Below are 57477 nucleotides of genomic sequence, written 5' to 3' on the forward strand. Positions count from 1 at the left end.
CAGGTGCTGCTGGACCGCGAGCGGTGCGTGCTGTGCGCGCGCTGCACCCGCTTCAGTAACCAGATCGCCGGCGACCCGATGATCGAACTCCTTGAGCGCGGTGCCCTCCAGCAGGTCGGCACCGGCGAGGGCGACCCCTTCGTGTCGTACTTCTCCGGCAACACCATCCAGATCTGCCCGGTCGGCGCGCTCACCTCCGCCGCCTACCGCTTCCGCTCCCGCCCCTTCGACCTGGTCTCCTCGCCGTCGGTGTGCGAGCACTGCGCGGGCGGCTGCGCGACCCGCACCGACCACCGGCGCGGCAAGGTCATGCGGCGGATGGCGCAGAACGACCCCGAGGTCAACGAGGAATGGGTCTGCGACAAGGGGCGGTTCGGCTTCCGCTACGCGCAGCAGCGCGACCGGCTGGAGCACCCGCTCGTACGCAACGCGGAGTCCGGTGAACTGGAGCCGGCGAACTGGCCGGAGGCCCTTGAGGCCGCGGCCCGTGGCCTGGCGGCGGCCAAGGGGCGCACCGGCGTCCTGACCGGCGGCCGGCTGACCGTCGAGGACGCCTACGCCTACGCCAAGTTCGCCCGGATCGCGCTCGACACCAACGACGTCGACTTCCGCGCGCGGCCGCACAGCGCGGAGGAGGCCGACTTCCTGGCGGCCAGGGTCGCCGGCCGCGGCCGTGACCTGGACGGCGGGGGTGTCACGTACACCTCGCTGGAGAAGGCACCGGCCGTGCTGCTGGCCGGTATCGAGGCCGAGGAGGAGGCCCCGGGCGTCTTCCTGCGGCTGCGCAAGGCCCACCGCAAGAGCGGGCAGCGCACCTACGGCCTGGCGACCTACGCCACCCGCGGCCTGATCAAGGCCGGCGGCACGCTGCTGCCGGCCGCGCCCGGCACCGAGACCGAGTGGCTGGACGCGCTCGCGGGCGGGGCCGGCCTGGAGGGTGAGGGGCGCGCCGCCGCCGAGGCGCTGCGGGCGGACGGCGCGGTCATCGTCGTCGGCGAGCGGCTGGCCTCGGTACCCGGGGCGCTCACCGCCGCGGTCCGTGTCGCCTCCGCCACCGGCGCCGAGCTGGTGTGGATTCCCCGGCGAGCCGGTGAACGGGGCGCCATCGAGGCCGGTGCGCTGCCCGGTCTGCTGCCCGGTGGCCGGCCGGCCACCGACCCGCGAGCCCGTGACGAGGTCGCCGCGGTCTGGGGTGTCGCGGCGCTCCCGCAGCGGCACGGCCGGGACACCGGCCAGATCATCGAGGCCGCGGCGACCGGCGAGCTCGGCGCGCTGCTGGTCTCCGGCGTCGAGATCGCGGATCTGCCGGACCCGGCCCGCGCGACGACCGCGCTGGACGAGGTCGGCTTCCTGGTCAGCCTGGAGCTGCGGCCCTCGGCGGTCACCGAGCGGGCCGATGTGGTCCTGCCGGTCGCGGCCGTGGTCGAGAAGGCCGGCACCTTCCTCAACTGGGAGGGCCGGGCGCGGCTGTTCGAGGCCGCCCTCAAGCCCGACCAGATGACCCGCAGGCACCTCCTGCCGGACGCCCGGGTCCTGCACATGCTCGCCGACGCCCTCGACGTGCACCTCGCGCTGCCCGACATCCGCTCGGTACGCCGCGAGCTGGACCGGCTCGGCGGCTGGAGCGGACCGTACGCCGGTGAACCGCTGGAGAGCGGACGCCCGCTGCCCCGCCCGGAACCGGGCGAGGCGGTCCTCGCCGGACACCGGCTGCTGCTGGACCGGGGGCGGCTCCAGGAGGGCGACGAGGCGCTGGCCGGCACCCGGCACCCCGCCGTCGCCCGGCTGTCGCAGGCCACCGCGCAGGAGACCGGCGTCAAGGACGGCGACCTGCTGGCGGTCAGCGGACCGGCCGGCTCGGTGCGGCTGCCCCTCCAGGTCACACCGATGCCCGACCGGGTGGTGTGGCTGCCGCTGAATTCCGTGGGCGGTGGCGTGGCCGCCGACACCGGGGCGCGCCCCGGTGACCTGGTGAAGGTCTCCGCCGTCGCCGGTACGCCGGAGCCGGTTGAGGAAGGGGACGCATGATGGAGCGGCTCGATCAACTGGCCGTCGCGGGCACGGCGCTGGCGCAGGAAGACCTGTCGATGTTCGGCCGCGACCCGTGGTGGCTCGTCGTCATCAAGGCGGTCTTCTGCTTCGCGTTCCTGATGCTGACGGTGCTGTTCTCCATCGTCTGGGAGCGCAAGGTCGTGGCCTGGATGCAGCTGCGCATCGGGCCCAACCGGCACGGCCCCTGGGGCATGCTCCAGTCCCTCGCCGACGGCATCAAGCTGATGCTGAAGGAGGACCTGGTCGTCAAGCGGGCCGACAAGGTGGTCTACATCCTCGCGCCGATCGTGGCGGCCGTACCGGCCTTCATGGCCGTCGCGGTGATCCCGTTCGGCCCGGCGGACAACGAGATCTCGATCTTCGGCCAGCGCACTCCGATGCAGCTGACCGACCTGCCGATCGGCGTCCTCTACATCCTGGCGACGGCCTCCATCGGCATCTACGGCATCGTGCTGGCCGGCTGGTCGTCGGGCTCGACGTACCCGCTGCTGGGCGGTCTGCGCTCGTGCGCGCAGATGATCAGCTACGAGATCGCGATGGGCATCTCCTTCGCGGCGGTCTTCCTCTACTCCGGGTCGATGTCGACCTCGACGATCGTGGAGTCGCAGCAGGGCAAGTGGTACGTCCTCCTGCTGCCGGTGTCCTTCATCATCTACATCGTCGCGATGGTGGGCGAGACCAACCGCGCGCCGTTCGACATGCCGGAGTCCGAGGGCGACCTCGTCGGCGGCTTCAACACCGAGTACTCGTCCATCAAGTTCGCGATGTTCATGCTCGCCGAGTACATCAACATGGTCACCGTCTCCGCGGTGGCGGTGACCCTCTTCCTGGGCGGCTGGCGGGCCCCGTACCCGATCAGCACGTTCTGGGAAGGCGCCAACCACGGCTGGTGGCCGCTGCTCTGGTTCGTCATCAAGGTGCAGCTGCTGCTGTTCTTCTTCATCTGGCTGCGCGGCACCCTCCCGCGGGTGCGCTACGACCAGTTCATGAAGCTGGGCTGGAAGGTCCTCATCCCGGTCTCGATGGTCTGGCTGATGCTGGTCGCGACCGTCCGGGCGCTGAAGAACGAGGGCTACCAATTCCAGGAGATCGTGCTGTACGTCGCAGGGGGCGCGGTCGCCCTGCTGCTGATCTCGCTCGTCGTGGACTTCTTCCGGCGCGGCGAGACGGAGGAGGAAACGGACGGCGACGGGGCCTTCGACCCGATGGCCGGCGGCTTCCCCGTACCCCCGCTCCCCGGACAGAGCCTGCCTCCCGTGCCGCGCCGACGGCCCCGCTGGGGGTCCTCCCGTGCGACGGGCGAGGAGCGCGAGTTGATTGTCAGTGGCGGAGTGGACACTGTCAGTGACGGAAACGGAATCGATGGAAAGGGGGGCGACGGTGCCTGAGTTCCAGAACCCCGTGGCCGGCTTCGGCGTGACCTTCAAGGCCATGTTCAAGAAGCGGCTGACCGAGCAGTACCCGGAGGAGAAGAAGCCGACGGCGCCCCGCTTCCACGGCAGGCACCAGCTCAACCGCCATCCGGACGGGCTGGAGAAGTGCATCGGCTGCGAGCTGTGCGCCTGGGCCTGTCCGGCGGACGCGATCTACGTCGAGGGCGCGGACAACACCGAGGAGGAACGCTACTCCCCGGGGGAGCGCTACGGCCGCGTCTACCAGATCAACTACCTCCGCTGCATTCTGTGCGGCCTGTGCGTGGAGGCCTGCCCGACCCGCGCGCTGACCATGACCAATGAGTACGAACTCGCCGACCGGTCCCGCACCTCGCTCATCTACACCAAGGAAGAGCTGCTCGCGGGCCTGGAGGAGACGATGGTCGACTCACCGCACGCGATCTTCCCCGGCATGACGGAGAAGGACTACTACCAGGGCCTGGTGAGCGAGGCCGCGCCCGGCACCGTCCGGCAGGTCGCCGCCTCCAAGGGGGAGGCGCCGCAGGAGGCCGCCGCCACGACCGGTCCCGACGAGCCCGCCGCGCGGGAGGTGACCGAGCGATGAACTCCCTCGCCGCCGCTGCGGCTTCCACGACCTCGACGGGGGAGGCCGTGCAGTTCTGGATCCTGGGCATCGTCGCCGTCCTCGGCGCGCTGTGCACGATCCTGATGAAGCGGGCCGTGCACAGCGCCCTGTCGCTCGCCGGGACCATGATCGTCCTGGCGGTCTTCTACCTCGCCAACGGCGCGTACTTCCTCGGCGTCGTGCAGATCGTGGTCTACACCGGCGCGATCATGATGCTGTTCCTCTTCGTCGTCATGCTGGTCGGAGTCACCGCGGCCGACTCCCTCAAGGAGACGCTCAAGGGCCAGCGCTGGCTCGCCGCCGGTGTGGGCATCGGCTTCGGCATCCTGCTCATCGCCGGCATCGGCAACGCCTCGCTCAAGGAGTTCAACGGCCTCGGCGAGGCCAACGCCGGCGGCAATGTGCAGGGCCTGGCCGCACTCATCTTCACCAAGTACGTCTTCGCCTTCGAGCTCACCGGCGCGCTGCTGATCACCGCGGCCGTCGGCGCCATGGTGCTCACCCACCGGGAGCGCACGGAGCGCGCCAAGACCCAGCGCGAGCAGGCCGAGGCCCGGGTCAGGGAAGGCAAGCAGGTGCCGCCGCTGCCCGCCCCGGGTGTCTACGCCCGGCACAACGCGGTGGACATCCCCGGACTGCTGCCGGACGGCACCACATCCGACCTGACCGTCAGTCCGACGCTGCGCGAGCGCGGCCAGATCCGCGATGTCTCGGGTGAGTCGCTCGCCGAACTGAAGGCGCTGGAGCGGCGCTCCGAGGAGTGGCTGGAGCGGGACTCCGAGCCCGAGGCTCCCAGGACCTCCGGACCGGGCGCCACCTCGCCGAAGGAGGAGGCCAAGAAATGAACCCGGTCTACTACCTCTACCTCGCCGCCCTGCTGTTCACCATCGGCGCGGCCGGGGTGCTGATCAGGCGGAACGCCATCGTGGTGTTCATGTGCATCGAACTGATGCTGAACGCCTGCAATCTCGCCTTCGTGGCCTTCTCGCGGATGCACGGAAATCTGGACGGCCAGATCATCGCGTTCTTCACGATGGTCGTCGCCGCGGCCGAGGTCGTGGTCGGCCTGGCGATCATCGTGTCGATCTTCCGCACCCGCCATACGGCCTCGGTCGACGACGCCAGCCTGATGAAGCTGTAAGGGGTCGCACAAAGTGGAGAACTTGATCGCGCTGCTTGTCGCGGCACCGCTGGTCGGTGCGGCCCTGCTGTTGTGCGGCGGCAAACGACTGGACCGCGCCGGCCACTGGATCGGCACGCTCCTGGCGGCTGCGTCCTTCGCCGTCGCGGTGGTGCTCTTCGCCGACATGCTCGGCAGGGGCGCCGAGGACCGTGCGCTGCACCAGCACCTGTTCAGCTGGATCCCGGTCGGCGGCTTCCAGGCCGACCTCGCCTTCCAGCTCGACCAGTTGTCGATGACCTTCGTCCTGCTGATCACCGGGGTCGGATCCCTGATCCACCTCTACTCGGTCGGCTACATGGAGCACGACGAGCGGCGCCGCCGCTTCTTCGGCTACCTCAATCTCTTCCTCGCGGCGATGCTGCTGCTCGTCCTCGCCGACAACTACCTCCTGCTGTACGTCGGCTGGGAGGGCGTCGGCCTTGCCTCGTATCTGCTGATCGGCTTCTGGCAGCACAAGCCCAGCGCGGCCACCGCCGCCAAGAAGGCGTTCCTGGTCAACCGCGTCGGTGACGTCGGCCTGTCCATCGCGATCATGCTGATGTTCACGACGTTCGGGACGTTCGCCTTCGGGCCGGTGTTCGCCGCGACCGGCGAAACCGGCGAGGGCAAGCTGACGGCCATCGGGCTGATGCTGCTGCTGGCCGCCTGCGGCAAGTCGGCGCAGGTGCCGCTGCAGTCCTGGCTGGGGGACGCGATGGAGGGCCCGACCCCGGTCTCGGCCCTGATCCACGCCGCCACCATGGTCACCGCCGGCGTGTATCTGATCACCCGCTCCGGAGCGATCTTCAACGAGGCCCCGGACGCCCAGACGGCCGTCGTCGTGGTCGGCGCGGTCACGCTCCTCTTCGGTGCGATCGTCGGTTGCGCCAAGGACGACATCAAGAAGGCACTGGCCGGCTCGACGATGTCGCAGATCGGCTACATGGTCCTGGCCGCCGGCCTCGGCCCGATCGGCTACGCCTTCGCGATCATGCACCTGGTCACCCACGGCTTCTTCAAGGCGGGCCTCTTCCTCGGCGCCGGTTCCGTGATGCACGGGATGAACGACGAGGTGGACATGCGCCGTTACGGCGGTCTGCGCAAGTACATGCCGATCACCTTCATCACCTTCGGCCTCGGCTATCTGGCGATCATCGGGTTCCCGGGCCTCTCCGGGTTCTTCTCCAAGGACAAGATCATCGAGGCGGCCTTCGCCAAGGGCGGCACCGAGGGCTGGATCCTCGGCGGCGCGGCCCTGCTGGGCGCCGCGATCACCGCGTTCTACATGACGCGGGTGATGCTGATGACGTTCTTCGGCGAGGAGCGCTGGCGCAAGGCGCCGGCCCCTTCGCCGTCGGCCGTCGAGCTCGCCGCGGAGCCGCGCGGCGAGTACACCGCCCCGCATCCGCACGAGTCCCCGAAGTCCATGACGATCCCGATGATCGTGCTGGCCTTCGGATCGGTCTTCGCCGGCGGGCTGTTCAGCATCAACGAAGTCTTTGTGAAGTGGCTGGAGCCGGTCACCTCCTTCGAGCACGGCCACTCGCCGCTCAGTGCCACCGCGGTCACCTCCGCCACGGTCGTGGTGATGCTCATCGGCGTCGGCATCGCCTGGCTGATGTACGGCCGCAAGCCCGTCCCGGCGCTCGCCCCGCGCGGCTCGCTGCTGACCCGGGCCGCCCGCCGCGATCTGCTCCAGGACGACTTCAACCACGTCGTCCTGGTGCGTGGCGGCGAGCACCTCACCCGCACGCTCGTCTACCTCGACCACTCCCTGGTGGACGGCGCGGTCAACGGCACGGCGGCCACGATGGGCGGACTCTCCGGCAGGCTGCGCCAGTTGCAGACCGGCTTCGTCCGCTCCTACGCAGTACAGATGTTGGGCGGGGCCGCCGTGCTCGTCGCCGCGACCCTGCTGATGAGGGGTGTCTGAGCCATGTCCTTTCCTCTGCTGACGGCGACCGCCGTGGTGCCGGCGATCGGAGCGATCGCCACCGCCGCGGTGCCCGCCGCCAAGCGCACCGCGGCCAAATGGCTGGCGCTGCTGTTCTCGCTGGCCACCTTCGTGCTGGCCATCGTGATCGCGGTCCGCTTTCGGCCCGGGGCCGAGGGGCCCTTCCAACTGACCGAATCACACGCCTGGATCAGCGACTTCGGGGTCCGCTACGAACTCGGCGTGGACGGCATCGCGGTCGCCCTGATCGCGCTGACCGCCCTGCTGATCCCCTTCGTGATCCTGGCGGGCTGGCATGACGCCGACCCGCTGGAGACCCCGGCCGGCGACGACCCGGCCGCAACGGACGCCGGTCGGCGCTGGCGGCCCACCCAGGGCTTCTTCGCACTGATCCTGGCCGTCGAGGCGATGGTGATCATCTCCTTCGAGGCCACCGACGTCTTCCTCTTCTACATCTTCTTCGAAGCCATGCTGATCCCGATGTACTTCCTCATCGGCGGCTTCGGGGACCGTGCCGGGCAGCACGGCGAGGAGCAGGCCGCCACCCAGCGCTCGTACGCCGCGGTGAAGTTCCTGCTCTACAACCTCGTCGGCGGTCTGATCATGCTGGCCGCGGTGATCGGGCTGTACGCCGCCACCGCCGACCAGCTCGGCACCGGCACCTTCTCGCTGCAGCAGATCGTCGAGGCGCGGGCGTCCGGCCAACTGGACCTCGGCACCGGCACCGAACGGCTGCTCTTCCTCGGCTTCTTCTTCGCCTTCGCGGTGAAGGCGCCGCTGTGGCCGCTGCACACCTGGCTGCCCAACGCCATGGGCGAGTCGACCGCGCCGATCGCGGTGCTGATCACCGCGGTCGTCGACAAGGTCGGCACGTTCGCGATGCTCCGCTTCTGCCTCCAGCTCTTTCCCGAGGCCAGCAGCTGGGCCACCCCGGTGATCCTGGTGCTCGCGGTGATCAGCGTGATCTACGGCGCGCTGCTCGCCGTCGGCCAGCGGGACATCAAGCGTCTGATCGCCTACGCCTCCATCTCCCACTTCGGGTTCATCGTCCTGGGCATCTTCGCGATGACCTCCCAGGGCCAGGGCGGCGCGACGCTCTACATGGTCAACCACGGCATCTCGACCGCCGCGCTGATGCTGGTGGCCGGCTTCCTGATCAGCCGCCGCGGCTCGCGCCTGATCGCGGACTACGGCGGCGTCCAGAAGGTCGCCCCGGTCCTCGCGGGCACGTTCCTCATCGGTGGGCTCGCGACCCTCTCGCTGCCCGGCCTGGCACCGTTCATCAGCGAATTCCTGGTCCTGGTCGGCACGTTCAGCCGCTACCCGGTCATCGGCATCATCGCCACCGCGGGCATCGTCCTCGCCGCGCTCTACGTCCTCGTCCTCTACCAGCGGACGATGACCGGGCCGGTGAAGGAGGAGGTGCGCGGCATGCCGGACCTCAAGGTCCGCGAGCTGGTCGTGGTCGCGCCGCTGATCGCGCTGCTGCTCTTCCTCGGGGTGTACCCCAAGCCGCTCACCGACATCGTCAACCCGGCGGTGGACCACACCCTTTCCGTGGTGGACAAGAAGGACCCCAAGCCCGCTGTGCGGGTGGACGCCGTGCCCGGCGGAGGCCACGGCCCCGCCGCGCGTGATCAAGACGTGGAGGCCGCGAAGTGAGTTCCGTGGCAAGTGTCCACAGCCTGTGGGCAGTGGCGGCCGAGGTGCCGGGCAAGATCCCGGCGCCGCACATCGAATACGCCCAGCTCTCGCCCACGCTGATCGTCCTCGGTGCCGCGATCGTCGGTGTCCTGTTCGAGGCGTTCCTGCCGCGCCGCAGCCGCTATTACGCCCAGCTGCTGCTGTCCGTGGTGGCGCTGGCCGCCGCGTTCGCCGCGGTGATCGGTCTGGCCGCCGGCGGCTTCGGCTCGTCCAAGGCGCATATCGCCGCGATGGGCGCCATCGCCGTCGACGGCCCCGCGCTGTTCCTGCAGGGCACGATCCTGCTGGTCTCCCTGATCGCCGTCTTCACCTTCGCCGAGCGCCGGCTCGACCCGGCGGCGCACGGCAATCGGGTGGACTCCTTCGCCGCCCAGGCCGCCGCGGTGCCGGGCGGCGAGGCGGAACGGGCCGCGGTCAAGGCCGGTTTCACCACCACCGAGGTCTTCCCGATCGTCCTCTTCGCGGTCGGCGGCATGCTGGTCTTCCCGGCGGCCAACGACCTGCTGACGCTGTTCATCGCGCTGGAGGTCTTCTCCCTCCCGCTGTACATCCTGTGTGCGCTGGCCCGCCGTCAGCGGCTGCTGTCGCAGGAAGCGGCCGTGAAGTACTTCCTGCTCGGTGCGTTCTCCTCCGCCTTCCTCCTGTTCGGCGTCGCCCTGCTGTACGGCTACGCCGGCACGGTCACCTACGCCGGGATCGCCGAGGTCGTCGCGGACGGCGCCAAGCAGATCGATCCGGCGCTGGCCGGGACGATGGGCAATGACGCGCTGCTGCTGATCGGCGCGGCGCTGGTGCTGATGGGCCTGCTGTTCAAGGTCGGTGCGGTGCCCTTCCACATGTGGACGCCGGACGTCTACCAAGGCGCCCCGACGCCGGTCACCGGCTTCATGGCGGCGGCAACCAAGGTCGCGGCCTTCGGTGCGCTGCTGCGCCTGCTGTACGTCGTCCTGCCGGGCATGCGCTGGGACTGGCGGCCGGTGATGTGGGGCGTCGCGATCCTCACGATGCTGGGCGGTGCGATCGTCGCGATCACCCAGACCGACATCAAGCGGCTGCTGGCCTACTCCTCCATCGCGCACGCCGGATTCATCCTCGCCGGTGTCATCGCCACCAGCGAGGACGGCGTCTCGTCGGTGCTCTTCTACCTCGCGGCCTACTCCTTCGTGACCCTCGGCGCCTTCGCCGTGGTCACCCTGGTGCGGGACGCGGGCGGCGAGGCCACGCATCTGTCCAAGTGGGCGGGGCTCGGACGGCGTTCGCCGCTGGTGGCCGCGGTCTTCGCGATCTTCCTGCTGGCCTTCGCCGGTATCCCGCTGACGTCCGGCTTCGCCGGAAAGTTCGCGGTGTTCAAGGCGGCGGCGCAGAGCGGCGCGGGCTGGCTGGTCGTCGTGGGTGTGATCTCGTCGGCGATCGCGGCGTTCTTCTACATCCGGGTGATCGTGCTGATGTTCTTCAGCGAGCCGAAGGCGGACGGCCCGACGGTCGCCGTGCCCAGCCCGCTGACGACGACGGCCATCGCGATCGGTGTCGCGGTCACGCTGGTGCTCGGTCTGGCGCCGCAGTACTTCCTGGACCTGGCAGGCCAGGCGGGGGTCTTCGTACGCTGAGGTCCGCCTGTCACCGCAGGCGAGGCGCATGCAGTCGGCCGCCGCCCGGGACCCTGAGGGGTGCCGGGCGGCGGCCGTCGTCCGTGGCGTGGGTCAGCTGCCGTCGGGCACGCCGCTGGGCAGCTGCGGCATGTCCGGGATCTTCACCTTGCCGTCGGTGGACTTGGTGTACTTCTCGGTGGGGCCGTTCTTCCAGTTGATCGTCAGGCTCTTGCCGTCGGCGCCGGACTTGAGAGTGCCCATGGTGCGGGTGGTGTCCCCGTCGGTGCACTTGAGCGCGGCCATGGTCATCCCGGCCATCTCCTGGATCTTGCCGATGCAGGCCGCCTTGTGCCCGTTGCTGAGCGCGACGGTGCCCTTGCTGATGGCGAGGATGAGCTGGCCGTCCGCCGACTTCGTCGTCCAGGCGCCCTCGATCGTCTTGCTGTCCGCGGGCTTGTCGCTGCCCGGAGTCGACGGTCCGGCCTCCGGCTGCTTGCTCGGAGCGCTCTCCTTGCCACTGTCGCCGCTGCTGCCGCAACCGCTGAGCAGCATCGCGGCGATGGCGGCCGCCCCGGCGAACTGTGCTGCCTTGCGCACGTACGTCTCCTCCGTTGTGGGACAGGGAGACGTGAGGCTAGCAGCCGGACCGCGGGCCGGGGGGGGCGGTGCGCAGGCGTGCGGCGGGTTGCGGCAGCGCCGGTGCGGAGTTGGTGTCCGGCTGTGACGTGGCAGGCCGGCGCGGGGGCCGAACCGGACGGGCCCTGGTCGTGGGCCGCACCGGTTCCTGCCCGGCGCCGCGCCCGGCCCCGGTGCCCTCGGGCACCCGTCCCAGGGGCCGTGTCCCTCTGGCGCCTCCTGCCCTGCTCGGCCGTACCGGCCGCCTCTGCGGCTGCTCCCGCTACCCGCCGGAGTTCGCCGAGTTCTTGTCCTCTTGGACGGCACGGTGCACCGCCCGCACCGTCCAGACCTCCTTGACCAGACGCCTGAGGTCGCGGCGCAGGGGCCGGAAGCCGCTGCCGGGCAGCAGCTTCGCGTCCAGCCCCGTCGCCGAGACCAGGGCCGCGAGGAGACGGGTGCGGTGGTCGGGGAGACCGGCCTCGACCGCGGCACGGAAGCGGGCGTGCGCCGGGCCGAGGAAGTCCACCGGGCCGGCCGGGTAGCGGGTGTGCGGGAAGAGGCCCAGGGCGCGCCGGGCCTCCCTGCGAAGCGCGCCGCGCTCCTCCAGCCGCCGCAGGCACGGCCCCTGCGCGGACCGGCCCGCGCGGCGGACCCACCGGTGGGCCCGCACTCCGTTGCGTTTCGCCGGGCCGGGGAGCGCCGCCAGAGCCGCGTCCAGCACCGGATCGTTCAGCGGCAGCGGTGTCGTGACCGCGATGCGGTCGCCGCGCTCGACGGTGACCCGGCCGGCCGCCTCCAGGTCGACGAGCGCGGCGCCGGCCAGGCCGTACCCCAGGTACGCCTGCCGGATCACGGGCCTGCCGCGGACCGGGTCCCAGGCCAGCAGCAGCAGTTCCTCGGCGAGCGTGAGGGCATACGGCGCGGTGCCCGTCACGTCGCGTCGCGAGCCGGGGTGCGCTGCCCCGCCGATCCGGCGTGCACCGCGCCGTTCGCCCCGGCGGCCGGCGCGGGCAGGATCCGGCCCGTGACCTCGCCGAGGCCAATGCGGGCGCCGTCGGGGCCGGGTGCCCAGGCGGTGAGCGTGACCTCGTCGCCGTCCTGGAGGTAGGGGCCCTTGCCCTGGGTGAGTTCGAGGAGGCAGCCCAGCTGGTCGGGCTCGGGCCCGGAGACCGTGCCGGAGGCGAACAGGTCGCCGGTGCGCAGCGAGGCGCCGTTGACCGTCATATGGGCGAGCTGCTGGGCGGCCGTCCAGTACATGGCCGAGAACGGCGGGCGGGAGATGGTCTCGCCGTTGACGGTCACCTCGATACGCAGATCGAGTCCGCCCGGTTCGACGTCCGCGTCGTCGAGGTAGGGCAGCAGCGGGAAGTCCCGGGCGGGCGGCGGCGTGCGGGCCTCGTCGAGGGCGTCGAGGGGCGTGATCCAGGCGGAGACGGAGGTCGCGAAGGACTTGCCGAGGAAGGGGCCGAGCGGCACGTACTCCCACGCCTGGATGTCGCGCGCGGACCAGTCGTTGACGAGGCAGACGCCGAAGACGTGGTCGCGGAAGCCGTCGAGGCCGACCGGCTCGTGGAGGGTGGACGGGGCGCCGACGACGAACCCGACCTCGGCCTCGATGTCCAGGCGGGTGGAGGGGCCGAAGGACGGGGCGGGATCCGCCGGGGCCTTGCGCTGGCCGCTGGGGCGTACCACCGGGGTGCCGGTGACGACCACGGTGCCGGACCGGCCGTGGTAACCGATCGGCAGATGCTTCCAGTTGGGGGTGAGCGCCTCGCCGTCCGGGCGGAAGATCCGGCCGACGTTCGTGGCGTGGTGCTCGCTGGCGTAGAAGTCGACGTAGTCGGCGACCTCGAAGGGGAGGTGCAGGGTGACGTCGTCCAGCGGGTGCAGGAGCGGGGCCACGGCGGGTCGGTGCGCGGGGTCGGTCAGGGCGCCGCGGACGGTCGCGCGGACCTCTTGCCAGGCGGTGCGGCCGGCGGCCAGCAGCGGGTTGAGTGTCGGCGCGGCGAGCAGCTCGGCGTGCGGGGTGAGGACGGCGCCGGACAGTGCGCTCAGGTCGAGGACGTGGCTGCCGTAGCGGACGCCGATGCGGCGCCGTTCGGGTGCGTCGGTGGTGCTGAACACGCCGTAGGGGAGGGTGTGCGGGCCGAAGGGATCGCCTTCCGCCAGGTCGAACGGGCTCTGCTCGGGCATGGACAGCTCCTCGCGTGCGTCGTCGCCGGTGGGCGGCCGGGCCGGCCGGGGTCGGGTGTCCTGGCCGGTCGGTCGACGGACCGGCCACGACCGGTCCGTCCGACGCTCAGCGTACGGGCGGCCGGGGCGTCGCGGGGCGGCCTGTGGAGGGACGAACCGGGCAGTTGGCGGGGTGGCCCGTAGACCTTGCCCCATGTCGGTGCAATGTCCGGAAAACCCGGCGGGGCAGGGGCCGTACGCGTCCGGCTCCGTACAGCGCGAACGCCCTGTACGCCCCGGGGGAAGCGCAGCCACCCCCACCCCTGTGCCATGGGTGAGCCATCAGCGAGGATGGCTGAAGAAGGCAGGGTCCTCGCGGCTGTGCGGTCCTCCGGCATCGGCGTGGCCGCAGGGACTCCTGGGGGCCGTGGTGGCTGTGCCGCCTAGTCCCGCGCACGGCAAATCCGCATCAATAGGTGATCAAGAACATTCCGGCCCTGCGGTCGGTTGCTTCCGAGGTGGTTCGAGGGGCGGGCGCTCACGGTGATCGAAGTGGGACCGGATACGCTGACCAATGGTGGAGACAGCGACAGATCGACATTCCGTTTGATCGTCAGCAGACAGGAGTACCCCTCGTGACCGTCGTCGGGCCCTTCGGGCTGAGCGTGCGGGACCAGGCTCTTGAGGCCGATGTCCAGGCCGGGTTGGCGGCTGTCGAGGAGGGCCTGCTGGAGGCCACCAAGAGTGACGTGCCGTTCATCACCGAAGCCGCGCAGCATCTCGTGCGCGCGGGAGGCAAGCGGTTCCGTCCGCTGCTGGTGATGCTGGCCGCGCAATTCGGTGACCCCTACACGCCCGGCGTGGTGCCCTCGGCGGTCGTCGTGGAGCTGACGCACCTGGCGACGCTCTATCACGACGACGTGATGGACGAGGCCGATGTGCGCCGCGGTGTGGCCAGCGCCAACGCCCGCTGGGGCAACTCGCTCGCGGTCCTGACCGGCGACTTCCTCTTCGCCCGCGCCTCCCACATCCTCGCCGACCTCGGTCCCGAGGCGGTCCGGATCCAGGCCGAGGCGTTCGAGCGCCTGGTGACCGGACAGATCCTGGAGACCGCGGGCCCGCGCGACGGCCGTGACCCCGTCGACCACTACCTGGACGTCCTCGCCGGCAAGACCGGCTCGCTGGTCGCCGTCGCGTGCCGCTTCGGCGCGATGATGTCGGGCGCCGAGGAGGCCACGGTCAACATCCTCACCCAGTACGGCGAGCGGCTCGGTACGGCGTTCCAGCTGGCCGACGACGTCCTGGACATCGCCAGCGACTCCCACGAGTCCGGCAAGACGCCCGGCACGGACCTGCGCGAGGGCGTTCCGACGCTGCCGGTGCTGCATCTGCGCGCGCGGGCCGAGAGCGACCTGGGCACGCCCGAGGACCGTGCGCTGTGCGAGCTGCTGGCCGGCGACCTCACCGACGACGCTCGGCACGCCGAGGCGCTGGCCGGGCTGCGCGCCCACCCGGCGCTGGAGCAGGCCCGCCGGGACACCGTGCGCTACGCCGAGGAGGCCCGCGCGACGCTGGCCCCGCTGCCGGCGTGCACGGCAAAGGCGGCCCTCGAAGGGCTGTGCGATGCGGTGGTGCACCGCGCGGGGTGACCTGTGTCGGTGCCGATTTCCCCGCGTTGCCGGATTCTCCGTGATGTCCTGGGCATCCCCTAGGGAATGAGCAGCCTCCAGTCGTACGGGCTACGCCGTGCGGTGACCCGGCGTCATCCCTCAGCAGTAGGACGAGTTGCACCCGCGGGCTGACGCCATGCGCCGCTGTATTTGGTGGGATGGAGAACACCACAACGCGGCGGACGGGCCACCACGAGCCCGAGGGTGGACGAGTGCACAGCGCAGCAGCCGCCGCATACGACGGAGGTAGGGCAGATGCCACGGAACGAACCGACCGAGGTCACCGACGAGTGGGGCGGGGGGCGCTCCCCGAGGCGCCGTAAGGCGGTCCGGTACGCCGTGCCGGCCGCGGTGGCGGGGGTGGCGGCGGCGACGATCGGGCTGGTCCCGGCGTTCGCCGGATCCGGTTCTCCCGACCTGCCGCAGATCTCGGCGCAGGAACTGATAGCGAAGATGGCGAAGTCCGATGTCCGCCAGCTGTCCGGCACGGTCCGGGTCAGCGCGGATCTGGGCCTGCCGTCGCTGCCGGGCGGTGGCATCCCCGGCGGCTTCGGCGGCGGAGGCGACCGCGGCAAGAACAGCGCGTCCGCCGACCCGCAGCAGAAGCTGCTGGAACTGGCGTCCGGTGCGCACACCCTGCGCGTCGCCGCCGACGGCCCCGACAGGCAGCGGCTGTCGATCGTCGGTCAGGCTGCCGAGTACAGCCTCATCCACAACGGCGACGACGCCTGGGCGTACGACAGCGGCAGCAACACCGTCGTGCACCGCAAGGCGCCCGGCGGCACCGAGCGCGGCAAGCGGCAGGGTCTGCCCGGAGGCATGCCCAAGGAGCTGCCCCGGGGGCTGCAGAACGCCACCCCGCAGGACCTCGCCAAGGAGGCCCTGAAGGCGGCGGACGCCACCACTTCGGTGGAGGTCGACGGCACGGCGAAGGTCGCAGGCCGGGACGCCTACCAGCTGTCCATCAAGCCCAAGCAGGCCGGCTCGACGGTCGGTGCGATTCGGATCGCCGTGGACGCCGACAACGGCGTGCCGCTGAAGTTCACCCTCACCCCCAAGAGCGGTGGTGCGGCCGTGATCGACGTCGGCTACACCAACGTCGACTTCACCCGGCCGGACGCGAGCACCTTCGCCTTCACGCCGCCGAAGGGCGCGAAGGTCGTCAATGCCAAGGAGGCCGCCACGGAGCAGGCGGGCGCCGCAGGTCACCCCGGCAGCAAGGACCGCGCACCGGGCAAGGGCCGCGCACCGGGCCAGGACTCCGGGCCGGGCAAGGACTTCACGCCCGGCGGCCACGGCGCGCCGGGCAAGGGCCTGAAGGACGCCGACGGCCCCGGCGGAGTGAACGTCATCGGCAAGGGCTGGACCTCGATCGCCACGATCAAGGGTGCCGGCGCCGGGCTGCCCTCCGGCAAGGACAAGGGCGCCACCGGGGACGCGGGCAAGTTCCTGGACAGCATCGGCGAGAAGGTCACCGGCGGTTTCGGCTCCGGCCGGGTCTTCAGCACCCGTCTGGTGAACGCTCTGGTCACGGACGACGGCACGATCTACGTCGGTGCCGTCGACAAGGACTCCCTGATCGCAGCGGCCGACGGCGCCAAGTAGCGGCCAACCGCGGCCCCGGTGCGCCGGGGCCGCGGCGGTGGCTCCGCGGGAGGCGAACCGCGGAGCAGCGCACCGGCCCCCCGGGGGATGGCCCGGCGCGCCGGTGCGCCGTTACGCCGGGCACCGGACGAACCTGCGGCAGGATGAGCCGGGCGGGCCGTCACACCGGGCCCGCTCCGTACGGCGCCCGCGGGCGGCGCACCTCGCAGGCACGCCGTACGCCATGCCATGACGATGGGGAGCCGATGACACAGCCGCCCTACGCGGGCGCCCGCGCCCGTCCGCAGGCCAGTGGATCCGTGCCCGCGCAACAGCCGCCGGCCGGGGAACGGGTGATCGAGACGCGCGGGCTGACCAAGTCCTACCGCGGCGGCACGCTCGCCGTCGACGGCCTGGACCTCGCCGTACCGCGCGGCAGCGTCTTCGGCTTCCTCGGCCCCAACGGCTCGGGCAAGACCACCACCATCCGCATGCTGATGGGGCTGATCGAACCGACCGCCGGCCGGGTGCGGGTGCTCGGCCACCCGATGCCCGACGCCGGTCGCCTGGTTCTGCCCAAGGTCGGCGCACTCATCGAGGGGCCGGCCCTCTACGGCTTCCTCAGCGGCCGCGGCAATCTGCTGCGCTTCGACGCCGCCGACCCGACCGCCGACCCCCGCACCCGCGCCCAGCGGGTCGGGCTGGCCCTGGAGCGGGTGGGTCTGGCCGCCGCGGCCGGCAAGAAGGCGCGCGCGTACTCTCTCGGCATGAAGCAGCGGCTCGGCCTGGCCGCGGCCCTGCTCCAGCCCCGGGAGCTGCTGGTTCTCGATGAGCCGACCAACGGCCTCGACCCCCAGGGCATGCGGGAGATCCGCACCCTGATCCGGGGGCTGGCGGCGGACGGCACCACCGTCTTCCTCTCCTCACACCTCCTCGACGAGATCGAGCAGGTCTGCACACATGCCGCCGTGATGTCCCGCGGGCGGCTGGTCACCCAGGGCACGGTCGCCGACCTCTCCGCCACGGTGCCGGAGCCGCGCGGCCCCGGCAGCCTGACGGTGACGACACCCGATACCGCCGACGCGGTCCGCGTCCTGAAGGAGTTCGGCGTGCGGAGCCTCCAGGTCGCCGACGACCGGGTGACCGGAGAGCTGCCGACGGCCGCCGGGCTGCCCGCCCTGCCGGGACAGGCCGGCGGCCCGGACGGCCCCGACACCCGCCGGAGATCCGAAGCTCCCCTCGAACTCGCCGACCTCAACGCCGCGCTCGTCCACGCCGGGGTACGTGTCCGTGCTTTCGGCGCAGACGGCGCCTCGCTGGAGGACGTCTTCGTGCACCTGACCGGAGAGGGCTTCGATGTCGCAGGCTGAGGCGGTTCCGTACGGTCCCCGACCGCTGTGGTCGCTGGGGCTGCTGCGGAGCGAGATCGGTATGACCTTCCGGCGGGTGCGCACTCTCGCGCTGCTCGCCGTACTGGCGGGCGTGCCGGTCCTGATCGGCATCGCCGTCAAGATCGAGACCGGCGACGGCGGTACCGCGGGTGGCGGCGGAGGCCCGGCCTTCCTCTCGCAGATCACCAACAACGGGCTCTTCCTCGTCTTCACCTCGCTCGCCGCCACGCTGCCGCTCTTCCTGCCGATGGCCATCGGGGTGATCGCGGGCGACTCGATCGCGGGGGAGGCCGGTGGCGGAACGCTGCGCTATCTCCTCGTCGCCCCCGCGGGACGCACCCGACTGTTGCTGGTCAAGTACGCCGCGACGATGGCCTTCTGCCTGGTGGGCGCGCTGGTCGTGGCCTTGTCGGCGCTGCTGACCGGCGCGCTGCTCTTCCCCCTGGGGGAGGTGACCCTGCTCTCCGGTACGACCGTGTCCTTCGGCGAGGGGCTGCTGCGCGCGCTGGCCATGGCGGGAGTGGTGGCGCTCTCGCTCATCGGGGTGGCCGCCATCGGTCTGTTCATCTCGACGCTCACCCACAGCGGTATCGCGGCGATGGCGACCACCGTCGGGCTGCTGATCACCGTGCAGATCCTGGACACCGTCCCGCAGTTGGAATCCATCCAGCCGTATCTCTTCCCGCACTACTGGCTGTCCTTCGCGGATCTGCTGCGCGACCCCGTCTACTGGGACCAGCTGCAGAAGAACCTCGGGCTCCAGGCCCTGTACGCCGCTCTCTTCGGCTCGGCGGCCTGGGCGCGGTTCACCACCCGGGACGTCACGGCGTAGCAGGGGGCGGGGGAACTCCGGCCCGCCGTCAGGGCTTGGCAGGCCCCGTGGGGGCCTCCGGGGCCTGCGTCGGGGTCTCCAGCACGGTCGCTTCCACCGCGCCCTGAGCCGCCGCGGCCTGTGCTGCCGCTCGTGCCGCTTCGGCCGCCGCCTCGCCGGCCCGCGCGCCGGCCTCGCGCAGGGCGGTGCGTCCGCGCCGGGAGGTTCGCAGCGCGTCCCAGGTGAGCACCGACAGCGCCAGCCACACCAGGGCGAATCCGGCCCAGCGCTCGGGCGGCATCTCCTCGTGGAAGACCGTCAGGCCGAGGACGAACTGGAACGTCGGCGCCAGATACTGCATCATCCCGATCGTCGTCAGCGGCAGCCGCACCGCCGCGGCACCGAAGCAGATCAGGGGTACCGCGGTCGCGATGCCGCAGGCCGCGAGGAGCAGCGCCTGGCCCACGCCACCGCTGGTGAAGCTGGACTCGCCACGGCTGCCGAGGAAGACCAGAAAGCCCAGGGCGGGCAGCACCTGGAGGGCCGTCTCGGCGCTGAAGCCTTCGATGCCGTCGAGCTTGATGCCCTTCTTGACCAGCCCGTACGTCGCGAACGAGAAGGCCAGCCCGAGCGCGATCCAGGGCACCTTGCCGTAGGCGACGGTCATCACGACGACGGCGGCGGTACCGACGGCGACGGCCGTCCACTGCAGCGGCCGCAGGCGCTCCCGCAACACCAGCACGCCGAACGCGATGCTGACCAGCGGGTTGATGAAGTAGCCCAGGGAGGCTTCCAGGACGTGCCCGGCGTTGACCGCCCAGATGTAGAGGAACCAGTTCACCGAGATGACGCACGCGCAGACCAGGATCAGCCCGAGCCGCCCGGGGCGGCGCAGGAGCGGGCGTATCCAGGCCCAGCGGCGCAGCACGGCCAGGATGATGACGGCGACGGGCAGGGACCACGCCATGCGGTGGGCCAGGATCTCCGACGGGGAGGCCGCGTCCAGCAGGTGCCAGTAGAGCGGCAGCAGCCCCCACATGCCGTACGCGGCGAGGCCGTAGGCGAGTCCTGTGCGCTGATCGCTTCGAAGCTGCAAGGGGCCCTCCCGGTGGTGCTGCGTCGACCTGTGAAAGGTAGCGTCGGACGGCGCTCTTGTCATGCCCGTAAACAAAGACGGTCATGACGTCCGGGCGTGGGGGAGCGTCAGCTCTGCGCCGGCAGGTCCTTCAGCGCCTCGGCGATCGCCTCGGCGATGGGTGTGGTCGGGCGGCCGAGCAGACGGGAAAGGTCACCGGGGGTGCAGCCCAGCTCGCCCCGGGCGATCCCGGCGTCCGCGTCGGCGACCAGCTGCGCGCCCATCGCCGGCACACCCGCGTCGATCAGCACCGCCGCGTACCGTTCCTGCGGCAGATCCTGGTAGCGGATCTGCCGCCCCGTCTGCCGGGACACCTCGGCCGCGTACTCGGCCATCGTCCACGCGGTGTCCCCGCTCAGCTCGTGCACGGAGTTCTCGTGGCCGCTGCCGGTGAGGACGACCGCAGCCGCCTCGGCGTAGTCCTGGCGCGCGGCGGTGGCCACCCGGCCGCCGTCCGCGCTGCCGACCACCACCCCGGTCCTCAGCGTGGTGGCGAGCGCGCCGGTGTAGTTCTCGTGGTACCAGCCGTTGCGCAGCAGGCTGTACGGCATTCCCGACGCGAGCAGCGCCTGCTCGGTGGCGATGTGTTCCTCGGCGATGCGGAAGGTGGCCGTCGGCCCGCCCAGCACGCTGGTGTAGGCGAGCAGCCCGACGCCCGCCTCCCGGGCGGCGTCGATGACCGCCCGGTGCTGGCCGACGCGCTGCCCGGCCTCGTTCCCGGAGATGAGCAGTGCCCGGTCGCCGGCCGCGAAGACGTCCTGGAGAGTGTCGGGCCTGCGGTAGTCGGCGATCCGCACGTCGACGCCGCGCGCCGCGAGATCCGCCGCCCTGGCCCGGTCGCGGGCGACCGCGACGATCTCGTCCGCCGCCGCCCGCTCCAGCAGCGCTTCGATGACGAGCCGGCCGAGCGCCCCGGTGGCGCCGGTGACGACGATGGGCATGTGCAACCCCCAGGCGGAGTGGAAGCCGCCAGCATCGCACTCGCTGTCCGTCCGCAGAAGAGACGCGCCGCACCTGCCGGGCCCCCTCTCCGGACGGATCGACGCAGCCGTACCCGGCCCGCCCGCAGCGCTCCGCGCACGACAAACGGGTGCCCGGTACGGAGAGCGCGGCGCGGGCGCTCGTCCTACCGGACACCCGTGGGGGCGTCGCGAAGGGGGCTGGCTCCTTCGGTCAGCCGACGACCGTCCAGGTGTCGTTGCCGGCCAGCAGGGAGGCGAGGTCGCCCTTGCCCTTCTGCTCGATGGCGGAGTCGAGCTGGTCGGACATCAGCGTGTCGTAGACCGGCCGGTCTACACTGCGCAGCACACCGATGGGGGTGTGGTGCAGGGTGTCGGGGTCGGCCAGCCGGGAGAGGGCGAACGCGGTGGTGGGCGAGGGGTTGTGGGCGTCGTGCACCAGCACACCGCCCGTGCCCTCCTCCCGTACGTCGATGACCTTGAGGTCGCCGGTGGCGGGGTCGCGGACGACGCCCTTGGAACCGAAGCCGTCGGGAGCGAGCGCACCGAAGCGGATCGGCTGGCCGTGCTCCAGGCGGATGACGGCTTCCTCGGCCCGATCCTTGTCCTTGAGGGCTTCGAACGCGCCGTCGTTGAAGATGTTGCAGTTCTGGTAGATCTCCACCAGGGCCGTCCCGGGGTGGGCGGCGGCCTCGCGCAGCACCGACGTGAGGTGCTTGCGGTCGGAGTCGACCGTGCGGGCGACGAAGGACGCCTCGGCGCCGATCGCCAGCGAGACCGGGTTGAACGGCGCGTCCAGCGAGCCCATCGGCGTCGACTTGGTGATCTTGCCGACCTCGGAGGTGGGGCTGTACTGGCCCTTGGTCAGCCCGTAGATCCGGTTGTTGAACAGCAGGATCTTGAGGTTGACGTTGCGCCGAAGGGCGTGGATGAGGTGGTTGCCGCCGATGGACAGCGCGTCGCCGTCGCCGGTGACGACCCATACGGACAGGTCACGCCGGGAGGAGGCCAGCCCGGTCGCGATGGCCGGGGCGCGGCCGTGGATGGAGTGCATCCCGTAGGTGTTCATGTAGTACGGGAAGCGGGAGGAGCAGCCGATGCCGGAGACGAAGACGATGTTCTCCTTCGCCAGGCCGAGCTCGGGCATGAAGCCCTGCACGGCGGCGAGGACGGCGTAGTCACCGCAGCCGGGGCACCAGCGCACTTCCTGATCGGACTTGAAGTCCTTCATGGACTGCTTGGCGTCGGCCTTCGGCACCAGGGAGAGCGCCTCGATCTTCGAGGAGCTCTCCGCGATCGTCTCAGTCATTGATGGCCTCCTTAAAGACCTCCGCGAGCTGCTCGGCCTTGAACGGCATTCCGCTGACCTGGGTGTGCGAGCGCGCGTCCACCAGGTACTTGGCTCGCAGCAGCGTGGCGAGCTGTCCGAGGTTCATCTCCGGCACGATCACCTTGTCGTAACGCGCCAGGACCTCGCCGAGATTCCGCGGGAAGGGGTTGAGATGGCGCAGATGGGCCTGCGCGATGCGCTCCCCCGCGCCCCGTACGCGCCGTACCCCCGCGGTGATCGGGCCGTAGGTCGAACCCCAGCCCAGGACAAGGGTGTCGGCACCCTCGCCGGCCGCGTTCACCGGGTCGTCGACCTCGATGTCGGGCACCTCGATGCCGTCCACCTTCGCCTGGCGGGTGCGCACCATGAAGTCGTGGTTGGCGGGGTCGTAGGAGATGTTGCCGGTGCCGTCCTGCTTCTCGATACCGCCGATGCGGTGCTCCAGGCCCGGCGTGCCCGGCACCGCCCAGGGGCGGGCCAGGGTCTGCTCGTCACGCTTGTAGGGCCAGAAGACCTCGGTGCCGTCCGCCAGCTGGTGGTTGGGGCCGGAGGCGAACTGGACGCGCAGGTCGGGCAGTTCGTCGATGTCGGGGATCCGCCACGGCTCGGAGCCGTTGGCCAGGTAGCCGTCGGAGAGCAGGAACACCGGGGTGCGGTACGTGAGCGCGATACGGGCCGCGTCCAGTGTCGCGTCGAAGCAGTCGGCGGGCGTCCGCGGGGCCACGATCGGCACCGGTGCCTCGCCGTTGCGCCCGTACATCGCCTGGAGGAGGTCGGCCTGCTCGGTCTTGGTGGGCAGGCCCGTCGAGGGCCCGCCGCGCTGGATGGCGACCACGAGCAGCGGCAGCTCCAGCGAGACCGCGAGCCCGATGGTCTCCGACTTCAGCGCGACACCCGGGCCGGACGTCGTGGTGACCGCGAGCTGTCCCCCGAACGCGGCGCCCAGCGCCGCCCCGATGGCCGCGATCTCGTCCTCCGCCTGGAACGTCCGCACACCGAAATTCTTGTGCTTGGACAGCTCGTGCAGGATGTCGGAGGCCGGGGTGATCGGGTACGAGCCCAGGTAGACCGGCAGGTCCGCCTGCTTGCCCGCGGCGACGAGCCCGTAGGACAGCGCGAGGTTGCCGGAGATGTTGCGGTACGTGCCGGTCGGGAACGCCTTCGTGGCCGGCGCGACCTCGTAGGAGACCGCGAAGTCCTCCGTGGTCTCACCGAAATTCCACCCCGCGCGGAACGCGGCGACGTTCGCCTCCGCGATGTCCGGCTTCTTGGCGAACTTCGCCCGCAGGAACTTCTCGGTGCCCTCGGTCGGCCGGTGGTACATCCATGACAGCAGACCCAGCGCGAACATGTTCTTGCTGCGCTCGGCCTCCTTGCGGGAGAGCCCGAAGTCCTTCAGCGCCTCGATCGTCAGCGTCGTCAGCGGCACCGGGTGGACGTGGTACGCCTCCAGCGAGCCGTCCTCCAGCGGGCTGGTGGCGTAGCCGACCTTCGCCATGGGGCGCTTGGTGAACTCATCGGTGTTGACGATGATGTCCGCGCCGCGGGGCACGTCCGCGAGATTCGCCTTGAGGGCGGCGGGGTTCATCGCCACCAGCACGTTGGGCGCGTCGCCCGGGGTGAGGATGTCGTGGTCGGCGAAGTGCAGCTGGAAGCTGGAGACGCCCGGCAGGGTCCCGGCAGGGGCCCGGATCTCGGCGGGGAAGTTCGGCAGCGTCGACAGGTCGTTGCCGAAGGTCGCCGTCTCGGAGGTGAACCGGTCACCGGTGAGCTGCATACCGTCACCGGAGTCGCCCGCGAACCGGATGATGACACGGTCCAATCGGCGGACTTCCTTGCCTCCGCCGCCGTCCCCGGATGAGCGCTGCTCCCCGACAAGCGCTCCGTCGGCCTGCTCGGCTGGGCTACTGACCTGGCTCGTCACTGCTTCGGACCTCCCTCGAGGCGTGGGGCGTCCCCGCCGGAGGCAGGGCTTGGGACGTGTCGTACCGACTGGTTGTCCCCGCTGCATCGTACGTGGGTAAGGGTGTCCTTCCCTGGGTCGATCACATATTGGACGTCAATATGAGACGCCACGCTGTCCCTATTTGTCATGAAATCATCGCCCTCGCCCCCTCTTCTTCAAGACGCTCCGGACTCCTCCATTGGTTCTAGGTCCCGCGTCCTGGTCCTCGTTCGACAGTGCCCCGGCCTGCACTGCTGACAGCCTGTCAGCGGGTCAGGACTTGAGGTAGGTGAGCACGGCAAGGACCCGACGGTGATCCCCGTCACTCTGGGACAGGCCCAGTTTCAGGAAGATATTGCTGACGTGCTTCTCGATCGCACCGTCGCTGACCACCAGCTGCCGGGCGACCGCCGAGTTCGTCCGCCCCTCGGCCATCAGCCCCAGCACCTCCCGCTCCCTGGGTGTCAGCTTGGCCAGCACGTCCTGCTTGCGGCTGCGGCCCAGCAGCTGCGCCACCACCTCGGGGTCCAGCGCGGTGCCCCCTCCCGCCACCCGGGCCACCGCGTCCACGAACTCACGGACCTCGGCCACCCGGTCCTTGAGCAGATAGCCGATGCCCCGGCTCGAACCGGCCAGCAGCTCGGTCGCGTACTGCTCCTCGACGTACTGCGAGAGCACCAGGACGCCCAGATCCGGGTGGTCCCGGCGCAGCCGGATCGCGGCGCGCACCCCCTCGTCGGTGTGCGTCGGCGGCATCCGTACGTCCGCGACCACCACATCCGGCAGCGCCCCCGCGGCCGCCAGCTCCCCGATCGTCTTGATCAACGCCTCGCCGTCACCCACGCCCGCCACGACCTCGTACCCCCGGTCGGTGAGCAGCCGCGTCAGGCCCTCCCTCAGGAGCACCGAATCCTCGGCGATGACCACCCGCACTGTGCGTTCCACGTCTTCCACGAACGGATCCCCCGCGTCTGTTGAAGCTGCGTCGATCCTCAGCATTTCAGGATGGGGGCGCTGGTGGGGCGGCTGAGGCGGATTGGGGTGCGCGGGGCGGGATGGGCGCCTGGGGGAGTGGCGGGATGCGCTGCGCCGGGACGGACGAGGGCCCGCCCACGACCGGGTGTCGCGAGCGGGCCCTCGTCCGTCCGTCGTCCGGACCGCTTCGTGCGCCGGCCTTCGTAGGCCGGCGCCTTCGTCGGCCGGGCTACTTCTTGAAGCCGTAGTCCATCAGCTTCTTCGCGTCCGCCGTGCGGTTGGCCACCGAGGAGGACGTGAGGACCGTGCCGATGACCGTCTTGCCGTTCCGTGTGGCGGCGAAGACCAGGCAGTACTTGGCCTCCGGGCCGGAGCCGGTCTTGACGCCGATGGTGCCGGAGTAGCTGCCGAGCAGGTTGTTGGTGTTCTCCCACGACATGTAGCGGTAGCCGCCGCTCTTCGTCGTGACCTTCTGCTTGGTCGTCTTGGTCTTCACGACCGTGCGGAAGGTGGAGTACTTCATCGCGCTGCTCGCGAGCTTGGTCAGGTCGCGCGGCGTCGAGTAGTTCGAGCCCTGGCCGATGCCGTCGAAGGAATCGAAGTGGGTGTTGTTCAACCCGAGGCTCTTGGCGGTGCTGTTCATCTTGCCGATGAAGGACTTCACGCGCGCGGCCCGCGTGGAGCCGCTGCCGAACTTGTCGGCGAGCGCGTACGCCGCGTCGCAGCCGGACGGGAGCATCAGCCCGTACAGCAGCTGGCGGACGGTGACCTTGTCGCCGACGATCAGCCGGGCCGACGAGGCCCAGTTGTTGTTGACGATGTAGTCGCTGTACGCCTTCTGGACCGTGACCTTGGAATCCAGGTTGAGGTTGCTCTGCGCGAGCACCACCCGGGCCGTCATGATCTTGGTGGTGGAGCCGGTGGAGCGGCGGGTGTCCGCCGCCTTGGTGAAGAGGGTCTTGCCGGTGCCGTTGTTCATCACGAAGCCGCCCTTGGCGACGATCGTGGGCGGCGTGATCGTGGCAGCCTGCGCCGGGGTGGTGAACGCCCCGGCCGCCAGTACGGCTCCCGCGGTGACAACTACCGCAGATACGCGGCGAAAGCCCTTATTGCCGATTTTCAACGTAAATGCTCCAAACGCCCCTGCAGTGCGGACACATGAGAATCCGCTTCACCCATGAGACGCACAAAGGGAGCCGATGGATGCGCCCCGTGACCGCATCTTCATCCGGTCGGGGTCAAGATCCACGTGAACGCCCTACGCGGCGCGAGCGCGGACCGGGCGAGCGGCGGGGCCCAGGGCACGCCGCCCCGCGATGCGGGGCAGGGCATGCCGTCCCCTCCCGGGCAGGCCGTGCCGCGCATCAGTCCTCGCGCCGGGAGGTGCTGAGCAGGCCGCGGACCATCGCCCGGTCCACCTGTGCCAGGCCGTGGATCACCCACGGCGTCGCCAGTACGAGCACCAGGCCGACGCCGCTGGTGGCCCCCACCTCCAGCGGTGTGTCGACGTAGATGCCGTTGCCGTGGGCGTCCCCCCACAGCTGGAGACCCGGCCGGCCGAGGTACTCGACGAATGTCCACCGCCACAGCGGATAGGCCAGCAGGGCCCAGCTGGTGGTCCACAAGGTCACCGAGACGACGAAGGCGAACAGCGCCCAGGGGAAGTGCAGGAGCGAGTGGAGGAGATGCCGCCAGGACGCCCCGCTCCTCAGTACGGCCACCATCCAGCCCGTCAGCCCCGGCCTGGTCGCGCGGACGGGCTCCGGATCGGCGAGGTGTACGCCCAGCAACGCGCGGGCCCGGCCGCGCTCGATACCGCCGAGTGCCCGGCAGCCGGCCAGCCCGCCCGCCAGCAGCGGAAGGCCGAGGAAGGTGACCAGCAGGCCGGCGCCGAGCGAGATCAGCGTTACCGCGTAGGCGAACATCACGACCGACAGCGGCAGGCCGAGGAAGAGGTAGAGGAACTCCCGCCAGGTGCGCCCGGAGAGCGGGGCGCGCAGCCCCACGGGCACCCGGGAGCCGCGGGGCCGCGGCGCGTATGTGCTGTCCATCGTCTCGTCGTCCGTTCTGCTGCGTCGGAGAGGTCCGTCCGGACGGGACGTACCTGGGGACGGGGCCGGTGTGCCCGGTGTGCCGAGCGCCTGCCGGTGGCCTGTGCGGAGCGGCTCCGGCCTGCCTACGCCCAGGTTCCGCGATTGCCGGTGCCCGCACCATGAGGACCTTCGCCCTCTTCTCCGGGGGTTTTCCCTACCCCTGGGGGCGGGGTGCCGTTCGGGACGGATGTGGGCCGGGGAGCGTCTGGTCGGTAGTGACGTGTCCTCAAGCAAGCGGCCTGTTCGGCCGGTTGTCGCCGCGATGCGTCAGCTCGCCGGCGCCTCAGGCCCTCCGGCCCTCAGCCCTTCGTCGTCACCCGGGCCCGCCACGGCAGTTCCGCCGTCACCCGGGTAGGTCCGCCGAGCGGCGAATCCACCAGGACCTGACCGTCCACCGAGCCCAGCCGCTCCGCCAGGCCGGCCAGCCCGGTGCCGCCGTCCAGCCGCGCCCCGCCGCGACCGTCGTCCGCCACCCGTACCAACAGCCGGTCCTTGACCCGCCGGACCTCCACCGATGCCCCACGCGCCCCGCTGTGCTTCGAAACGTTCTGCAGAAGCTCCGAGACGGTGAAGTACGCGATCCCCTCGATGGCGGGGGCCGGCCGCTCGTCCAGGCTCACCGACGTCATGACCGGCACCGTGCAGCGTCCGGCCAGGGACGTCAGGGCGGGCCCCAGCCCGCGGTCCGTGAGGATCACCGGATGGATGCCCCGGGCCAGATCCCGCAGCTCCTGAAGCGCCAGCTTCACCTCGCCGTGCGCCTCGTCCACCATGGCTGCCGCCGCGTCCGGGTCCTCCAGCAGCTTCTCCTTGGCCAGGCCGAGGCCCATGGCGAGCGCCACCAGCCGGGCCTGCGCGCCGTCGTGCAGATCGCGTTCGATGCGCCGCAGGTCGGCCGCCGCGGTGTCGGTGACCGTCATCCGGTCCGACTCCAGTTCGGCGATCCGCCGCTCCAGTCCGTCGGAGGGCGAGAGCAGGCCGCGCGCCATCGCGCGGTCGACGTTCGCCAGTCCCCGCGTGACCCAGGGCAGGGTCGGCCAGCCCACAAAGAGCAGGACGAAGGTGACCACGAACGTGAAGATGGCCCATGGCAGCCGGACGAAGGCGAACAGTGCGTGCCGCCACGCCACGGAATCCTGCAGGGACGCCCACAGCCAGGGGAAGAATCCCCTGTCCCGTGGCCGCAGCGGGCTCGGTTCGTCCACCCGCACCCCGAGCAGCCGCCGCGCCCGGCCGCGCTCCAGCTTCCCGTACTGCCGGCACACCTTCAGGCCCGAGGCGAGCAGCGGCAGCCCGATGACGGTGACGGACAGGGCGAGCCCCAGCACGAGCCACACCACCAGCACCACGAACGCGAGTACGCCCAACGGGAAGTTGGACAGCAGATGCGCGATCTCCCGCCACGTCCAGGAGCCGAGAGGCGCTCGGGGCGGCGGGGGTGAGGTGCCGTCAACGGCGTCGTCAGCGACTGTGGTCCGGGAACTGTCGGTCATGGGCCTCAGATTGCCCGGCCGCGGCTGCCCGTGCCATGGGGTATCCGGGTTGGCGGCGGTGGGGTTTCCCCTACCCACACCCCGCGGCCGCTGCGCCAGGAGGTGGGGTCCGCGACGCCGGGAAAAGGGGCATTGGTGCAGGCCGGTGGCTATCTCGTTACCGCCGTGGTGGGTGCGGCGCGGCGACGGGACCGTATGGTGTTGCGGAGGAACGGGAGAGGCGAGGGCCGATGGCGCGGGGTGACGACAGCGAGTTGCTGCCGCCGGACTCCGTGCGGCGCCGCAGGCCGCGATACGCGCTGCGGGCCAAGGAACAGCGGACCCACCGGTGCTGGGGCGAAGCCTCCTCCGCCGGCCGGCGGACGTGCGCATTCCATCGGCCCGGAGCGGGTCCCGCGGACAAGAACACAGGGACCGCGTCGACATGGTGAGTGTGAGTACGGGCGTGAGCGCCGGGGCGGGACAGCGGGCCGGCCTCAGCCGGGTGACGCTGGTCGGGGACCGGCGCCGGATCGAGCTCGTCGTCCCCGCGCACGAATCCCTCGGGGCACTGCTGCCCGACATTCTCCGGCTGCTCGGTGACCGGGCGAGCGGCGACCCCGCCGCGCAACGGCTGATCACGTCCGACGGCGCGGTGCTCGCCCCGCACGATTCGCTGGCCTCCGCGAGGGTGGCCGACGGAGCCGTGCTGCGGCTCGTACGGGAGCAGGACGGCGTGTTGGCCCCGGCCGGACACGACCACGACCCCGCCGACGACGCGGCCGACCCCCTGGACGTCCGCGGCTGGGGATGGGGCGCGCGGAGCAGGGCCTGGACTGTGGTGACGGCGGGCGTGCTGCTCGCGGCGACCGCCGGCGTCAGCGCGGCCGCCTGGTACCCGGGCCGCGCCGCCGCCCTCTGGCTCGGCGTCGCGGCGGTGGTCCTGGCGGGCGCCGGAGCGGCGATCAGTGCGGTGACCGGCCGACCGGGGCACCGTGCGCCGGGCGTCGCGCTGTTGTTGCAGGGCGGCACGCTCGGTGTGGTCGCCTCCTGGCACGCGGTTCCCGGCGGCAGCGCCCGACTGGCCACCGTCGGACTGACCGTCGCGGCTGTGCTCGCCCTCCTCGGCCTCTGCACCCCGCTGGGACGCGGCGGGCTGATCGGCGCCGCGTCGGTCGCGCTCGCGGTGGGCGCCTGGGAGCTGGGCCTCGCGCTGACCGGCCCGGCGCAGGCGGGCGTGGCGCTCGGCTTCGTCTCCGTCGTCGTCCTCGGCAGCCTCCCGCGGCTCGCCCTCATCGGGGCCGGACTGACCCGGCTGGACGACCTGCGTTCCGGTGGCACGCCGGTCAGCAGGCACCAGGCGGCGGCCGCACTGGGCGCCACACATCGCGGACTCGCCCTGGCCACGGTGGCGATGGCCGTGTCGGCGGGCGCCGCGGGGGTGCTGGCCCTGGGGGAGCCGGGCGTCTGGACCGTACTGGTCGCGCTGCTGCTTGCCGGGGTGCTGTTCTCGCGTGCCCGCGCCTATCCGCTCGCGGTGGAGGTCGTCGCGCTGCTGGGAGCCGGAACGGCCGTGTGCGTACGGCTCGTTCTGCTGTGTGCGACGGACGGCGACGCGCCGGCGGGCGCCCTGGCCGCGCTGTGCGCGCTGGCGGCACTCGCGGTCGTGGTGCTGACGGTGCGTGTGCCGGAAGCCATGCGGGCGCGGCTGCGCCGGTGGCTGGACCTGCTCGAATCGACCGGCGTGGTGGCGCTGATCCCGGTGTCCCTCGGGGCTTTCGGGGTCTACGGCCTGCTGTTCGGCGCGTTCTGACCCAGAGGGCGGTGGAGGGATCATGTCGGTGGGTGAGGACGCGGGCGTCGGTGTGGGGGCCGGGTCGGACGCGGACGCGGGTCCGGGTGCGGGTTTGGGAGCGGGTGTGGGCGTGGGTTCGGATGCGGGTGGGCCTGTGGAGCCGTCGTCCGGGCTGTCTGAGCCGTCCGGTCGGTCGGAGTCGCCCGAGCCGTCCGGTCGGTCGGGTTCGCCCGAGCCGCCGGTTCGCGAGCGGCCGCCGGGGCTCCCGGAGCCGACCGAGACCTCCCTCCGGGCGCCGCTCCCGCCTCGGCCGGTGAGCCTTTTCAAACCGTCGGCGGCGCCGGAACGTTCCGGGACGTCTGACCTTCCCGAGCCTGCGGAAGGGCCGGAGCGGACTGAAGGGTTCGAGCAGGATCGGGGGCAGGGGCAGGGGCAGGGGCAGGGGCAGGAGCAGGATCGGGAGTGGGAGAGCCCGGTGTCGGGGCGCCAAGATGCCCGGCGTGACGGCATGTTGGATGACCGGGAGGGGGGTGTGAGTGCGGTGGATGTGATGAACGTGGCTCCTGAGGCACGTGAGAAGAGCGAGTGGAGCGGCATGGCGAACGAGGTGGCTGCGGTGGACGGCATGAACGAGGGCGCGACCGGGACCGAACGCGGTACCGGACCGCTTCCCCCGGCCCGGCCGACGCCCACGGCCGACGCACCCGCCGGACGGCTGCCCGCACCGACGGACGAAGCGCCGCTGCCCGCGCCGGTCGAGGAGCCCCCGGGGCCCGCGACCGCCGAGGAGTTCGCGGTGTCCGCGCCGACTTCCGGGGCCGAGGCGCCCGTCGCTCCGCGGCCCGCCGCCCCGCTGCCCTCGCCCGCTGCCCCGTCGCCCTCACCCGCTGCCCCTGCCGCCGCGTCCCGCCCGACGGGTGGGTTGCCGACGCCCTCCGGTCCTGCCGCAGCAGCCATGCCGCCGGATGCGGAGCCGTCGTCGCAGGTAGAGACACCTTCTGAGCCTGCGACTTCGCCTGAGGTTCCGTCTGTGACCCCGCCTGCGACCGAGACCTCAGGCTCGGCACCGACGGTGACGATGAAGGCGATGACCGCGACCGAGGCCGCTGGCTCGGCACCGGCACAGGCACCGGCAGCGGCACAGGCCTCGCTCCAGGCACCGGCCTCACCTCCGGCACCGGCCTCCACCCCGGCACCGGAGGCATCAACCCCGGCACCGGCCGACGAGTCCCCCGCCCCGGCGCCCGCGCCTCAGCCCTCCTCGTCAGCCCCCTCCTCGTCCGCCGCCGAGGCCCCGTTCCACTCCCCGTCGGCACCGGCGGCAGAGGTGCCGCCCTTGCCGCCGTTCCCCGCACAGCACACGAGCGCCTCGGCGCCCCCGGCCCAGCAGGCGAGCCCTTCGTCGCCCTCGGCGCCCGCGCCCGGGCGCTACGGCCGGTCCGGGTTGCCGGCGCGGACGCCCGTGTCCGTACCGCTCCTGCCGCCCGAGCTGGCCGACGGGCAGCCCAAGCCGCGCCGCGGCGACCCGCTGGGGCGGCGGGCCGGGCGGGCGCTGCGCCGGGTGTTCGCCTCCTCCCCGGCGGCCGAGACCGCCGCCGTCACCCGGGCCGCGCACGCCATCCAGCAGCCCGTGACCACCGGCCGGCAGATCGCGGTCTCCAGCATCCGCGGCGGCGCGGGCAAGTCCACCGTCGCCGCCCTGCTGGCGCTCACCTATGCGCACTACCGCTCCGACCCGGTGCTCGCCGTCGAGGCCGACCCGGCGCTGGGCACCCTGCCGCACCGGCTGGGGGCCCGCGAGGTGCGGTGGTCGGGCAGTGATCTCGCGCAGATCGTCGATCCTTCGATGCTGATCACGGATCTGACCGGCTACCTCCTGCCGTTCGCGGGAGGCGGCTGGCTGTTGCCCGGCAGCCAGGGCGCCATCGGGACCCGACTGGACCTCGACGCGTACCGGGTCGTGATGACGTCGCTGCGCCGTCACTTCTCCACCATGGTCGTGGACTGCGAGACGCTGCCCGCGGAGGTCGCACGCACCGCACTGGTGACGACGCAGGCACGCGTACTGGTCACTCCGGCGACCCCGGAGGGCGTGGCGGCCACGCGCTCCGTCGTGGACTGGATCGGCAGCCTGCACCCCGGGTTGCTGCCGACCACGGTGGTCGTACTCACCCACTCGTCCCCGGACGCCGGCGTCGACGTACGCAAGGCCGCCGAGCACCTCGGGGCCGGTGGCGCGGCGGTCCTCCCCCTGCCCTACGACCGCCACCTGGCGGCGGGCGGCGCCATCCGCACCGAGCTGCTGGGTGAGCGCACGCGTGAGGCCGCGGCGAGGATCGCTGCCGAGACGATGGACCGCGCGGTCTCGCGGGAGCGGGGCAGGCGGCAGCAGCAGTCGGCGGAGCTGCCGGGCGCGGTGCCGCAGCCCGCCGCGCAGCCGCAGTCGGCGGTGTCCTCGGCACCGGGCGCGGCGAGCCCCGGCGGAGTTGCCATGGGATACCCCTCCCCGCCGCAGGCGGCCCACGCCCCGGGGCAGTCACCCGTTCCCCCGCCGCAGAGCGGGCCACAGCACGGGCCGGCGCCACAGCAGCCCTACCAGTCTCACCAGCCGTACCAGTCTCAACAGTCGTACCAAGCTCGCCAGCCGTACGAGCCCCACCAACCCCACCAGCCGTACGAGCAGCCGTACCCCCAGCCTCAGGGGCAACACCAGCCCCAACAGCACCAGCCCCAACAGCACCAGCCCCAACAGCACCAGCCCCAACAGCACCAGCCCCAACAGCACCAGCCCCAACAGCACCAGCAATCCCCCTATCAGCAGCCGTACGGGCAGCCGATGCCGCAAAACGCGCAGCCCCACCAGCCCCCAGCTCCGCAAACCGGGCAAAATCAGGGCGCGCAGCACCCGTCGGCAGCACAGTCCCAGCCGCTCGCGCAGACCCAGCCGCTGCCGGTCGTCCCCGTCCCGGGGCAGCCGTCACCGGCCGAGCCCCTCCCGTCGTCGGGATCCGCGCAACGCCCGGCCACGAACGGGACGGGCAGTGCGGGCGAGAACCCTCCGCCCGGCGACGCCGCAGGCCCCGACCTGCGCAGTCCGTTCGACGGCGGCCCGATGCACTGAGCCGCGGTGGCCCCGCGCGCCGCGCGGGGCTTCTCCGCCGCCGCCGGGCGCAGGCCCCCAGGTAGGGCGAAGTAGGGACAAGCCCACCGTCGGCCTGACGCGGCTGCTCGGGGCACACGGGGCAGGGCCTAGACTCCCGTCCGTACAGATCGTCGAAGTCGTTGAACAAGCGCAGCAGGGAGCGAGGGGCGGACGTGCCGGACGCGACCGTACGCACCACCATCGCCGCGGACTATTTCCAGGGCTATTCGGTCGTGGGGATCATCGCCGTGATCGGCGTGCTTTTCGTCGCCGTGGCTTTCGGGGCCGGGCGGCTGCTGCGGCCCGTCGTGCCGACACCCGAGAAGCTGCTCACGTATGAGTGCGGCGTGGACCCGGTGGGCGAGGGCTGGGCACACACCCAGGTCCGCTATTACGTCTACGCTTTTCTGTACGTCATCTTCGCCGTCGACTCGATCTTCCTTTTCCCTTGGGCGACGGTCTTCGCGGCCCCCGGATTCGGCGGCGTGACGCTCGTGGAGATGTTCATCTTCCTGGGCTTCCTGACCGTCGGCCTGCTCTACGCATGGAAGAAGGGCGTCCTGGAATGGACGTGACCCCCGCCTCCGACGGCTCCGCAGCCGTGCCCGAGAGCTCCGCCCCGCAGTTCGTGCCGGAGCCGCGACGCCTGGGCACACTGGCCCGCCTGGCGCCGGAACCGATGAAGGTGGTCCTCAACTGGGGCCGCCGCTACAGCCTGTGGGTCTTCAACTTCGGCCTCGCCTGCTGCGCCATCGAGTTCATCGCCGCCTCCATGGCCCGGCACGACTTCATCCGGCTCGGCGTGATCCCGTTCGCGCCCGGCCCGCGCCAGGCCGACCTGATGGTCGTCTCCGGCACCGTCACCGACAAGATGGCGCCCGCGGTCAAGCGCCTCTACGAGCAGATGCCGGAGCCGAAGTACGTCATCTCCTTCGGGGCGTGCTCCAACTGCGGCGGCCCCTACTGGGACTCGTACTCCGTCACCAAGGGCGTCGACCAGATCATTCCGGTCGATGTGTACGTACCGGGCTGCCCGCCGCGCCCGGAGGCGCTGCTGCAGGGCATCCTCAAGCTCCAGGAGAAGATCGCACGCGAGTCGCTGGGGGAGCGGTACGCCCCGAGCGGCAGCGCACCCGCCGCCGGCGGACGGCCCTCGGCGGCCGCGCTGAGCAGTGGCCTGGTGACGCCGCCGGCCCCGCCGAAGGCCACGGAAACGCCGGCCACCGGCGACGCCGCGACCTCTGACGGTGCGACCACTGACACGCAGGGTGACGCCGTGACCGGTGAGGCGCCGAGTGGCAAGAAGACGGCGGGGGAGGAGCCCCGATGAGCGAGCAGCCCGAGCAGCCGGTTCGCTCCGAGCAGCCCAACGGGCCCGAGCAGCCCGGCCAGGCCGAGCAGCCCGACCGGACCGAGCAGGTCACGCCGGGCGAGGAGGCTGCGGCGGACGCAGCCGCCGCCGAGCCCGAGCCCGTCGTCGAGCCCGTCGTCGGCTGGCTGCCGCGGCCCGCGAGCGAGATCTTCGGTGCCGGTGCTTCGGCCGAGCTGGCGTACGACCTGCTGACGGTCGACGTACCGGTCGACGGCTGGCTGACGGCACTCACCGCCGCCCGCGACGACCTCGGCTGCACCTACTTCGACTGGCTGAGCGCGGTCGACGAGCCCGCCACGGGCTTCCGGATCTGCGTACACCTGGCCGATGTGGCGCACCCCGGTGCCGTCCGCCGGCTGATCGTCCGCACGACCGTGCCGCACGACGCCGCCGCGCTGCCCACCGCTGTGAACGTGTTCGCCGGTGCGGGCTGGCACGAGCGCGAGACCCACGAGATGTTCGGTGTCGACTTCACCGGCCACCCGCACCTCGTGCCCCTGCTGCTCCCGGAGAACTTCGAAGGGCACCCGCTGCGCAAGGACTTCGTGCTGGCCGCCCGTGTGGTGAAGGCATGGCCGGGCGCGAAGGAGCCGGGCGAGTCCGAGCACGGCGGCCCCAAGCGCCGGCAGATGCTGCCGCCGGGCGTCCCCGACCCGAACGAGTGGGGCCCGCTGAAGGGCCAGCTGCCGCCCGCGCCCGCGCGGCCGGCTCGTGGTGCGCGTGCGGCGGGTGCCGCCGCGGGCGAGCGTCCGGCCCGGCGCACTCGGACCGCGAGCGCCGGCTCGGCCGGCCAGCGCGCGGCGGCCGCCGACACCACGGCTGCTGAACCGACGGCCACCGAGGCGACGGCTTCCGGGGCGGCGAAGGCCGCTGCGGCAGAGCCCTCGCCGGCGGCCGAGCGCCCCGCGCGCCGTACGAGCGAGGGATCCGCCGGCCGTCAGCAGGCGGACGCGGCCGATGCCGGGGCGGCCGAGGCTGCCGCGGCCGAGGTCTCGGCACGCGAGGCGGCGCCGGCGAAGGAAGCCCCCGTCAAGGAAGCCGCGGCCACGGAAGCCCCGGCTACGGACGCGACCCCGACGGCGACGACCAACGGTGGCACTTCCGAGGACGCGCCCACCAAGCCTGAGCCGACCACGGACGCTCCGTCCACGGCCGAGCCGACCACGGACGCTCAGAGCAAGAGCGAGCCGAGCGACGCCGCCTCGGCCGCCGCCCCCCGCGCCTCCGACGCGCCGTGGCACCACGCGCGCCCCGCCTTCGACGACTCGAAGCCGGAGGAGAACCGGGAGCCGGAGCAGAGCCCGCAGCCGTCGCCGCACCAGCCGTCCGAGCCCGAGGCGCTGCCCCAGCCGGAACCGGAGCGCGACCCGGCTCCGCAGCAGGACAAACCCTCGGCCGCTCCCCAGGACCAGGCCGGCGAGCCCACGTCCGAACCGGAGCAGGCCACCGAGTCGGAGCAGGAGCCGCCGACGGCCCCCGGCCCCGGCTCCCGGCCCGACCCCGGTTCCCCGCGCCCCCCGACCACCCCCGAAGACCCGGCAGGAGGCAACGCCCCGTGAGCGACGCTCTCGACATCGCGCTGCGCCTCGTCGCCGTCTTCGTGATCTTTCTGGTGTTCCCGCTCGTCATCGGGCAGACCGAGCACAAGGTCATGGCGCACATGCAGGGCCGGCTCGGCCCGATGTACGCAGGCGGGTTCCATGGCTGGGCCCAACTCGTCGCCGACGGCGTCAAGTTCGCGCAGAAGGAAGACATCGTCCCGGCCGGCGCCGACCGGCGGATCTTCCAACTGGCGCCCGCGGTCGCCCTGCTGCCGTACCTCCTGGTCCTCGTCGCCATCCCCATCGGCCCCGGCAACGCCGTGGGACAGTTCGTCGACGCCGGCATCTTCTTCGTACTCGCCGTCATGGGCGTCGGCGTGCTCGGCTCGCTGATGGCGGGATGGGCGTCGGCCAACAAGTTCTCGCTGCTCGGTGGTCTGCGCACGGCCGCACAGCTGCTCGCGTACGAGCTGCCGATGCTGCTCGCCGCCGCGTCCGTCGCGATGGCGGCAGGCACCGTCTCGCTGCCCGGCATCATCGACGCCTTCCACTGGTGGTGGGTGCCGTGGCAGATCGTCGGCGGACTCGTCTTCTTCACCGCGGGACTCGCCGAACTGCAGCGCCCGCCGTTCGACATGCCGGTCGCCGACTCCGAGATCATCTTCGGTGCCTACACCGAGTACACCGGCCTGCGCTTCGCCCTCTTCCTGCTCGCCGAGTACGCCGGGATCGTCATCCTCTGCGCCCTGACGACCGTGCTCTTCCTCGGCGGCTGGCACGGCCCGTCCGGCGCCGACGGCCTCGGCTGGCTGTGGACGCTGCTGAAGACCGCGATCCTCGCCTTCGGCGTCATCTGGCTACGGGTCACCTACCCGCGCCTCCGTGAGGACCAGCTGCAAAAGCTCGCCTGGACCGTCCTCATCCCGCTCGCCCTCGCCCAGATCGCCCTCACCGGCGTCGTCAAGGTGGTGATCTCCTGATGGCCTCGGACAAGCAGCCGGCCCACAGCACGACCGGCCACAAGCCCGCGAAGAAGTCCGGCTTCCCCGGATCCGGACTCGCCAAGGGCCTGGCCGTCACCCTTCGGACGATGACGAAGCGGACGGTCACCCAGCAGTACCCGGACGTCCAGCCCGACCTCCCGCCGCGCACCCGCGGCGTCATCGGCCTGTTCGAGGAGAACTGCACGGTCTGCATGCTGTGCGCCCGCGAGTGCCCCGACTGGTGCATCTACATCGACTCCCACAAGGAGACGGTGCCGCCCGCCGCCCCTGGAGGCCGCGAGCGCAGCCGCAACGTACTCGACCGCTTCGCGATCGACTTCGCGCTGTGCATGTACTGCGGCATCTGCATCGAGGTCTGCCCCTTCGACGCGCTGTTCTGGTCCCCGGAGTTCGAATACGCCGAGACCGACATCCATGAACTGACCCACGAGCGCGACAAGCTCCGCGAGTGGATGTGGACGGTCCCCGAACCGCCCGCGCTCGACCCGGCGGCCGAGGAACCCAAGGAAATCGCCGCCGCCCGCAAGGCCGCCGACAAGCTCGCCGCCCAGCAGCAGGCCGAGGCGGACCGGGAAGAAGGACCACAGGAGACTCCCGGGGAGGGAACGTGACGCTCGCCGCCGCAAGCCACGGCTTCCTGTCGCCCACCGGCGTCGAGATCGCCTTTCTGCTCGTCGGCATCGCGACCCTCGGCGCGGCCGTGGTCACCGTCACCACCCGGCAGCTGGTGCACGCCGCCCTGTGGCTGGTGGTCGCCCTCGGCGGGATCGCCGTGGAATACCTCCTGCTCACGGCCGAGTTCATCGCCTGGGTGCAGGTACTGATCTACGTCGGTTCCGTCGTCGTCCTGCTGCTGTTCGGACTGATGCTCACCAAGGCGCCCATCGGCCGCTCCCCGGACGCCGATTCGGGCAACCGCTGGGCCGCGCTCACGGTGGCCGTCGCCTCGGCCGCCGCGCTGGTCTGGGTCGTCGTGGACGCGTTCCGCGCCACCTGGATCAACCTCGACGGCCCCTCCCAGGGCTCCACCGAGGTCTCCGGCCGCTCCCTCTTCCAGCACTGGGTACTGCCCTTCGAGGCGCTGTCCGTGCTGCTGCTCGCCGCGCTCGTCGGCGCGATCGTGCTGTCCCGCAGGGACAACGACGCGTCCACCGGCGGCAAGCCGACCGCGCCCGGGGCCGGCGCGCCCCCCGCCACGCGAGAGGACCAGCGCTGATGCATCTCGCCTACCCGGCGGTCCTCGCCGTCCTGCTGTTCTGCACCGGCCTGTACGGCGTGCTCGCCCGACGCAACGCGATCCTGGTGCTGATGTCCGTCGAGCTGATGCTCAACGCCGTCAACCTCAACCTCGTCGCCTTCGACGTCTGGCTGCGCGACACCCTGCACGCCGGCCAGTCCCTCACCCTCTTCACCATCGCCATCGCCGCCGCCGAGATCGGCATCGGTCTGGCGATCGTGCTGCTCGTCTACCGCAACCGCGGCAGCTCCGACATCGACCTGCTCCGCGACCTCACCGAGAAGGCGGGCGAGACGGACGGGGACACGCAGCAGCCGCAGCCGGACACCAAGGCGGAGGCCACCGCGTGACGCTCACGACCACCGCCGTCCTCGTTCCCCTCCTGCCCTTCCTCGGGGCCGTCGCGGGCCTCTTGCTGGGGCGCCGCTCGCCCGGCTTCGTCCGGCCGCTGGCCGTCCTGCCGACGCTCGCCGCGGCCGCACTCGCCATCGCCGTCGCCGTCGAACAGGGCGGTGGCCCGTCCACCGACGTCGCCACACAGCTCACCCCGACCGGCTCGATCCCCATCGACCTGGCCCTGCACATCGACGGCTTCGCCGCGCTGCTCGCCGTCCTGGTCGGTTGCGTGGCGACCTGCGTGCAGATCTACTCCACCGGCTACCTGCGCGACGACCCGCGCTACCCCTCCTACGCCGCGCTGGTCTCCCTCTTCACCTCCGCGATGATGCTCGTCGTCTACACCGGCGACCTGATGATGCTGCTGGTCGGCTGGGAAGTCATGGGCATCTGCTCCTACTTCCTCGTCGGCCACTACTGGGAGACCGAGGCCGCCCGCGCCGCCTCCCTCAAGGCATTCCTCGTCACCAAGCTCGGCGATGTCCCCTTCCTCTTCGGCATCTTCGCGCTGGCCGCCGACACCGGCACCTTCCGCATCACCGGAATCCTCGGCTCCGTCGCCCGCGACGGCCTGGACCACCCGACGCTGATCGCGCTGCTGCTGCTGGCCGGTGTCGCGGGCAAGTCGGCGCAGTTCCCGCTGCACACCTGGCTCCCGGACGCGATGGCCGGCCCGACGCCCGTCTCGGCGCTGATCCACGCCGCGACGATGGTCGCCGCCGGTGTCTATGTCGTTGCCCGTCTCCTCCCCGTCTTCGCGGCCTCCGCCGCCGCGATGGTCGTGCTCGCCGTCATGGCCGCGGTCACCATGGTCGGATCGGGTCTCGCGGCCCTGGCCCAGGACGACATCAAGCGCGTCCTGGCCTACTCGACCGTCGGCCAGCTCGGGTACATGACCGGCGCGCTGGCCGTCGGCGACCGCGGCGCGGCTGTCTTCCACCTCATCGCGCACGGCGCGTTCAAGGCCCTGCTCTTCCTCGGCGCCGGCGTGATCATCCACGCCGCGGGCACCAACTCGCTCGCCGCCATGTCCCGGATGAGTGGCCTGTCCCGGCGCGTCCCGGACGCCTTCTGGACCATGACGGTCGCGCTGCTCGCGCTCGCCGCGATCCCGCCGTTCGCCGGCTTCTTCTCCAAGGAAGCCGTCCTGGGCGCCGCCGAACACGCCGCCACCGGCGACGTGCACGGCATCCCCGGCGCCGCCGGCTGGACCGTCCTGATCTCCGGCCTGCTCACCGCCCTCCTCACCGCGGCCTACGCCACCCGCCTGTGGCTGCTCGCCTTCCGGGGCAAGGGCGCCGAGGCACCCGACCACGGCCCGCAGCCGATCGTCATGAACGCCGTGCTGTGGGTGCTCTTCCTCCCCACCGCCGCGCTCGGCCTGGCCGCACCCTTCCTGCCCGACTGGTTCGACGGGCGCTCGCTCACCCCGACCCTCACCACCTCCGTCCTGGGCACCGGCATCGCGCTCGTGGGCGGCCTGGTCACCTACGGGGCCTGGCGGCACACCACCGCGCTCGCCGCCCGCTTCCCCCTCGGCGCGGTCGTCGCCACCCCGGACGTCACCCCCGCGGTCGCCGAGGAGACGGCCATCGACACCCACGCCCCGGCCTACGGCGACATCGCCGCCGCCCCGGACCCGGCCGACCCCGGCCGGCTGCTCCTCGGCCGCCTGCACCGCCACGCGGCCGTCGGCTTCCACCTCGACGCCGTCTACTCCGCCCTGTTCGTCCGGCCCGTACGCGGCGCGGCCACGCTCGTCCGCTTCCTCGACCGTGAGGTAGTCGACACGTACGTGCGCGGCGCGGGCGCCGCCCCCCGCTGGCTCGGCGCCGCCGTCCGCCGCGCCCAGACCGGCAACGTGCAGACCTACCTCGGCGCGCTGCTCGCGGGCTCGCTCGTACTGGCCGTCGCCGCCGTCCTCGTCGCTACGGGCACGGGAGCCTGACCGATGCCGCACACTCCCGGGGCACGCGCCCCGCATCGCCGGCCGACGCCCCCCGCGGCCGGGCTCGCCGGAGCCGCAACCCTGAGGAGGGCCTGACCCGTGAACCCCACCGCTCTGCAGATCCTCCTCGCGGCCGTCGTCGTGCTGCCCCTGCTGGGAGCCGTCGGCGCTCTGCTGCCGCCCCCGCCCGGCCTGCGCGGACGCAACCCCGACCAGGCCGTACTGCGCCACGGCGTGACCGTCACCGGCGTCATCCTGGCCGCGTCCGTCGCGCTGGCCGTCGGCTTCGACCACGACCACCCGGCCCGTACGCAGGCCACCACCGACATCAGCTGGATCCCGGCGCTGGACATCCGCATCCACCTCGGCATCGACGGCATCTCGCTCCCCCTTGTCGTACTGACCGCGCTGCTGACCTTCCTCTGCGCGCTCTACAGCTACTTCCACATGCCGAAGGGCCCGTCTCCCAAGGCATTTGTGGCCCTGCTGCTCGTCCTGGAGGCCGGCACCCTCGCCACCTTCGCCGTCCTCGACCTGATGCTGTTCTTCCTCGCCTTCGAGATGGTCCTCATCCCGATGTACTTCCTCATCGCCCGCTGGGGCGGTGCGCAGAAGCAGGCGGCCGCTTGGAAGTTCATCCTCTACACGCTGCTCGGCTCCGTCGTGATGCTGCTCGGCCTCCTCCTCATCGGCGTGACTTCCGGCACGTTCGACATGGTGGCACTCGCCACTGACAACGGCCCGAAATCCCAGATCAGCCACACTGTCCAGCTGCTCGCGGTGCTCGCCATCGGCATCGGACTCGCGGTCAAGGCACCGATGTGGCCGCTGCACAGCTGGCTGCCGGACGCCCACACCGCCGCACCCACCGTCGGTTCGGTGCTGCTGGCCGGCGTCCTGCTGAAGATGGGCACGTACGGCTTCGTGCGCATCGCGCTGCCGATCGCGCCCGAGGGCATGCACACCTTCGCGCCGTACCTCGCCGCACTCGCCGCCATCGGCATCATCTACGGATCGCTCGCCTGCCTCGCACTGGTGCGCAAGGGCGCCCAGGGCGACCTCAAGCGCCTCATCGCCTACAGCTCCGTCGGCCACATGGGCTTCGTCCTGCTCGGCATCGCCAGCCTGACCCCCACCGGCGTCAACGGCGCGCTGTTCGCCAACATCGCGCACGGCCTCATCACCGGCCTGCTGTTCTTCCTCGTCGGCGCGCTCAAGGACCGCTACGGCACCACCGACCTCGACGATCTCGCCGGTGAGACGGGCGCGGCCCTGTACGGCAGGGCACCACGCTTCGGCGGCCTGCTCGCCTTCGGCGCCGTCGCCTCCCTGGGCATCCCGGGCCTGGCCGGCTTCTGGGGCGAGATGCTCGCGATGTTCGGCGCGTTCCGGCCGGCCGAGGGCCTCAGCCGCCCCGCCTTCCTGACGTTCATGGTGATGGCCGGCCTCGGCACCCTGCTGACCGCCGCGTATCTGCTGCTCGTCGTCCGCCGCGTCTGCATGGGCGGCTCGCTGCCCCACGTGGCACCCGCCACCGCATCGGGGGGAGCGGACGACACCGCCTCGGGGGAAGGGTCCTCCGCCGAAGCGGCCGCCCCGGAAGCCGCGGCCCCGGCCGCGCCCCTCATCCCCGACATCGCACGCTACGAATACGCGGCCTGGACCCCCCTCGCCGCGCTCACCGTCCTCGCCGGACTGTGGCCCGCGGCCCTCCTCGGCCTCACCGACCCGGCCGTCCAGCAGCTCCTCGGAGGCGGTAAGTGATGAGCTCGATGACCTCCCTGGTCCAGTCCGTCGACTGGCTCGCCGTCGCGCCGCCCACCATCGCCGCGGCGGTCGCCCTGGTGGTGCTCGTCGCCGACCTGTTCCTCCCGGTGGCCAGGAAGCCGCTGCTGGGCTGGATCGCGACCGCGGGCCTCGCCCTCGCCGCGCTCTCCCTGCTGCCCCTCCTGGGCGACGACCGCCGCACCTTCTGCCTCACCGGTGACCCGGACGTGTGCAGTTACGTGGCCGACCCCTTCGCCCTCGTCATCCAATTCCTGGTGCTGGCCGGCGCGTTGCTCACCGCCCTGCTGTCGATCGACACCATCAAGGACCACGACCTGCCCGCCGGCGAGTACTGGTTCCTGCTGCTCTCCTCCGCGGCCGGCGCCGCCCTGCTGCCCGCCTCCAGGGACCTCGCGACCCTCGTCATCGCCCTCGAGGTCGCCTCCCTGCCCGCCTTCGCGCTGGTCGGACTGCGGCGCGGCGACCGCCTCTCCTCCGAGGCCGCGCTGAAGTTCTTCCTGTCCTCGGTGGCGGCCACCGCGGTGATGCTGCTCGGCGTGAGCTTCCTGTACGCGGCCACCGGCAGCATGCACCTCGCCCGGGTGGCGCAGACCCTCACCGACCTCCCCGACCCCCGGCTGGCCACCCTCGCCACCGCCGGCGTGGCCCTCACCCTGGTCGGCTTCGCCTTCAAGACCGCGGCCGCGCCTTTCCACTTCTGGGTGCCGGACACCTATGTCGGCGCGCCCCTCCCGATCGCCGCGTACCTCTCGGTCATCGGCAAGGCGGTCGGCTTCTCCGGCCTGATCCTGGTGGCGATCGAGGGCTTCCCCTCGTACGCGCACGTATGGGGCCCGGCCCTGGCCGTCATCGCCGCGCTCACCATGACCGTGGGCAACGTCGCGGCGCTCCGACAGAAGCCGGACCGGGCGCACAGCGCCGTCCGGCTGCTCGCCTGGTCCTCGGTCGGTCAGGCCGGCTACCTCCTGGTCCCCATCGGGGCTGCCGGATACGCCGACGATCCGGCGCGGGCCATCGGCTCCACGGTCGCCTACGCGCTGATGTACGCGGCGGTGAACCTCGGCGCCTTCGCCGTCGCCGCCCTGGTGGCGCGCACAAGCCCGGCCAACCGCATCAGCGACTACCGCGGCCTGTACGCCCGGCGCCCGCTGGCCGCCCTCGCCCTCGGCTTCTTCCTGCTCTGCCTCGCCGGACTGCCGCCGGGCATCATCGGCCTGTTCGCCAAGGTCACGGTCTTCTCCGTGGCCGTCGACGCGGGCCTGGGCTGGCTCGCGGTGATCATGGCCGTCAACGTCGTGATCGCGCTCTACTACTACCTCCAGTGGACCGCGGTCCTCTTCCGGGGCCCCGCGACCACCAAGGACCTGGCCGCGCAGGCGGCGGACGGAGCACCGGCCCCGCAGCCGGCCCGCCCCCGGATCCCGGCGGCTCTCACCGCCGCCATCGCCCTCGCCACGGTCCTCGGCATCGCGCTCTCCGGCGCCCCGCAGCTCGTCCTGCGCTTCGCCTCCGGGTCCCTGCTCTAGCCGAAGCGGCCCGGCCGCAGCCGAAGCGAACCAGCCGAAAGCGCCCACGCAGCTCACCCGCCCCCGCGCGACCCCGCAGCCCGCGGGTCACGCGGGGCCTCGGCCGTACCCCGGCCCGCCCCCGCACGCCCGCCCCGGGGCCGCGAAGGAACCGTCGCTCACCCGTACGGCGGTACGCCCCGCCGCGCCCCGCGACGCGCCCCGGTGCCCCCACCTGGCCCCGTCCCGCGTGCACAAGGGAACCAGCCCTCCTCATCTGGCGTTGACCGGTGAGTAAGGGTCCACTGGAGAGTGGAGTTCGAAGCAAGGGTTCCCCTGCCGCACCGCTTGGAGGGCGTACCGTGCACCGCCGGCACAACGGGCTCAGGACTGCCGTACTCCTCGGGGGACTGTCCGCCCTCATCATCGTCATCGGCAGCCTCTTCGGCCGTACGGGCCTCATCATCGCCGTCGTCGTCGCCCTCGGCACCAACGCCTATGCGTACTGGAACAGCGACAAACTCGCCCTCAGAGCCATGCGCGCCCGCCCCGTCAGCGAGTTCGAGGCTCCCCGGCTCTACCGCATGGTCCGCGAACTCTCGACGGCCGCCCGTCAGCCCATGCCGCGGCTGTACATCTCCCCGACCCAGGCGCCGAACGCCTTCGCCACCGGCCGCAACCCCCGCAACGCCGCGGTCTGCTGCACCGACGGGATCCTTCAACTGCTGGACGAACGTGAGTTGCGCGGCGTCATCGGCCATGAGCTGAGCCATGTCTACAACCGCGACATCCTCATCTCGTCCGTCGCCGGCGCCCTCGCCTCCGTCGTGATGTTCCTCGTCAACTTCGCCTGGCTGATCCCGATAGGCCGCTCCGACGACGACGAGGGACCCGGCCTCCTGGGCATGCTGCTGATCATGATCCTCGGGCCGGTGGCGGCCTCCCTGATCCAGCTCGCCGTCAGCCGCTCCCGCGAGTACGCGGCGGATGCCTCGGGGGCCCAGCTCACCGGCGATCCGCTGGCCCTCGCCTCCGCCCTGCGCAAGCTGGAGGCCGGCACCAAGCAGCTCCCGCTGCCGCCCGAGCCGCGCATCGAGACGGCCAGCCACATGATGATCGCCAACCCGTTCCGCGCGGAGGGCATGTCGAAGCTCTTCTCCACCCACCCCCCGATGAGCGAACGCATCGCCCGCCTCGAACAGATGGCGGGCCACCGCCCATGACGCCCGGCAGCCGCCGTCCACCGCGCCCCCGCACCCGGTGCACCGGACCCGCGCGACCGGTGCAACGTCGCAGGGCACTCCCGGCGTCTGTCACCTCAGACACATTCTTCGCCGTGCCCGTGGAAGGCTGACGATCATGAAGTTCCTCCTCAACATCCTCTGGCTGATCCTGAGCGGCCTGTGGCTGGCGATCGGCTACGTCGTCGCGGGTCTCATCTGCTGCATCCTGATCATCACGATCCCCTTCGGCATCGCGTCCTTCCGGATCGCCGGCTACGCCCTGTGGCCCTTCGGCCGGACGACCGTCGAACGACACGACGCCGGCGCCGGCTCGGCGATCGCCAACGTCATCTGGATCGTCTTCGCCGGCTGGTGGCTGGCCCTGGGCCACATCGTCACCGGCCTGGCCCTGTGCGTGACGATCATCGGCATCCCCTTCGGCATCGCCAACTTCAAGATGATCCCCATCTCCCTGCTGCCGCTGGGCCGCGACATCGTCCCCACCGACCGGGCCTTCACCGCCCGCTGACCGGCGGCCTCCGGGCAGGTCAGCCCCGTACGAGCCCCCGGGGCGCCGTATACCGCCGGAAGCCGAGCGGTTCGACGCCCGGGAGGCTCGCGAGCAGTCGCATCACCGGCCCGCCGCTCCCCAGCTTCGCGACGGCCACCCGCTCGTGCGACTCCGCGTCCGTCCACTCGCTGTAGTTGACGACCCGGGTGCCGTCCTCGGAGAGGTGGAAGTGCGAGGCGATGCCGCCCGTGCCGCTCTGCCAGCCGTCGAACATGTCCATCAGCCCGTCGACGAGCTGCCGGGCCGCCCCTTCCCCCGCCGTCCGGAAGGCGACGCGCACGACGCACCCCGGCGCGGGCGCCACCCCCTCCGGCAGCAGGCTGCGGTACAGCCGAAAGCGGCCGTACCCCGCTTCGCCGTCACCCCCGACACCGTCCAGGGCCGCCGCGACCCGCTCACGCAGCCCGGCCTCCTCGCGCCTGACGAACTCCCGGTGCGCCGCGTCGGTCGTCCACTGCGCGTAATCGAGGACACTGCGTCCATCGGTCCCGGCGAACAGCACCCGCGACAGGAATCCCGCCGGCAGCGGCGTCTCCTCCCAGGCACGCGCCACACCGTCCTGGACCGCCCGCTGCCCCTCGGGGCTTTCCGCGTCCCACTCGCTGATCAGCACCAAGCCGCTGTCCGGCCGGCGGATCTCGGGGAACACGTCCGTGCGAAAGGCGTCGCCGGAGCCGGAGTACACCCCATGCGGTGAATTCTGCGATGTCGTTGATGTCATGGCAGCACCCTCCAACCTCAACCGAACGTGAGGTCAACCCCCGCCCCCCCCGCAACGCCGGTGGGGCGGCGCGCCCCTGGCACGCCGCCCCACCCGCCCCGGGCCCACCGGCGGCATTCCCAGCCGCCGGCCCGCCGGCACCTACCGGTAGTTCACGAACTGGATCGCGAAATCCAGGTCCTTGCCCTTGAGCAGCTGCTGCACCGACTGCAGGTCGTCCCGGCTCTTCGAGCTGACCCGCAGCTCATCGCCCTGCACCTGCGCCTTCACGCCCTTGGGGCCCTCGTCGCGGATGATCTTGGCGACCTTCTTCGCGTTGTCCTGCGAGATCCCCTCCTCGATCGAGGCGGAGATCCGGTACTCCTTGCCCGAGGCCTGCGGCTCGCCGGCGTCCAGCGCCTTCAGCGAGATCCCGCGCTTGATCAGCTTGGACTGGAAGATGTCGAGCACGGCCTTCACCCGCTCTTCGGCGTTGGCCTTCATCTCGATCTTCTCGCCCGACCACTCGATCGACGCACCCACGCCCTTGAAGTCGTAGCGCTGCGAGATCTCCTTGGCGGCCTGGTTGAGGGCGTTGTCGACCTCCTGCCGCTCGACCTTCGAGACGATGTCGAAACTGGAGTCGGCCATGTTGAGTTGGCTCCTCGTACGTAGATCCGTCAGGGGTACGGCCCATGCCGGACCGCCCCGCCAGCCTAGCCACCCACCGGTGATCCGGCGCTGCGGAATCGAGTGGCGAACCACCCCCGGCCATCAGGTATGGTTTACGTCGTTGCCACAGAGCGCCGCCCACGGCGGATCTCCCGGCAGCAAACCCTGGCGGTGTGCCCGAGCGGCCAAAGGGAGCAGACTGTAAATCTGCCGGCTTCGCCTTCCCAGGTTCGAATCCTGGCGCCGCCACAGGTGTGAAGGGGCCCGTGACCAGCGTAAATGCTGGTCGCGGGCCTCTTCTGTATTTCCGGTGCCGAAAACCCCTCAATGGGCGGTATGCCCCACTCTGTCTCACCCTGTTTCGCGTGCTGACCAGCATGTGTGGGGCACGCGTGGGGCAGGTTCCGGGCGGGCCTACCTCCCGCCCTTCAAGGCGGCCTCGATCCGGGCGTTCGCTGTGGCTGCCTCACCGTCGAGGCATTTCGCGTAGACCCGGAAGAGCACGGTCACGCTGTGGCCGGCGCGCTTGGCCACGAGCTGAGGCTCCACACCGGAGCTGAGCCACGTTGAGACGGCCGCGTGGCGAAGGTCATAGGGCCGCTTGGCCAGTAGAGATGCGTACTGGGCGGGCGGGAGGGCTCGTCGTCGTGCCTCTGCCCAGACTTCCCCGTAACCGGTGTCCTGGATGAGCCCCCCGCGGTCTGTGCGGAACAGCCGGCCGTCGGGTGCCACCCCGTAGGCCGTGACGTGCCAGCGCAGCAGGGCGACCAGGTCGGGCGGAATGGGGACCACGCGGACCGCTTTCCTGGGGCGGTGCTTGAGGCCGCGTCGGTCGTGTGATTCTCCGCTGTCCGTCCAGGCGGTACCCGAACGTGGGCGGGTCTCTCGGAGGAGTAGCGTTCCCCAGCCGCGGCGCGGTAGGTCGCAGTCCCCCGCCCGTAGTCCAATCACTTCGGCCGGCCGTGCTGCTGCGAAGTACATGCACCCGAAGAACGCCACCAGGCGCCGGCCGCGGGGGCTCTGCGTCCTCACGGCATCGAGCAGCGCAGCGGCCTGAAGGGGGTCCGGCACGCAGGCGAGATCCAGTTCCTCTTCGACCTGTTCAGGCGCTTTCCACTGCACTTGAGGCAGGGGATTGCCCGCTAGGCGTTCAGCGTCGACTGCGTAGCCGAGGGCGTTGTGGAAGATCGCCCTCTTCCGGCGGATAGTCCCTGCTGCGGCTGTGGTGCCGTCCAACTTCTTGGTGAGGGCGTTGAGCGCGGCCCGCACGTGCATTCGGTCGGCCAGTGCCGAGGTGGGCAAGGACTTCCGCTCGAACCAGTCGAGGACTCTCGCCACCTCGGGCGGCATCTCCTCGCTGTGCCGTTTCATGTTGAATGCCCAGCTGTACAGGGCAGTGCGCACGGCTCCCGCGTCAGGCATGCCCTTGGTGTCCTTGACCAATGCGGGCGTGACCGTCGCCATGGCTTCGGCGAGTGTCCTTCGGGTGGAGCCGGGGGAGTGCGGCCACTTCATCGCGATGTAGTCGCGGGCGTGCTGGTACCAGCTCACGTCGTTGCGCTGGCGTAGTTCCCTCAGGGGGAGGCCAGTTGCCTCATCGAAGGGCTCTCCCTCGTGTAGCGCGCGCATCAACTCGGAGCGGCGGCCGTCGGCGAGGGTCTTGGTTCGGAAGGTCTGAGAGTGCGGGGTGGCGCCGGTCTTCCAGCGCAGTTCGGCTGACGCCTGGTTGCGGTCCTTCCGTTGCCGGACAGCCCAGATGCGAACGTCGTACGTCTTGCCCATGCGGGGCCTTTCCAAGGAAAGGGGCCCGGCGTAGGCCGGGCCCCGGGGGAAACGACGGAAGGAATCAGGCGGCTGACTGTTCGCAGGTCGCCCACCAGGCATCAAGGTCAGCCCGGCTGACGCGGAGGTGGCCGTTGGGGAGCTTGCTGAGCCTGGGTGCCTTGCCGCGGGCGCGCATGCGGTAGAAGGCGGCGCGACTCATCCGAATCTCTACGAGGACTTCAGAGAGCTTGAGCTTCTCCGGGCTGGGCACGTTGCTGTCTCCTTCGACGAACGCTCCGGGCGGTGACACGCTTCGGGCTCTGTTGAGTTGGAGTGACATTGCGTTGAGTCGTGACTCATCGCGACTCAAGGCGGCTTGGTGGGGTGTTGAGTCGCGATGAGTCACGACTCAGGCCAATGTGGTTGGCGTTGGTTGAGGGCGATGCCGTTGTAGGTGGCGACCTGCTGGCCGTAGGCGTCGCGGGGGCGAGTGCGGTTGAGCTGGGGCACGGCGGAGAGCAGGTTGCGGCCGAAGATCTGCTTGGTGCCGGCGCGGACGCCGTTGTCCTCGGCCCACTCCCGCCAGATGCCCCACAGGGCGTCCACAGGGACGCTGCATGTCGGGCCGGTGGTGCAGCGTTCGCGGATGAATGCGCTGGTGGGAGAGGCGGTGTCCTGCATGGTGGTGACCGCGTCGCGGCTGGAGACCGGTTCAGTGATCCGGCCGTTGCGCTGAAGGCGGGTGAGTCCTTCCAGAGCCCAGTTGAGGATGCCGGGCATCTCCGCTGTGAGGCGGTCGGTGAGCGTGGGATCTTCCTTGCCCAGCCACGAGACCCGCGTGTTGAGCACCACGAACCGCTTGGCGATGACCCCGGAGGAGTCGCCGAAGTGCGGCAGTTCGTTGGTGAGGATCATGAGCCGGGAAGGGAGCTTGCCCGTCCACGGTGCGCGGTACTTGCGGTCGACGTCGATGGTGTCTTCGCCGGAGATGGTCAGCAGCCGTTCCACGACCTGGCTGCTGTCGTTGCCCGACAGGCGGGCGTCGGAGATGACGGCGAGGGGCTTGCCGATCAGGGTGGACAGGCCGAAGTTCGTGCCGAGTCCGGCGAGGGTGGGGCCGGCCAGGTTCTCCCGCCCGACCAGCTCTTTCATCACGCGGGCGATGGTTCCCTTGCCGGAACGGGATGGGCCGACAAGGAGCAGGATCTTCTGCTGGTCGGTGCGGCCGGACAGGACGTAGCCGAACCACTCCTGGAGCGCCTGGACGGCATCGGGGTCGTTGGGCCAGACCTGCGCGAGGAAGCGTTCCCAGGTGGGCGCCGTGGCGTCGGGGTCGTAGGCGAAGGGGACGGAGACCAGGTTGAAGAAGCCGGGGGTGTGCGGCAGCAGCTCACGGTCCCGGATGCGCAGCAGCCCGTTTTGGCACGCCACGATGGTGCTGGTGTCCTGGGCGCGGTCGCTCCTGTCGGTCCAGGTCGGGGCGTCCACCTCTGTGGGCAGCAGGGTGATGGCGCCCAGGGCGTCCAGGAGGTTGCTGATCTTCGGCTTCGTCGGCGCCCACTCGTGAACCTCCGGCTCGTCCTTGCCGGGGGTGGTGTACGTGGCGTGCTCCAGCCGCTTGTACAGGTGGGCACGCATCTGCTGCTCGTCCAGCTCCCGCCAGCAGGTTCCGGTCCACCGCATCCAGGACGCGCGCCAGCGGCGGCACAGCAGGTGTCCGAGCTCGCCCTGCCAGTCAGGCAGGAGTCGGCGGGCGACGGCCATGGGGTTGGAGGGGGCGGGCAGTTCTTCGGCGGTCATGCGGCGTGCCTCCTCTCGGCGATGCCGGTGTGGTGGGGGCAGGTCTTCTTGTGCTCGGTGTAGTGCTCGACCGTCGGCACGACGGCGGCACGGCCCCTGACCTGGCGCCGGTAGCCGCACGGGCAGGCCGCAGTCACGGAGATGCGCCACTTGGGCTCGGCAACGATGTGCAGCCCGTAGAACACCCGCTCCGGGCTGCCCTGGGTGGCGTGGTTCGGGTCAGGGCGAAGAGCTGAAAGGGCGCCCTGACGGGCGACGACCTTCGGCGCACCACTGCTGGATGTGGTGCGGGCCGGTTCGGCGGAGCTGGTGCGGTCGGGGGTCACGATGCCCTCCTGGCGCCGGTGTTGAGGCCGTTGGTGACGGCTCGTTGGGCGTAGGGCTCGGGGACGCCGACGGAGACGGCTGCGGCGACGATCCGCTCGCCGAGAGCGTCGAGGCCGCACGGCCCGGGACAGTCGGCGTGCTGGGCGGCCAGGAAGCTGGCGACGCCGTATGCCTGGGAGCCGGCGCCGGTCTTGGTGCGGGCTCGGATCTTTTCGAGTCCGCGCATGAGGCCGGAGAGCACGTACCGCTCGGTGTGACGGCACCCGGTGGAGCCGGTGCGGTCAACGGTGACCCGCATGGAGAGCGAAGAGACCACCACCTCGCGCGGGGTGGTCTCTTCTGTCTCGACGAGAGCACGGACGGCGGCCGGCAGCTCCGTCATGGTGCCGGTACCCGGGCCCAGCCAACGGGTGTACGACATGCGCGATTTGATGTCCACACCGGGCCGCACCCTGTTCGCGGACCGCATCGTGCGGAAGTAGATCCAGTGCTCCCCCCGCGTCGTGCGCACCGTCCGGGTGGGCGGCAGGGTCTGGCGCGCCCAGGCGACGGCGTCGGCGTCGTCCAGGTCGACGACGGTGAGCCCGGCGCCGCCGGGGTGGTAGGCGACCGCCGTCGCCTCCCGCCACGCAGCTACCCATGCGGGTGAGGTGAGAGTGGCGTGATCGGGGGTGGCGGCTGCCCAGCCGTGGCACGGCCTCGGGCACTGGCAGGGCCCCTCAGCCTTCATGTGCGGGCGGTCACCGCAACGGCTCTTCTCGCAGGCCGGGCAGTTGGCGAAGGGCCGTTTGCCTCGGCTCAGCGGCAGGGCGGGCACACCGGCGGCGCCCAGGTGCAGGGCAATTCGCAGGTGGTCGGTCATGCCGCCACCTCCAGCGCGAGCAGTCGCGGAGAGCCGGAGGCTCGCCTCATGTCGGTGGTTTGAGTCATGCTGGACGTCTCCTCTTCTGTGGAATGAGCGGGGAGACCAGGGCGGCCCGGAACTTTGGCGAGATGCGGGCCGCCCTAGCCATGGCTAGGCGCAGGTGCAGTCGGGGCGTTCGCTGGAGCCGTCGGCCCAGCAGTCGCAGCAGTGCGGATAGGCGTAGCCGTCGTTCTCGATCGCGCACAGCTCGCAGTCGATGAAGTCGTCGTCCTCGTACACGGCTCTCCTTGTGGTGATGTGCTGGGTTTCGTGACGCTCCGTGTCTGGGAGGGAGCGTGCGGGCCCGTGGGCAGGCTCTTTTGGGGCCTGACCTGGGTGTTTTTGGGGTGGCCTCCCTGCCTCCCTGGCGGGGCGTTATCGCTGATCAGGTCAGGGAGGTGGGCTCAGGGAGGCGGTTAGGGAGTTCTCCCTGCCTCCCTGACTCCCTCCCTTCACTCAGCGTGACTTTCGGGGGTGTTTGCGTCCCGTGCGGCGAGGGCGTCGAGGACCTTGCGGCGGTCGACGACCATCACGCCGGACTTGTGCGGGGCGGCCCCGAACGGCTCCAGCACTTCCTTCAGGTCGCTGAACGTCCAGCCGCGGTAGTGACCGGGCCGCAGTTCGGCGAGCCGCTGCAGAACCTCTTGGGTGCGCACCCGCTCGTCCTTGCCGAGGACGTGGGCGATGTCGGCGAGCGCATCGATCTGCTCGGCGTTCTCGACGGCGGACAGGGTGGTGACGCCGGAGCGGCGAGCTTTGGCCCGGTCGGCGAGTTCGGCGGCCTGGTCGTCGTCGATGTAGTGCGTGCGGATCGTGATGGATGCCTGGCCCGGGGCGAGTTTGACGCCGTCGCCGGCAACGACGACGGTGCCCTTGTCGCGGCCCTGGCGCAGCTTGTGCGGGGCGGCGCCGCCGTCGATGGCCTTGTCTCCAAGTGCCATGCGGGCCTGCGACTCGGTGCCCAGGACCAGGCTGGCGCGGGTGTGGGCGCCTTCCCGGACGAGTTTGGGGAGGTTCTGGTCGGTGGGGTCCTGCGTTCCCTGCCACAGCAGCACGTCCACAGCGCGGCCCTGGTTGTGGATTTTGCGGGCCGCCTGGAAGTACCGGCTGGTGGCCTTGGTGCCGCCGTAGGGGCGTCCGTCCTCGCCCTTGGCGGGGCACATGAACGCGAGCTGCGCTTCGTCCACCAGCAGGATCAGCGGGTCGAAGTGCGTGCCGGCCGGGGCCATCATGCGCCGCTCCATCTCGGCGACGCCTTCCTCCAGCATCTCGGTGACGTCGATGACGTGCTCGTCGGTCGGGCCCTCGATCAGCAAGGTGGCGATGCCGTGGAACATCCGCCAGTCCCCGATCCCCTTCAGGTCTCCGATCCGGAACTCCACGGAGGGATCCAGCGCCAGCCACAGTGCCAGCGCCCGCAGGGAGGCGGTCTTGCCCTGGTTGGACAGGCCCGTGATGAGCATGTGCCGCTGAAAGAGGCTGATCACGGCGGCGTCGCCGCGCAGGTCGCAGCCCCAAGGAGCACGGCCCGCCTTGTAGTCGGCGCGCATGTCGGGGTCGGTGACCAGCGGGGACGGGCCGATCGGCTCGTCCAGCGCGCCGGAGTCGGCGATCCACAGCCGGACCGTGCGCGCGGCCTCCGGAATGCTGATGAACACTTCGTGCTCGTGCCGGCCGAGGTTCTCGGCGAGCTTGCGTCGGCGCTGCTGGACTTCCTCGGTGGACACGCCGGAGGGCAGTAGGACGTCGACTTCGACGCCGCATCCGGCGATGCGGATGGGGCCGAGCATGCCGGCGCCCGCGTCCTCCATGGCGGTGATGGCCTTGCGCATCGCGGAGATGCCCAGGTCCCGCATCGCGGTGACCACGATGGAGGGTGTGATGGGTGCGCCCTCGTCGGAGGTGCGCTGGCCATCAGGCATGGCCCAGACGGGGATGTCGTTGCGGCGCCGTCCGACCGCCCACAGGGCCAGCAGCGCCAGCCACGGGCCGACGGTCACCAGCGGGCCCCACACGATGGTGACGATGACGACGCACCAGCGGATCAGCTCAACGATCGCCATGGTCGGGGCGAGAATCCAGGAGGCGTCGTCTTCGGAGAGGGCCATCACCAGGCCGAGCGCGAGCAGGCTCCCTTCGGTAACAGCCGCACCGACCAGAGCGCCTTTGGCGACGCGCTGCGGGGCGCTCAGCAGTTCCATGCGGCGCTGGTGGCGGGCGGCTTTGTAGGCGGCTCCCCGGACTTCCCACTCCATGGCGCCTGCGTGGTCGCCTGCGGCTTCGGCGGTGCGCATCATGCGCTCGTAGCGGGATGCGGTGCGCCCGTCCCAGGCGCGACGGGTCATGATGCGGGCACCGGCCGCCACGAACATGCTGTGCCGGGCCGCCGCACGCGCACCGGTGCGAGTCCGTTCATGGGTGGCCACCGTCCGCACCGTGCGGGCGGTCCGCACCCAGGTCGAGGCCCGGGGCGCTTCCGGTGCCGCCGTCGGGGCGGGGATGACAATGCCTTCCAGCGGCTCGCCGGTGGTGGTCTCTTTCACCAGACGGACGGGCGCACCGGAGGTGGGCCGGTGGTCGTCGAGGTGGTGCACGGTGCCCATGTCGGACTGTTCAGGGATGGCGTCAGTCATGCTGGTCACTCCTGTTTCCGTGAATCGGTGCAGGGCCCGGGGCGGCCGGATTCCTTGGCCGGGTACGGCCGCCCCGGGGCGAAGTCAGCGAGGGTTGTTCTCGGCGCGCTTGGCGGCGGCGTCGAGGATGCGGTCGACCTTGCGTTCCAGGTCAGCGAGGTGGACGTTCTCGCCCGCGAGGGAGCGCTTACACATGCGGGCAGTGAGGCAGGCGACCTTGGCCGTCTCGGCGGCGGTCAGCGGCGGGTCCTGGGCCATGACGCTCCGATCCGGAGCCGGACTGTCCAGCTCCCCACCGCGCCCGACACCAGGTCGGGCGCGACGGGCAGCCGTCAGCGGCGCTTACGGGCCTTGGCGACGTTCGCGGCAGCGGCCTTACCGTCCGCACCACCGACCGACCTCACGACCGTCACCACGCCCCACGTGCCGACAGCGGCGATGAACGCGAGGACCCCCAGGTTGGCGGCGATGGCGGTCAGGGAGCCGACCAGAAGCGGGCCGAAGTACACACCTGCCGCCACCGCCCCACCTCCCATCCCGGCACCGAGGGCGACGCGCTGCACCGTCCGGTCCGGCGGCGCGTGGTGGATGTGCTGAACGACGGTCACCGCCTGATCGGCAGCTGCCGGGGTAATCAGCGGCTCGGGTCGGTGTACGAGCGGCTGCGGTGTGTGGAGGGCGGGGAGTTGGTTGTCGAACTGGTAGCGGCGGGGCGTGGACACGCGGGCCTCCTCGGATCGGCAGGGCACGGAGTCAGGGGCGAAGGTCTTCGTAGTCGGCGCCGGCCTTCAGCGCCTTGGCCTGCGCCCGGAGGCTTGCGGCCATCAGCTCATCGGCCTCGGGTGCGCCCTGCGCCGCTGCCGCGTTGTACTCCCGCATGACGGTCTGCGCGGCCTCGACGAGCTGCTCCTGGATGACGTCGAGCCAGTTCTCCCGGTCGGCGTCGACCAGGTTGTCGAGCGTCGCCCAGAGGCCGTGGGCGGCGACTGCGGCGGTCAGGGCGGCGAACACCACGCGCCCTTCGTTGCCGCCGGGAAAGATGCCGGCGCCGCCGCGGTACATGAGCAGTGAGGTGCCGACCAGGGCGCCCAGGACTGCGAGCGCGATGATGGCGTCGAGCGCCACGATGGCGAGGCGGTGTGCGCGGATGCTGGTCATGTCAGCCCTTCCTGCCGGTCTTGCGGATCTCGTGGGCGTGGCACAGGACTTGGCCGATCAGCAGCCCGACCCCGCGCACGCCCCACCGGCCGCCGGTGAGCGGACCGGGCGGAACTTCGTCGACGATCCAGCCGGTCCTGCCAGCCGCGCGGGGGTCGTCTTCGCACGAGATGATCTGAACTTCATCGCCTGCGTTGAACATGGCCATCTCCTCTCAGACCGACGCGGTGACGCTCGGCGTGCGGCGGGCAGTGTCGGCTGCCGCGACCTTCGCGGCGGAGTGGAAGCGGGGGCTGTCGCCCTTGCGCCGGCGGGGTGGAATGGGTCGCTTGCGCGGGGCCTTCGGCGCCTTCTTCGAACTGGGGGGCACTTGGATCGTGAGCTGCGGCTTTGCAGGCTTCTGCGCGGCGTTCGCGGTCGTCGCGGGAAACGCGTACAGGTGGCGTCCGAGGCGGGCGCGGACGCTGCGCGCCACCACCTCAGGGGCCGGTGTGCGGGCCTCTTGCAGACGGAGGTCCGAGGACACCGCGCGCTGCTCGTACTTCGGCGTCATGCCGGGCTTCGTCGGCCCGTGGACGATGGCCCACGCACGGCCCCACGCGTCCTCGGCGGGGAGCGTGCCGAACGGGGCGGCGGAGACCAGACGGTTGGCAACGCGCAGCACCTTGCGGTGATCGCGGCGTCGCCGGGCGGCGTGCTTGCGCTGCGCGCGGGCCTCCTCGTCGCGGCCGGCCAGGGTCGAGACCCACTGTCGAATCTCGAACACGACCGGCCCCAGGACGGTGACGGCCGCCAGACCGGCACCGGCGGCCGCAGCGTCGGAGGCCGACAGACCATGCCCCGCAAGAGACAGGCCGTAGCCGTAGTTGATGGACGCGGCGAACGCGGCGCACGCGGCGACCAGGGCACGCAGCATCCAGCGCACCCACGCGGGGGCCTGCCGGGCATCGGCGTAAGCGACACCGGCCGACATGACCCACGCTGCGCCTTCCAACCCCAGCGGGACGGGCAGCAGCATCGGGTGGATGCCGACGAAGTGCACGATCTGTGCGGGCAGGGACGCCAGCCCGGATGCGGCGACCAGGCCGAGCGTGCCGTTGCGGTAGATGCGCTCCGGTGTCAGGGCCTCCCGGCGCCGGTCGGCGCGCTCCTGCCGGCGGGCCTTCCGCGCGGCCCGGTTGGCGGCCTTGTCGGTACGAGCCTGCTCCCGAAGTCGGGCGGCGCGCTCGTCGTTGGCCCGCTGCCGTTCTGCGCGACGCTCTTCGGCGGCTGCGGCATCGATGCGACGCTGCTCGGCGTCGGCGGCCTGGTCGGCTCGGCGCTCTTCGCGGTAGTTGCTGCTCATGCCCCGACCTCCGGCAT

Annotated in this window: 52 protein-coding genes and 1 tRNA gene (2 of these 53 only partly in view); 27 read left to right on the forward strand and 26 right to left on the reverse strand. The window is 71.4% G+C overall.

The window, feature by feature from the left end; genetic code table 11:
- The 8 genes in view from ACH4FH_RS00550 to nuoN are tightly spaced (at most 13 nt apart) and all read left to right on the forward strand, a layout consistent with a single transcriptional unit that may run on beyond the window.
- Window positions 1–2028, forward strand: the 3' portion of a protein-coding gene (locus ACH4FH_RS00550; RefSeq protein WP_398553529.1) for an NADH-quinone oxidoreductase subunit G. 480 nt of this gene lie to the left of the window's left edge; 2028 of the gene's 2508 nt are visible here — the last part of the coding sequence; the start codon falls outside the window, past its left edge; it ends in the stop codon at window positions 2026–2028.
- Complete coding sequence (gene nuoH, locus ACH4FH_RS00555) at window positions 2028–3440, forward strand: NADH-quinone oxidoreductase subunit NuoH (RefSeq protein ID WP_398553957.1); 1413 nt, start codon at window positions 2028–2030, stop codon at window positions 3438–3440. Before ACH4FH_RS00550 ends, nuoH begins: the two co-directional genes overlap by 1 nt.
- Window positions 3433–4050, forward strand: coding sequence for an NADH-quinone oxidoreductase subunit NuoI (gene nuoI / locus ACH4FH_RS00560; RefSeq protein WP_398553530.1), 618 nt, complete (start codon window positions 3433–3435; stop codon window positions 4048–4050). The genes nuoH and nuoI overlap by 8 nt, the downstream gene beginning before the upstream one ends.
- Window positions 4047–4916 (forward strand): NADH-quinone oxidoreductase subunit J, encoded by an 870-nt coding sequence (locus ACH4FH_RS00565; protein WP_398553531.1) that lies wholly within the window; start codon window positions 4047–4049, stop codon window positions 4914–4916. The genes nuoI and ACH4FH_RS00565 overlap by 4 nt, the downstream gene beginning before the upstream one ends.
- Window positions 4913–5212, forward strand: a complete 300-nt coding sequence (gene nuoK, locus ACH4FH_RS00570) for an NADH-quinone oxidoreductase subunit NuoK (RefSeq protein WP_393892757.1) — start codon at window positions 4913–4915, stop codon at window positions 5210–5212. Before ACH4FH_RS00565 ends, nuoK (ACH4FH_RS00570) begins: the two co-directional genes overlap by 4 nt.
- 13 nt (window positions 5213–5225) lie before the next feature.
- Window positions 5226–7166, forward strand: a complete 1941-nt coding sequence (gene nuoL, locus ACH4FH_RS00575; protein ID WP_398553532.1) for an NADH-quinone oxidoreductase subunit L — start codon at window positions 5226–5228, stop codon at window positions 7164–7166.
- 3 nt (window positions 7167–7169) lie between these two features.
- Window positions 7170–8849 carry an NADH-quinone oxidoreductase subunit M gene (locus ACH4FH_RS00580; protein WP_398553533.1) on the forward strand — a complete coding sequence of 560 codons (1680 nt, stop codon included), beginning with the start codon at window positions 7170–7172 and terminating at the stop codon, window positions 8847–8849.
- On the forward strand, window positions 8846–10498 hold the full coding sequence (nuoN, locus tag ACH4FH_RS00585) for an NADH-quinone oxidoreductase subunit NuoN (RefSeq protein ID WP_398553534.1): 1653 nt from the start codon (window positions 8846–8848) through the stop codon (window positions 10496–10498). The genes ACH4FH_RS00580 and nuoN overlap by 4 nt, the downstream gene beginning before the upstream one ends.
- A gap of 93 nt (window positions 10499–10591) precedes the next feature.
- On the opposite strand, the gene ACH4FH_RS00590 is transcribed toward nuoN, so the two are convergent.
- The 3 genes from ACH4FH_RS00590 to fahA form a co-directional block, all read right to left on the reverse strand.
- Window positions 10592–11077, reverse strand: coding sequence for a hypothetical protein (locus tag ACH4FH_RS00590; RefSeq protein WP_398553535.1), 486 nt, complete (start codon window positions 11075–11077; stop codon window positions 10592–10594).
- A gap of 301 nt (window positions 11078–11378) precedes the next feature.
- The gene (locus ACH4FH_RS00595) at window positions 11379–12032 is read right to left on the reverse strand and encodes a GPP34 family phosphoprotein (RefSeq protein WP_398553536.1); all 654 of its coding nucleotides are present in this window, start codon (window positions 12030–12032) and stop codon (window positions 11379–11381) included.
- Window positions 12029–13291 (reverse strand): fumarylacetoacetase, encoded by a 1263-nt coding sequence (fahA, locus tag ACH4FH_RS00600; RefSeq protein WP_398553537.1) that lies wholly within the window; start codon window positions 13289–13291, stop codon window positions 12029–12031. Before fahA ends, ACH4FH_RS00595 begins: the two co-directional genes overlap by 4 nt.
- A gap of 614 nt (window positions 13292–13905) precedes the next feature.
- On the opposite strand from fahA, the gene ACH4FH_RS00605 reads away from it, so the two are divergent.
- The 4 genes from ACH4FH_RS00605 to ACH4FH_RS00620 all read left to right on the forward strand — a co-directional run bounded on the left by ACH4FH_RS00605 (window position 13906) and on the right by ACH4FH_RS00620 (window position 18747).
- Window positions 13906–14919, forward strand: coding sequence for a polyprenyl synthetase family protein (locus ACH4FH_RS00605; RefSeq protein ID WP_398553538.1), 1014 nt, complete (start codon window positions 13906–13908; stop codon window positions 14917–14919).
- A gap of 276 nt (window positions 14920–15195) precedes the next feature.
- Entirely contained in the window at window positions 15196–16545 is a 1350-nt protein-coding gene (locus ACH4FH_RS00610; RefSeq protein ID WP_398553539.1) for an outer membrane lipoprotein carrier protein LolA, read from the forward strand.
- Between the two features lie 245 nt (window positions 16546–16790).
- Complete coding sequence (locus ACH4FH_RS00615) at window positions 16791–17894, forward strand: ABC transporter ATP-binding protein (RefSeq protein WP_398553540.1); 1104 nt, start codon at window positions 16791–16793, stop codon at window positions 17892–17894.
- Complete coding sequence (locus ACH4FH_RS00620; protein ID WP_398553541.1) at window positions 17881–18747, forward strand: ABC transporter permease; 867 nt, start codon at window positions 17881–17883, stop codon at window positions 18745–18747. The genes ACH4FH_RS00615 and ACH4FH_RS00620 overlap by 14 nt, the downstream gene beginning before the upstream one ends.
- Before the next feature lie 28 nt (window positions 18748–18775).
- Here ACH4FH_RS00620 and rarD read toward each other — a convergent pair whose 3' ends face one another.
- The 8 genes from rarD to ACH4FH_RS00660 all read right to left on the reverse strand — a co-directional run bounded on the left by rarD (window position 18776) and on the right by ACH4FH_RS00660 (window position 28656).
- A complete protein-coding gene (gene rarD / locus ACH4FH_RS00625) occupies window positions 18776–19822 on the reverse strand; it encodes an EamA family transporter RarD (RefSeq protein WP_398553542.1) in 1047 nt (348 codons plus the stop codon).
- Between the two features lie 107 nt (window positions 19823–19929).
- On the reverse strand, window positions 19930–20802 hold the full coding sequence (locus ACH4FH_RS00630; protein WP_398553543.1) for an SDR family oxidoreductase: 873 nt from the start codon (window positions 20800–20802) through the stop codon (window positions 19930–19932).
- 232 nt (window positions 20803–21034) lie between these two features.
- Window positions 21035–22129 carry a 2-oxoacid:ferredoxin oxidoreductase subunit beta gene (locus ACH4FH_RS00635; RefSeq protein WP_398553544.1) on the reverse strand — a complete coding sequence of 365 codons (1095 nt, stop codon included), beginning with the start codon at window positions 22127–22129 and terminating at the stop codon, window positions 21035–21037.
- On the reverse strand, window positions 22122–24074 hold the full coding sequence (locus tag ACH4FH_RS00640) for a 2-oxoacid:acceptor oxidoreductase subunit alpha (protein ID WP_398553545.1): 1953 nt from the start codon (window positions 24072–24074) through the stop codon (window positions 22122–22124). Before ACH4FH_RS00640 ends, ACH4FH_RS00635 begins: the two co-directional genes overlap by 8 nt.
- Before the next feature lie 294 nt (window positions 24075–24368).
- Window positions 24369–25028, reverse strand: a complete 660-nt coding sequence (locus ACH4FH_RS00645) for a response regulator (RefSeq protein WP_398553959.1) — start codon at window positions 25026–25028, stop codon at window positions 24369–24371.
- 271 nt (window positions 25029–25299) lie between these two features.
- Window positions 25300–26193 carry a D-alanyl-D-alanine carboxypeptidase family protein gene (locus tag ACH4FH_RS00650; RefSeq protein ID WP_398553546.1) on the reverse strand — a complete coding sequence of 298 codons (894 nt, stop codon included), beginning with the start codon at window positions 26191–26193 and terminating at the stop codon, window positions 25300–25302.
- A gap of 241 nt (window positions 26194–26434) precedes the next feature.
- On the reverse strand, window positions 26435–27121 hold the full coding sequence (locus tag ACH4FH_RS00655; RefSeq protein ID WP_398553547.1) for a sensor domain-containing protein: 687 nt from the start codon (window positions 27119–27121) through the stop codon (window positions 26435–26437).
- A 341-nt stretch (window positions 27122–27462) separates the two neighbouring features.
- Entirely contained in the window at window positions 27463–28656 is a 1194-nt protein-coding gene (locus ACH4FH_RS00660) for a sensor histidine kinase (RefSeq protein ID WP_398553548.1), read from the reverse strand.
- A gap of 424 nt (window positions 28657–29080) precedes the next feature.
- Here ACH4FH_RS00660 and ACH4FH_RS00665 point away from each other — a divergent pair, with 424 nt between their 5' ends.
- From ACH4FH_RS00665 to ACH4FH_RS00730, 14 genes are all read left to right on the forward strand, one after another.
- Complete coding sequence (locus tag ACH4FH_RS00665) at window positions 29081–30448, forward strand: EsaB/YukD family protein (protein ID WP_398553549.1); 1368 nt, start codon at window positions 29081–29083, stop codon at window positions 30446–30448.
- A 1444-nt stretch (window positions 30449–31892) separates the two neighbouring features.
- Window positions 31893–33551: a hypothetical protein gene (locus ACH4FH_RS00670; protein ID WP_398553550.1), complete on the forward strand. Its 1659-nt coding sequence runs from the start codon at window positions 31893–31895 to the stop codon at window positions 33549–33551.
- Between the two features lie 194 nt (window positions 33552–33745).
- A complete protein-coding gene (locus ACH4FH_RS00675; RefSeq protein WP_393892740.1) occupies window positions 33746–34147 on the forward strand; it encodes an NADH-quinone oxidoreductase subunit A in 402 nt (133 codons plus the stop codon).
- On the forward strand, window positions 34138–34902 hold the full coding sequence (gene nuoB, locus ACH4FH_RS00680; RefSeq protein WP_398553551.1) for an NADH-quinone oxidoreductase subunit NuoB: 765 nt from the start codon (window positions 34138–34140) through the stop codon (window positions 34900–34902). Before ACH4FH_RS00675 ends, nuoB begins: the two co-directional genes overlap by 10 nt.
- Window positions 34899–36503, forward strand: coding sequence for an NADH-quinone oxidoreductase subunit C (locus ACH4FH_RS00685; RefSeq protein ID WP_398553552.1), 1605 nt, complete (start codon window positions 34899–34901; stop codon window positions 36501–36503). Before nuoB ends, ACH4FH_RS00685 begins: the two co-directional genes overlap by 4 nt.
- On the forward strand, window positions 36500–37465 hold the full coding sequence (locus ACH4FH_RS00690; RefSeq protein ID WP_398553553.1) for an NADH-quinone oxidoreductase subunit H: 966 nt from the start codon (window positions 36500–36502) through the stop codon (window positions 37463–37465). Before ACH4FH_RS00685 ends, ACH4FH_RS00690 begins: the two co-directional genes overlap by 4 nt.
- A gap of 110 nt (window positions 37466–37575) precedes the next feature.
- Window positions 37576–38100: a NuoI/complex I 23 kDa subunit family protein gene (locus ACH4FH_RS00695; protein ID WP_398553960.1), complete on the forward strand. Its 525-nt coding sequence runs from the start codon at window positions 37576–37578 to the stop codon at window positions 38098–38100.
- Window positions 38097–38705 (forward strand): NADH-quinone oxidoreductase subunit J, encoded by a 609-nt coding sequence (locus ACH4FH_RS00700; protein WP_398553554.1) that lies wholly within the window; start codon window positions 38097–38099, stop codon window positions 38703–38705. Before ACH4FH_RS00695 ends, ACH4FH_RS00700 begins: the two co-directional genes overlap by 4 nt.
- Window positions 38705–39076, forward strand: coding sequence for an NADH-quinone oxidoreductase subunit NuoK (gene nuoK / locus ACH4FH_RS00705; protein ID WP_398553555.1), 372 nt, complete (start codon window positions 38705–38707; stop codon window positions 39074–39076). Before ACH4FH_RS00700 ends, nuoK (ACH4FH_RS00705) begins: the two co-directional genes overlap by 1 nt.
- Complete coding sequence (locus ACH4FH_RS00710) at window positions 39073–41070, forward strand: NADH-quinone oxidoreductase subunit L (RefSeq protein ID WP_398553556.1); 1998 nt, start codon at window positions 39073–39075, stop codon at window positions 41068–41070. Before nuoK (ACH4FH_RS00705) ends, ACH4FH_RS00710 begins: the two co-directional genes overlap by 4 nt.
- 99 nt (window positions 41071–41169) lie before the next feature.
- On the forward strand, window positions 41170–42834 hold the full coding sequence (locus tag ACH4FH_RS00715) for a NuoM family protein (RefSeq protein ID WP_398553557.1): 1665 nt from the start codon (window positions 41170–41172) through the stop codon (window positions 42832–42834).
- Window positions 42834–44384: an NADH-quinone oxidoreductase subunit N gene (locus ACH4FH_RS00720; RefSeq protein ID WP_398553558.1), complete on the forward strand. Its 1551-nt coding sequence runs from the start codon at window positions 42834–42836 to the stop codon at window positions 44382–44384. Before ACH4FH_RS00715 ends, ACH4FH_RS00720 begins: the two co-directional genes overlap by 1 nt.
- A gap of 341 nt (window positions 44385–44725) precedes the next feature.
- The gene (htpX, locus tag ACH4FH_RS00725; RefSeq protein ID WP_398553559.1) at window positions 44726–45586 is read left to right on the forward strand and encodes a zinc metalloprotease HtpX; all 861 of its coding nucleotides are present in this window, start codon (window positions 44726–44728) and stop codon (window positions 45584–45586) included.
- A gap of 136 nt (window positions 45587–45722) precedes the next feature.
- Entirely contained in the window at window positions 45723–46115 is a 393-nt protein-coding gene (locus ACH4FH_RS00730) for a YccF domain-containing protein (RefSeq protein WP_398553560.1), read from the forward strand.
- A gap of 19 nt (window positions 46116–46134) precedes the next feature.
- On the opposite strand, the gene ACH4FH_RS00735 is transcribed toward ACH4FH_RS00730, so the two are convergent.
- Together ACH4FH_RS00735 and ACH4FH_RS00740 are read right to left on the reverse strand one after the other, a co-directional pair.
- Window positions 46135–46878, reverse strand: coding sequence for an antibiotic biosynthesis monooxygenase (locus ACH4FH_RS00735; RefSeq protein ID WP_398553561.1), 744 nt, complete (start codon window positions 46876–46878; stop codon window positions 46135–46137).
- 141 nt (window positions 46879–47019) lie between these two features.
- Window positions 47020–47508, reverse strand: a complete 489-nt coding sequence (locus tag ACH4FH_RS00740) for a YajQ family cyclic di-GMP-binding protein (protein WP_393892728.1) — start codon at window positions 47506–47508, stop codon at window positions 47020–47022.
- Between the two features lie 188 nt (window positions 47509–47696).
- On the opposite strand from ACH4FH_RS00740, the gene ACH4FH_RS00745 reads away from it, so the two are divergent.
- Window positions 47697–47778, forward strand: a tRNA-Tyr gene (locus ACH4FH_RS00745).
- Window positions 47779–47943: 165 nt separating this feature from the next.
- Here the strand turns inward: ACH4FH_RS00745 and ACH4FH_RS00750 are convergent.
- The 13 genes from ACH4FH_RS00750 to ACH4FH_RS00810 all read right to left on the reverse strand — a co-directional run.
- On the reverse strand, window positions 47944–49311 hold the full coding sequence (locus ACH4FH_RS00750) for a tyrosine-type recombinase/integrase (protein WP_398553562.1): 1368 nt from the start codon (window positions 49309–49311) through the stop codon (window positions 47944–47946).
- A gap of 64 nt (window positions 49312–49375) precedes the next feature.
- Complete coding sequence (locus ACH4FH_RS00755; protein WP_398553961.1) at window positions 49376–49564, reverse strand: helix-turn-helix transcriptional regulator; 189 nt, start codon at window positions 49562–49564, stop codon at window positions 49376–49378.
- Window positions 49565–49695: 131 nt separating this feature from the next.
- Window positions 49696–51093 carry a phage/plasmid primase, P4 family gene (locus tag ACH4FH_RS00760; protein WP_398553563.1) on the reverse strand — a complete coding sequence of 466 codons (1398 nt, stop codon included), beginning with the start codon at window positions 51091–51093 and terminating at the stop codon, window positions 49696–49698.
- Window positions 51090–51419, reverse strand: coding sequence for a hypothetical protein (locus ACH4FH_RS00765; RefSeq protein WP_398553564.1), 330 nt, complete (start codon window positions 51417–51419; stop codon window positions 51090–51092). The genes ACH4FH_RS00760 and ACH4FH_RS00765 overlap by 4 nt, the downstream gene beginning before the upstream one ends.
- The gene (locus ACH4FH_RS00770; protein WP_398553565.1) at window positions 51416–52282 is read right to left on the reverse strand and encodes a bifunctional DNA primase/polymerase; all 867 of its coding nucleotides are present in this window, start codon (window positions 52280–52282) and stop codon (window positions 51416–51418) included. The genes ACH4FH_RS00765 and ACH4FH_RS00770 overlap by 4 nt, the downstream gene beginning before the upstream one ends.
- A gap of 153 nt (window positions 52283–52435) precedes the next feature.
- The gene (locus ACH4FH_RS00775; protein ID WP_398553566.1) at window positions 52436–52564 is read right to left on the reverse strand and encodes a hypothetical protein; all 129 of its coding nucleotides are present in this window, start codon (window positions 52562–52564) and stop codon (window positions 52436–52438) included.
- A 212-nt stretch (window positions 52565–52776) separates the two neighbouring features.
- Window positions 52777–54927: an ATP-binding protein gene (locus ACH4FH_RS00780; RefSeq protein WP_398553962.1), complete on the reverse strand. Its 2151-nt coding sequence runs from the start codon at window positions 54925–54927 to the stop codon at window positions 52777–52779.
- A gap of 114 nt (window positions 54928–55041) precedes the next feature.
- Entirely contained in the window at window positions 55042–55215 is a 174-nt protein-coding gene (locus tag ACH4FH_RS00785; protein WP_398553567.1) for a DUF6257 family protein, read from the reverse strand.
- Window positions 55216–55289: 74 nt separating this feature from the next.
- Complete coding sequence (locus tag ACH4FH_RS00790) at window positions 55290–55679, reverse strand: DUF6251 family protein (protein WP_398553568.1); 390 nt, start codon at window positions 55677–55679, stop codon at window positions 55290–55292.
- Window positions 55680–55710: 31 nt separating this feature from the next.
- Window positions 55711–56115: a hypothetical protein gene (locus tag ACH4FH_RS00795; RefSeq protein WP_398553569.1), complete on the reverse strand. Its 405-nt coding sequence runs from the start codon at window positions 56113–56115 to the stop codon at window positions 55711–55713.
- Window position 56116: 1 nt separating this feature from the next.
- On the reverse strand, window positions 56117–56317 hold the full coding sequence (locus tag ACH4FH_RS00800) for a hypothetical protein (protein WP_398553570.1): 201 nt from the start codon (window positions 56315–56317) through the stop codon (window positions 56117–56119).
- Between the two features lie 12 nt (window positions 56318–56329).
- The gene (locus ACH4FH_RS00805) at window positions 56330–57460 is read right to left on the reverse strand and encodes a hypothetical protein (RefSeq protein WP_398553571.1); all 1131 of its coding nucleotides are present in this window, start codon (window positions 57458–57460) and stop codon (window positions 56330–56332) included.
- Window positions 57457–57477, reverse strand: the 3' end of a protein-coding gene (locus tag ACH4FH_RS00810) for a DUF6284 family protein (RefSeq protein WP_398553572.1). The gene runs 249 nt beyond the window's last position; 21 of the gene's 270 nt are visible here — the last part of the coding sequence; its start codon lies beyond the right edge, outside the window; the stop codon is at window positions 57457–57459. Before ACH4FH_RS00810 ends, ACH4FH_RS00805 begins: the two co-directional genes overlap by 4 nt.

It is taken from the genome of Streptomyces sp. NPDC017993, assembly GCF_044328065.1.
Taxonomy (GTDB): domain Bacteria; phylum Actinomycetota; class Actinomycetes; order Streptomycetales; family Streptomycetaceae; genus Streptomyces.

Coding starts and splice junctions, on each gene's coding strand:
- ACH4FH_RS00660 (WP_398553548.1), bottom strand. CDS start 28,656: ATGACCGACAGTTCCCGGACCACAGTCGCTGACGACGCCGTTGACGGC.
- nuoH (WP_398553957.1), top strand. CDS start 2,028: ATGGAGCGGCTCGATCAACTGGCCGTCGCGGGCACGGCGCTGGCGCAG.
- ACH4FH_RS00750 (WP_398553562.1), bottom strand. CDS start 49,311: ATGGGCAAGACGTACGACGTTCGCATCTGGGCTGTCCGGCAACGGAAG.
- ACH4FH_RS00720 (WP_398553558.1), top strand. CDS start 42,834: ATGAGCTCGATGACCTCCCTGGTCCAGTCCGTCGACTGGCTCGCCGTC.
- ACH4FH_RS00565 (WP_398553531.1), top strand. CDS start 4,047: ATGAACTCCCTCGCCGCCGCTGCGGCTTCCACGACCTCGACGGGGGAG.
- fahA (WP_398553537.1), bottom strand. CDS start 13,291: ATGCCCGAGCAGAGCCCGTTCGACCTGGCGGAAGGCGATCCCTTCGGC.
- ACH4FH_RS00665 (WP_398553549.1), top strand. CDS start 29,081: ATGGTGAGTGTGAGTACGGGCGTGAGCGCCGGGGCGGGACAGCGGGCC.
- nuoK (WP_398553555.1), top strand. CDS start 38,705: ATGCATCTCGCCTACCCGGCGGTCCTCGCCGTCCTGCTGTTCTGCACC.
- ACH4FH_RS00740 (WP_393892728.1), bottom strand. CDS start 47,508: ATGGCCGACTCCAGTTTCGACATCGTCTCGAAGGTCGAGCGGCAGGAG.
- ACH4FH_RS00805 (WP_398553571.1), bottom strand. CDS start 57,460: ATGAGCAGCAACTACCGCGAAGAGCGCCGAGCCGACCAGGCCGCCGAC.
- ACH4FH_RS00655 (WP_398553547.1), bottom strand. CDS start 27,121: ATGGACAGCACATACGCGCCGCGGCCCCGCGGCTCCCGGGTGCCCGTG.
- ACH4FH_RS00610 (WP_398553539.1), top strand. CDS start 15,196: ATGCCACGGAACGAACCGACCGAGGTCACCGACGAGTGGGGCGGGGGG.
- ACH4FH_RS00795 (WP_398553569.1), bottom strand. CDS start 56,115: ATGACCAGCATCCGCGCACACCGCCTCGCCATCGTGGCGCTCGACGCC.
- ACH4FH_RS00785 (WP_398553567.1), bottom strand. CDS start 55,215: ATGGCCCAGGACCCGCCGCTGACCGCCGCCGAGACGGCCAAGGTCGCC.
- ACH4FH_RS00695 (WP_398553960.1), top strand. CDS start 37,576: ATGACGAAGCGGACGGTCACCCAGCAGTACCCGGACGTCCAGCCCGAC.
- ACH4FH_RS00735 (WP_398553561.1), bottom strand. CDS start 46,878: ATGACATCAACGACATCGCAGAATTCACCGCATGGGGTGTACTCCGGC.
- ACH4FH_RS00760 (WP_398553563.1), bottom strand. CDS start 51,093: ATGACCGCCGAAGAACTGCCCGCCCCCTCCAACCCCATGGCCGTCGCC.
- ACH4FH_RS00685 (WP_398553552.1), top strand. CDS start 34,899: ATGAGCGAGCAGCCCGAGCAGCCGGTTCGCTCCGAGCAGCCCAACGGG.
- ACH4FH_RS00620 (WP_398553541.1), top strand. CDS start 17,881: ATGTCGCAGGCTGAGGCGGTTCCGTACGGTCCCCGACCGCTGTGGTCG.
- ACH4FH_RS00580 (WP_398553533.1), top strand. CDS start 7,170: ATGTCCTTTCCTCTGCTGACGGCGACCGCCGTGGTGCCGGCGATCGGA.
- nuoK (WP_393892757.1), top strand. CDS start 4,913: ATGAACCCGGTCTACTACCTCTACCTCGCCGCCCTGCTGTTCACCATC.
- ACH4FH_RS00615 (WP_398553540.1), top strand. CDS start 16,791: ATGACACAGCCGCCCTACGCGGGCGCCCGCGCCCGTCCGCAGGCCAGT.
- ACH4FH_RS00635 (WP_398553544.1), bottom strand. CDS start 22,129: ATGACTGAGACGATCGCGGAGAGCTCCTCGAAGATCGAGGCGCTCTCC.
- ACH4FH_RS00630 (WP_398553543.1), bottom strand. CDS start 20,802: ATGCCCATCGTCGTCACCGGCGCCACCGGGGCGCTCGGCCGGCTCGTC.
- nuoB (WP_398553551.1), top strand. CDS start 34,138: ATGGACGTGACCCCCGCCTCCGACGGCTCCGCAGCCGTGCCCGAGAGC.
- ACH4FH_RS00800 (WP_398553570.1), bottom strand. CDS start 56,317: ATGTTCAACGCAGGCGATGAAGTTCAGATCATCTCGTGCGAAGACGAC.
- ACH4FH_RS00780 (WP_398553962.1), bottom strand. CDS start 54,927: ATGGGCACCGTGCACCACCTCGACGACCACCGGCCCACCTCCGGTGCG.
- ACH4FH_RS00730 (WP_398553560.1), top strand. CDS start 45,723: ATGAAGTTCCTCCTCAACATCCTCTGGCTGATCCTGAGCGGCCTGTGG.
- ACH4FH_RS00770 (WP_398553565.1), bottom strand. CDS start 52,282: ATGACCGACCACCTGCGAATTGCCCTGCACCTGGGCGCCGCCGGTGTG.